We start from the raw sequence: 56930 nt of genomic DNA, 5'->3' as shown, positions 1-56930 counted from the left end.
GGCGTTGGCAAGCTCTCTACGGGTCGGCATGCTGATCTCCTGCTCTAAAGTAGTGTTGGGTTTGGCTGATGGCGGGCGGCGGCGCGAGGCGACAGCGGCGACCGACCCGGACGAGTCGGCCGAACGAGGGGCTCACGGTTATCGGCCGGCGCTCCGGCGCGCGGCGGCCCGAGCAGCCTGCGGGAGCAGGTACCACCCGACGGCGCAGCCAGCGCGGCGGGCAGCTCTCCCCATCAAACGCGGTGCATTTTGGCCACTTTCGCGCACCGGGGCAAGTCGCCCCCAGGGCGCGCCACGCTGCGCCCTCGCCACCGACCAGGGGGGCACATGCCCCTACCCTCGCCGGGGAGGGGCTTAGAAAAATCCCGCGAGTCGCGTTACACTAGCGGTCGTTTTGCGCAAAACTAAATGGAAACGACCATAAAGGAACGCCTAATGTCCAACGATTACATCTTCACTTCCGAGTCGGTCTCTGCGGGTCACCCCGACAAGATGGCCGACCTGGTCTCCGACACCATCGTCGACGCCATCATCGAGCAGGATCCGCACGCCCGTATCGCCTGCGAAACCGCCACCAAGACCGGCATGGTCATGCTGCTGGGCGAGATCACCACCGGCGCGCAGATCGACTACGAGAAGCTGGTGCGCGAGACGGTCTGCGAGATCGGCTACGACGACTCCGACAAGGGCTTCGACGGCAAGACCTGCGCCGTGCTGAACGTGCTGGGCGAACAGTCCCAGGACATCGCCATGGGTGTGGACCGCGACGTCTCCGACCGCGCCACCCAGGGCGCCGGCGACCAGGGCCTGATGTTCGGCTACGCCGCGCGCGAGACCGACACCCTGATGCCCGCCCCGATCTTCTACGCCCACAAGATGGTGCGTATCCAGTCCGAACTGATGAAGAGCGGCAAGCTGCCGTGGCTGCGCCCGGACGCCAAGAGCCAGGTCTCCCTGCGCTATGAAGACGGCAAGCCGGCCGGCCTGGACGCGGTGGTCCTGTCCACCCAGCACAGCCCGGACATCTCGCAGAAGGACCTGAAGGAAGCGGTCTACGAAGAGATCTTCAAGAAGGTCCTGCCGGCCGAGTGGCTGAGCCAGGTCTCCGACGACCAGATCCACATCAACCCGACCGGCAAGTTCGAGATCGGTGGTCCCGTGGGCGATGCCGGCCTGACCGGCCGCAAGATCATCGTCGACACCTACGGCGGCATGGCCCGTCACGGTGGTGGCGCGTTCTCCGGCAAGGACCCGTCCAAGGTGGACCGTTCCGCTGCCTACGCCGGCCGCTACGTGGCCAAGAACATCGTCGCCGCCGGCCTGGCCGACAAGTGCGAGATCCAGGTCTCCTACGCCATCGGCGTGGCCGAACCGACCTCGATCACCGTCGACACCTTCGGCACCGGCAAGCTGGATGACCGCAAGATCGAAGGCTTCGTCCGCGAAGCGTTTGACCTGCGTCCGTGGGGCCTGGTCCAGATGATGGATCTGCTGCGCCCGATCTACAAGCCGACTGCCGCCTACGGTCACTTCGGCCGCGAAGACGTCGACCTCCCCTGGGAGCGCACCGACAAGGCCGAGGAACTTAAGAAGATGGCGGGCCTCTAAGAGCACCCGACATTTTGTAAGCGAAATACCCATCCGGCTGAGGAGCGCTGCAGCGGTTTAACCGTCAGGCTCAGCCGGATGCTCCCCTGAAACGTGAACACGGCGCTCATCCAGATAGACGGAGAAGTTAATCCATGAATGCTGTGATGAACGACAAGAAAACGACCGATTACGTCGTCAAGGACATCAACCTTGCCGAATTCGGCCGCAAGGAAATCGCGATCGCCGAAACCGAGATGCCCGGTCTGATCCAGACGCGCGAAGAGTTCGCGGCCTCCAAGCCGCTGAAGGGCGCGAAGATCGCCGGCTCCCTGCACATGACCATCCAGACCGCGGTGCTGATCCAGACCCTGGAAGCCCTGGGTGCCGACGTGCGCTGGGCCTCCTGCAACATCTACTCCACCCAGGACCACGCCGCGGCCGCGATCGCCGACAACGGCACCCCGGTCTTCGCCGTGAAGGGCGAAACCCTGGAAGAGTACTGGGACTACTGCCACCGCATCTTCGAATTCGACGGCGGCGCCAACATGATCCTGGACGACGGTGGTGACGCCACGCTGCTGCTGCACCTGGGCGCCAAGGCCGAGAAGGACCAGTCGGTCATCGCCAAGCCGGAGAACGAGGAAGAAGAAGCCCTGTTCGCCAAGATCAAGGAACGCCTGGCCGAACAGCCGACCTGGTACTCCGACATGCTCGCCAAGATCCAGGGCGTGACCGAAGAGACCACCACCGGTGTCCATCGCCTGTACCAGATGGCGAAGGACGGCGAGCTGGCCTTCCCGGCGATCAACGTCAACGACTCGGTCACCAAGTCCAAGTTCGACAACCTGTACGGCTGCCGCGAGTCCACCGTGGACTCCATCAAGCGCGCCACCGACGTGATGATCGCGGGCAAGATCGCCGTGGTTGCCGGTTACGGTGACGTCGGCAAGGGTGCCGCCCAGTCGCTGGCCGGCCTCGGTGCCACCGTGTGGATCACCGAGATCGACCCGATCTGCGCCCTGCAGGCCTCGATGGAAGGCTTCCGCGTGGTCACGATGGAAGAAGCGGCCGACAAGGCCGAGATCTTCGTTACCGCCACCGGTAACAAGGACGTGATCACCGAAGATCACATGACCCGCATGAAGGATCAGGCCATCGTCTGCAACATCGGTCACTTCGACTCCGAGATCGCCGTGGCTGCGATGCGCAAGTACGAGTGGGAGAACATCAAGCCGCAGGTTGACCACATCATCCTGCCGAACGGCAACCGGATCATCATGCTGGCCGAAGGCCGCCTGGTGAACCTGGGCTGCGGCACCGGTCATCCGAGCTTCGTGATGTCCAACTCCTTCACCAACCAGACCCTGGCTCAGATCGAGCTGTGGACCAAGGGCGACCAGTACGACAAGAACGTCTACGTGCTGCCGAAGCACCTGGACGAGAAGGTCGCGCAGCTGCACCTGAAGAAGCTGGGTGCCAACCTGACCCGTCTGACCGACGAACAGGCCAAGTACCTGGGTCTGCCGGTGGATGGCCCGTTCAAGCCGGAACACTACCGCTACTGATCGGCCAGCCTCACATTTCAATTCGTTGTTAATGTGAACGCCGGGGCGGGCCGCATGTTCGTGCGGTCCGCCTTCTTTTTGTCTGGAGGACAAACATGTCTGCACAAGAACGCGTCTACAGCGTTGAGTTTTTTCCGCCCAAGGACGAGGCCGGAGCCGAGCGACTGGCCAAGGCCCGCAAGCGTCTGGGCGCCCTGAATCCCGAGTTCTATTCCGTCACCTTCGGCGCCGGGGGTTCCACCCGCGACCGCACCCTGGAGACGGTCAAGGACATCATCACCAACGACGGCATCCCCGCCGCCCCGCACGTCTCCTGCATCTCCTCGACCAGGGGCGAGCTGCACGAGCTGCTGTCGAGCTACCGCGACATCGGGGTGAACCGCATCGTCGCGCTGCGCGGCGACCTGCCGTCCGGCACCAAGAACTCCGGCGGCGACTTCCGCTATGCCTCCGAGCTGGTGGAGTTTGTGCGCTCCGAGTTCGATGACCAGTTCAAGATCGAGGTCGCGGCCTATCCGGAGTTCCATCCGCAGGCCCCGAACGCCGAGAAGGACCTGGAGAACTTCAAGACCAAGGTGGACGCCGGCGCGGACGCCGCGATCACCCAGTACTTCTACAACGTGGATGCCTACGAGGCCTTCATGGAACGGGTGGAGAAGATGGGCATCACCATCCCGATCATTGTCGGGATCATGCCGATCACCAACTACACCCAGATCGTGCGCTTCTCCGAGATGTGCGGTGCCGAGATCCCGCGCTACATCCGCAAGCGGATGGAGGCCTACGGCGACGACAAGGAGTCGATCCGCAAATTCGGTATCGAGGTCGCCACGCGCCTGACCGATGACGTACTGAACAAGGGTGCCCCCGGGATCCACTTCTATTCGATGAACCAGGCCGGGCCGACCGAACAGATCTGGAAGGCCCTGGACCTCGACAACCGGAAGTAGCCCCCGTGCGCTGCCCCCGGCTGCTGCTCGAATCCGAGGCACTGGCCGCGGGGCGGTCGCTTCCCGCCCCGCAGGACCGCCTGCACTACGCCACCACGGTCCTGCGCCTGAAGAGCGGCGCCCCCTGCCGCGTCTTTGACGGCCTTGGCAACGAATTCGAGGCCACTCTCGAACTGAACGGTCGCCGCGACGGCACCTTCCACCTAGGCGAGCGTGCCGCGCCGCCGACCCACCCTGCCTTTCCGATCCACCTGCTCCAGGGCATTGCCCGCGGCGATCACATGGACCTGGCGATCCAGAAGGCCGTGGAACTTGGGGTGCAGTCCATCCGTCCGGTGCTCTGCGAACGCTCACGTTCGGCCGCCGCCCACAAGGGCCTGGACAAGCGCCAGCGTCACTGGCACGGGATCCTGCGCGCCGCGGCGGAACAGTGCGGGCGCAACGAGCTCCCCCAGTTGCAGGAACCCGCTCCACCGGACACGGTCCTCTCGGGCTGGCATGACACCCTGGCCTTGCTTGCCGAGGAAGGGGCGCCGGGACTGGATGCACGCCTGGACGGCCGCAGCCGACCAGCGGCGGTCGCGCTGTTCGTCGGGCCGGAAGGCGGCCTCACGCCCGCGGAGATCGCGCTGGCACAGGACCGGGGATTCCTGGGGGTCGGGATGGGCCCGCGCACCCTGCGCACCGAAACCGCCGCGATGGCCCTGCTGACCCTGGTCCAGGCCCGCCTGGGCGACCTGCAGGGATAACGCCCGTCCCGCCCGGAGACCAATGCGGCCTCAGGCCGGCTGGGCCTCGGCAATCTCCAGCAGGCGCTGTTCGAGGGTGTCGAGGCGCAGCAGGTGCGTGGTCACACCGGAGGCCTTCACCCGCCAGGACCAGGGGGTGGCGTCGGAATCTTCCAGCGCGTAGATGTTCTGCGGGGTGATCTGCACAGGGTGCGGCGTCCCGCGCACCTCGAGCGCGTAGAACGGCAGGTGCTCCGGCTGCATGACCGCCTGCATCACCAGCAGGCGGGTAAAGCGGCGACGGTCCTCGCCGCTGTCGCGGCCAGGGTCCAGCAGCTGATTCACGTTGATCACCGGCACCTGCACGTCCTGCCAGACCAGGCTGGGCTCCAGCCAGGGGATCTCCGGGTGTTCGGCGTCCTGCTCCACGGCACCCGCGCGGGTGGTGACCTCGAGAAAGGCGCTGCGCGGCAGCAGGATGGAGCCTGTGTCCAGCTGCACGATCACGGCCTCGACCGCCTGGGTCTGTGCGTCGTCGCTCATGCCGGCACCTCCTGCAGCTGCTCGCGGATGGCATTCAGCAGATCATTCTCCAGATACGGCTTGCCCAGATAACCATTCACCCCGAGGCGGTCGGCCCGCTCCCGGTGCTTGGTGCCGCTGCGCGAGGTGATCATGATGATCGGCACCTGCCCGAAGTCCGGGTGGTCCCGCACATGGGCGGCAAACTCGAAGCCATCCATGCGCGGCATCTCGACATCCAGCAGGATCAGGTGCGGCCGGCGCTCGTCGAGCAGACCCACGGCGTCCAGACCGTCGCGCGCGGTCACCACGTCGTAGCCGTGGCGGGTCAGCAGACGGGCCGTGACCTTGCGGATCGTGATCGAGTCGTCGACCACCATAATCCGCTTCGAGCTCGAGGCCTCGGATACTGCCTGCGGGGCTTCCGGCAGCGACGCGGTGGCCTCGGCAAAGCGCACCAGCATACTGAGGTCCAGAATCAGCATCACCGAGCCATCGCCCTGCAGGGTGGCACCCGCCACCCCCGGGATGCGACTCAGCACCGGGCCCACCGACTTCACCACGACCTCCTGACTGCCCAGCAGGCCGTCGATGCGAAGGGCCACGCGCCGGTCATCCGCCCGCACCAGCAACAGCGGGAAGGGATGATCCGGGAAGTGCTCGACCCCGGCCTGGCTCTCCACGCCCATCAGGTCGCCCAGGCCACGCACCTCGTAGTCCTGTCCGATGTAGTTGTAGGTCGCCTTGGCATCCTGCGAGTCGATCTCTTCGGCGCGGGCGCGGACCACGCCCTCGACCGAGGCCATCGGGACCGCGAAGGTCTCCTCGCCCACCTGGACCAGCAGGGCCTGGGAGATGGCCAGCGTGAACGGCAGGCGCATGGTGAAGCGCGAGCCCTTGCCGGGCGTCGACTGGATCTCCAGCGTGCCGCCGAGCTGCTTCACATCGCTGTTCACCACGTCCAGGCCTACCCCGCGACCGGCCACCTGAGAGACCTCCGCAGCGGTGGAGAAGCCGGACTGCAGGATCAGCTGCAGGGCCTGGGCGTCCGAGACTTCGGCATCGGGGGCGATCAACCCGCGCTCGAGCGCGCGGGCGCGGATGGCCTCGGCGTCGATGCCACGACCATCGTCGGTCACCTGCAGACGGATCTCGCTGCCCGACTGCTCCAGGCTGACATCGATCTGACCCTGGACCGCCTTGCGCGCCTGCTCGCGCTCGGCCGGTGCCTCGATACCATGGGCGATGGCATTGCGCAGCAGGTGTTCCAGGGGCGACACCAGTCGTTCCAGCAGGGCGCGGTCGAGTTCGGCCCCCTGGCCGGTGAACTCCACCCGCACCGGCTTGCCGAGATCCTCGCCCGCCTGGCGCACCACGCGGCGCAGACGGGGCGCCATGCGGGCGAAACGCACCATACGCTGGCGCATCAGCTGATCCTGCAGGTCCGTGCCGACGCGGCGCTGCTGCAGCAGGATGCCGCCGGCATTCTGGAGTTCGTCGCCGACTTCCTGCTTGAGGGCCTCGAGGTCACTGACACTTTCGGCCAGGGCCCGCGACAGCTGCTGGATCCCGGAGTAGCGGTCCATCTCCAGCGGATCGAAGTCCAGGGCCTCCTCGCCACTCTCCTCCTCCACCCGGAACAGGATCTGCGCCTCGGTCTCGATCTCGAGCTTGCGCAGCTGGTCGCGCAGACGCGCGATGGTGCGCTCGAGTTCGTCGACCTGGCCCTCGACCCGCCCGACCGTCTGCTCGAATCGACGATGGAAGGTTGCCAACTCGCCGGCGTTGTTCACCAGGCTGTCGAGGACCTCGGCGTCCATGCGGACCTGGTCCTGAATACGGCGCCCCTCGGATTCCGGCGGCTCGTGGCTGCGCTGGTCCCCCGCTGCGGCCGGCATTGCCGCCTCGGCAGCCGGTGCGTCGGTCTCCGCGTCGCCCGCATCGGCCTCGGTCTCCGCTGGTGCGCCCGCCTCAGGCTCGGGCGATTCGCCGGCCTCGCCGGCGGCCCAGCTCCGCAGCGCCGGCAGCGATTCGCTGGCCGACTCGTCCATCTGCCAGGCCCCGACCCCGCGCTCCACCAGATGCTGGACATCCGTCAGGGCGCGCTCGGTGAGCTGGAAGAAGCCATCGCGCGGCTCGAGACCGGTCTCGGTCTCCACGCTCAGCGCGCTCTCGAGCGCGTGCGCGATGGCGCCGACCACAGTGAAACCGGCCATGCGGGCACTGCCCTTCAGGGTATGCACCTCGCGCTGGAAGGCGTTCTGGTCCGGACCGGGCCGCCCCCCGGCCTCGCGCCAGCCATGGAGGGCGGCGAACGCGGCCTCCAGGATATCCCGGGCCTCCTCGATGAAGACCTCGGCAAACTCCCAGTCGATCTCCAGCTCGGGCTCGGGCTCGGGCTCGGCGCCCGCTTCCGGCACCGAGGACACCTCGGGCACCGCTTCGGCGGCTTCGGGTTCGTCGAATTCCGGCGATTCCTCCTCGTTGGACTGCTCCTCGGCACGCAGCAGTTGCTCGGCGGTCGCATGATCCAGCAGGGCGTAGACCTCGGGGGCCCAGGACGGCGGATCCAGCACCTTGGCCGGATCGGGTTCCTCGTCGGCCACCGCCTCGGCGACGTAGGTCTCCAGCCGGCGTAGCAGCTCGACGGCCTCGCCCGACAGGGCCCATTCCATATCCCGGTGGATGCGAATCAGGCGCTCGAACGGGCCGCAGACCGAGTAGATACCGCGGATGTCCGCCGTGCGCGCGCTGCCGTTCAGGGTGTGCAGCGCGCGCTCCAGATCATGATTCGGGATCCGGTCCGGGCGCCATTGCGATTCATCCAGCCAGCCCCGCAGGGTGAGCAGGTGTACCTGGGCCTCGGCGGCAAAGACCTGCCACAGCTGTGGGTCGGTCTCCATGCGCGCGGCCGAGTCTCCCGCCGAGGCCTCCGCGAGGTCCCCCTCGTCCGGTGCCGGTTCGTCGATCCCCGGCTCTCCGGGCGCAACCCCCTCCAGTTCCGGGGTATCGGCCTCCGGCTCGAGCGCGCCCTCCACGGGCAGCGAGTCGCCCCCCTCCAGGATCTCTTCCGTCACCTCGAAGGCATCGGCCGGGAGCTCGAGATCGTCCAGATCCAGCGGTTCGACATCCGGCGCGGAAGCCCGCAAGTCGTCGCTGCCCGCCACCGGGGCTGACTCCCCTTCCGGCTCTGCGTCGGGAACAGACGCGTCCGACTCGGGGACGGATGGCTCCAGCGCATCCGGCGGGAGGTCCGGCACGAACGCACCGGATTCCTGGAGGAGTTCGTCGGCAGCCTCATCCTGGTCTGGCTCCACAGGCTCCAGGGTCTCGCTGGATGCCACAGCGGCCGGGGCGTCCAGATCATCCAGGGTGCGCGCCAGTGCCTCGAATTCGGCTTCCGCACCCGACGGAGCGGCGGGGGCCATGGGCTCTTCGTCCGCCTCGGCCTCGGTTTCCGGCTCGCCACCGGCCAGGGCCCGCAGGCGCAGGGCGATATCGAGGACGGGGGTATCCGGTCCGGTGTCATCCCGGACCTCGCTCACCAGGCCCGGCAGGACCCCGATGGCGTCCTCGATAACCTGCAGGGTGGCGTGGTCCGCCTCATGCCCGGAATCCAGCAGGCGATTGAGGAAGGACTCCACCGCCCAGGCGAACTCGCCCAGACGCAGGGCCCCGGCCAGCCGCCCCGAACCCTTCAGGGTATGGAAGGAGCGGCGGATCACCGAGAGGGTGTCGAGGTCCGCCGGGTTGGACTGCCACAGCGGGAAATGCTGGGTCAGGCTGGCCACCTCCTCGTCCGCCTCCTCGAGGAAGATCTCGAGGATCTCCGGATCGACGTCCGGGCCGCGCACCTGATCCGCCAGCACCGCATCGTCAAAGGGCAGCGAATCACGCCCCGCGGCGGGCACCGAGCTCGCCGGGGGTGCAGCGGGCGCGACGTCGGCCGCGGGGGTCCCGGCCTCGGCGCCCGACTCCGGGGCATCCTCAGCCGGCCGATCATCGAGCGCGCCGGAGTCGAACGCCACCTCGTTGTCAGTCACCGGTTCGGCCGAGTCGTGCTCCGGCGCCGCCTCCGGGGCGTCCCCGGCCTCGGGAACCGCGGCCAGCGGCGCATCCGCGCCATCACCACCGGAGATCGCGCCGATGCGCTGCAAGGCCGCGATGCCGCGCTCGTGCACGCTGTCCAGTTCGCGCCAGGGCTGACCGGACGACTCGAGGGCCACCTCGATGCTGCTGAGGACCTCGGCCAGGGCCTCGACCTCGCCCTCCTCCAGCTCCGTGACCGCCCGGCCGGCGCGGGCATCCAGATGCCGGATCAGCGGACCGAGGAGGGCATGCAGTGCCTCGAAGCCCGACATCGACATAGCCCCCTCGATGCGCCGCAGGCCCTCGCGGGCCTCGTCGAGGCCGCTTTCGCCAGCCTCCGCCCCGGCGTCGAGAAAACCAAGGAAGATGTCACGCACCCGGCGAACATCGACCAGGGCCTCCTTGTAGACCGCGGCCGCCAGCGCGCGATCGAACTCCGCCTGTGGCGTGGGACTGTGGCTCTTGCGCCGCAGACCGGATTCGAGCAGGGATTCGAGGGCGAGCAGATGTTCCGCCAGTACCATGTCGACCTGTTCGTCGGCCTCGCCCGCACGCTCGGGGGTCAGCGACGCCGCCAGGGCATCGGTATGGTCCTGCCCGGACTCCAGACCCAGCAGGCTGAGCGTGGAACCGATCCGCTCGACCTGTTCGCGCAGGTGAGCCAGATCCTCGGCCCCGCGCACCGGGGAGCGCATGAGTACGTCCAGCCGCTCGCGTACCTCGGCGAGGTCGTCTTCCAGCGCCTGGCGCAGGTTGTCGTAGACCGAACGACCGACCCTGCTGGCGTCGTCCTCGAGGCCGAGGCCGTCGAGGCCGAACACCTCGCGCACCGCTAGGGTCTGCTCCCCTTCCGAAGTGGCACAGGCCACGTGAAACAGCAGGGTCTTGATCAGGTCCGAAGGCGCCGCGTATTCGGGCTCCGAACCCGCATCGCCGGCTTCCAGGTGGGCCGTTAGCGCGTTCAGGTAGCGCCCGAGTTCACGATCGACCCGCCCGACCAGGCGCCGCACGTCGGTATCGGCCTCGACCCCCCCGGCGGCGACCGCCTCCAGCACCGCACCGGCGACCCAGAACAGGCGGCGGGCCTCGCCCGCCGGGACGACCTCCTCGACTGTGCGGACAGTCGCCTGCAGGCGTGCGGCCGGTGCCGTCGCATCCTCGCCGCGCACCAGTTCCAGGAGATCGCGCTGAAAACGGCGGCGCGCCTGCTGCAGGACCGGGAGCCGGGCCGCCGGGTCCAGCACCTCGCCACCGGAACCCACGCGGTCATCGTCGACGGCCTGCGGGTCCGGCATCAGCGCCGCGACGTCCAGCAACAGCGATGCCCCCCGGCTGCTGCGCAGCTCGTTCAGCAGGGGGACCAGGATCATCGGCGAGGGCAGTTCGCCATCGCCCTCGTTCTCGAGATAGTCCGGAAGCTGCAGGGATGCCCGCAGCAAGGGCTCGGTGGCCGCCACGTTGGGCTCGTCGGCCTGCTGCAGTTCGTCCAGGACCTGGAGCATCTCGTCGAGGATCAGGACGACGCTCTCGACCTGGACCATGACCAGGGTATTGCGGATCTGCTCGACTCGACTGCGCGCCTCGGCCAGGCAGTCACCGCAGGTCGGGTCGTCGGAATACCGCCGCAATGCGTCCTGGACCTCGACAAACAGCTTGTCGAGTTCGTCGCGGACCCAGTTCAGTGCGCTGGATGCCATCGGCCGGGTCCGCCGTCAGGCCCGTTGTTCGTCGGAGGACGTCGTATCGGCGTCGGGATCGGGATCGGGATCCATCGCATCGGGGTCCTCGCCAACCGCCTCGGTAGCGCTGCCCGGCTCGGGCAGCTTGAAGTCCGATACCGAGGACTGCAGCTGGGCCGAGAGCTGGGCCAGATCCCCGATCGCCGCCGCGGTGGACTGCGTCCCCTGCGTGGTCTCGGAGGTGATCTCGCGGATCTGCGCCATGATGGAGGTCACGTCCTGCGCCATCTCGGACTGCTTGCGGGCCGAGGAGGAGATACCGTCGATCAGGTCCGCGAGATCGGCGGAGACCTGTTCGATCTCGGACAGCGCCTCGCCCGCGGCCTGGGCCAGTTCGGCCCCCTGGACCACGTTGGCGGTACTTTGCTCCATGGAGCTCACGGCCTCGCTGGTATCCGCCTGGATGGCCTTGACCAGGCCTTCGACCTGACGGGTCGCGGAGGACGAACGTTCCGCGAGGCGCTGGACTTCGTCGGCCACCACCGCGAAGCCGCGGCCGGCCTCGCCCGCCGCGGAGGCCTGGATCGCCGCGTTCAGTGCCAGCACGTTGGTCTGTTCGGCGATGTCGTTGATCAGCCCGATGATGTCGCCGATCTCCTGCGAGGATTCGCCCAGTCGCTTGATCCGCTTCGCGGTCTCCTGGATCTGCTCGCGGATACTGTCCATGCCCTCAATGGAGCGGCGCACGGTGCCGGCCCCGCGGGACGCGATCTCCACCGAGTTACGTGCCACGGAGGCCGACTGCTCGGCATCCTGGGCCACCTTGTCCACCGAACGCGAGACCTCGTCGATCGCGTCATCCGCGCGCTGGATCTCGCGGGCCTGTTCTTCCGACTTCTCGGCCAGCCCCAGCACCTGCGAACGGGTGGACGCCGAGGACTCGCTGATGTCGGCCGCCACCGTGTTGATGGTCGCAACCAGGGTACGCAGGTTCTCGATCGCGTAGTTCATCGAGTCCGCGATGGCGCCGGTGAAGTCCTCGGTCACCGTCGCGTTCACGGTGAGATCGCCATCGGCGAGGTTCATCATCTCGTCAAGCAGGCGCAGGATCGCCTGCTGGTTGCGCTCGTTCTGGGCCTCGGTCTCGGCCAGTTCGCGCTTGGTGTCGCGGTAGAGGAACAGCCCCATCGCGATCAGCAGCAGCAGCGCCAGGCCACCAAAGCCGAAGCCGATCAGGGCGATCACGCCCGCCCGTTCGGCCTCCCGCGTGATGGCGGTCTCGAACGCGCCGGTGGTCTCGAGCATCGCGCCACTGCTGGCCTCGACACTGGAGGCCGCGGCATTGACCTCGAACACCTGGGTGGAGGTATCCAGAACCCCTTCCACCGCCTCGCTGAAGGCCACGAACAGCGTGGCGATCTCCTGCAGCAGGGCCCGTGCCTGCGGGTCGTCAACCGGCTCCACACCCAGCGGGGCGAAGCCCTCGATCAGCCCGTCCAGCACCCGCCCGTACAGCGTCGCGTCACGCTCGAAGCGTTCGATGGCGGCGGCCGCCTCGGCGCCACCCTGCAGCACCCGGCCGAGGTTGTTGGCGATCCGCTGGATCAGCATGGTCTGGCGTGCCGCCACATAGACCTGCTCGGGCGGCTCGCCGATCTGGGTCATGCGCCGCACGACATCATCGGACAGCCGCGACAGTTCCGGAGAGAAGGCCGCCACCGCGTCGGAGAACTCGGTGATCAACTGGATATCCGAACGCCCGAGGATGACCGTGTTGATGTGGTCCCGATAGGCGGACCACTCGCGGTCCACGGTGGCGATGTCCTCCTGCAGGGGTTCCGGCAGCGGCTGCAGCCCTTCGCCCCCGGTGCGGATCCGTTCCAGACGTGCCTCGAAGTCATCCCGCAGCGACTGCAGGTCGGAGAATGCCTGCTCGGAACCCGCGGCGGCCTCCAGCGAGCTGGTGGCCAGCCGCTGCGACAGCAGGCGCAGGTCATTGGCCAGCGCGATGCGGTCGCGGTACTGGCTCTGCTCGTACTCGTGGTAGGTAAAGGCCCCGCCGGTCGCGATCAGGGCCAGCACCAGCAGCCCCCCGAGGACAAAATTACGTGCGCGACGACTCGATCCCATCAGTTCATACCCCCTGTCGCAGCCCCGCGCCCCGCGTCATCCGACTGCGGCTGCGGACTGTTCGCTACTGGATGTACCGGCCAAGCCCGTGCCGGTAAAGCGATTGTTGTCATTCAGCAGCAGATCCAGATCCAGCACCGGATGCAGCCGGTGCCCGAGATCGAATCCGCCGGTAATAAAGGGTCGGACAGCCTCGGGGACCGAGACTTCCAGACGGCGCTGGGACGGGATGCAGCGGCGCATCCCCTCGACCTGACTGACCAGCAGCCCGGCCATGCCCTGGCCCTGCGGCGCCACCACGATCCGCTGCCCGGTCGCGTCGTCCGGCAATGGCCGGTCCAGCAACAGCTTGCCCATATCGAACACCGGCAGCACCAGCCCGCGCAGGTTGCCCACCCCCAGCACGGCGGCATCCGCCAGCGGTACGCGGGTGAGCGTCATCGGATCGGCCACTTCGGCGATCGCGTCCATGTCGACCAGAAAGCGGAAATCGCCAACACGCAGCAAGACCCCGCGCCAGCCCGTACCAATGTCCCGCCGCAACTCGCGATTGACGCGGCGCCCTTCGCGATCAAGGCTCGCGATCAGCGCAAACGGCGAGGACAGGTCGGTCTTCATGCGGAGAGGTACTTCCCGATGGTTTCCAGCAGGTTCTTCTCGACCACCGGCTTGGTGATATAGTCCCGGGCCCCCTGGCGCATCGCCCAGACCCGGTCGGTCGCCTGATCCTTGGTGCTGACCACGACGACCGGCACATGCGCCGTCTCCTCGGCCTGGGACAGCTGGCGGGTCGCCTGGAAGCCGTTCAGCCCGGGCATCACGACATCCATCAGCACCAGATCCGGGACCTGCGACTTCGCGGCCGCGACCCCGTCCTCGCCGCTCTCGGCGGTGGTCACCGAATGCCCGTGCTTCTCGAGCATGGTACGCAGCACGTGGATCTCGGTCGGGGAATCGTCAACGATCAGAATACGGGCCATGGGGTTCGTCTTTCCTTGGTTGGTGTGGCGGAACGCGTCATGCCGAGGGGCTGGCGTACTGACGCATGGCACCCAGGAGGTCGTCCCTGGTGAATGGCTTGGTGAGGTAATCCTCCGACCCCACGACGCGGCCTTTCGCCTTGTCGAACACACTGTCCTTGCTGGACAGCATGATGATCGGCGTGGCGCGGAACTGCTTGTTGTTCTTGATCAGCGCGCAGGTCTGGTAGCCATCCAGGCGCGGCATCATGACGTCGATGAAGATAATGTCCGGACGCGACTCGGCGACCTTGGACAGCGCCTCGAAGCCGTCCACGGCGGTAATGACCTCGGCCCCGTGCTTTTGCAGCAAGGATTCGGCGGTGCGCCGAATGGTCTTGCTGTCGTCGATCACCATGACCTTGAGTCCCTGAAACTCGGTGGCCGAGTCCGCTTCGGCAAGCGCGTTAGACACCTTCTCCCCCCCTGGCCATTTCGCCCCGAATCTAGCGGAAGCGGGGCCGTGTGACAAACAGCACACCATGATATTGCATCGCGCGCAGCGCAATGCATCGAACACCGCCACCACCCTCCGGGTGCCGCGCGAGCTTCGATCAGCGTGGCATACTGCCCGGACACCCCGCACGATCGAGGCAACGTGACCACGAACATTGCCATCCTGATGGACCCGGTGGCGGACATCAAACCCTGGAAGGACACCAGCTTCGCGATGATGCTGGCCGCGCAGGCCCGCGGGCACCGCCTGCACTATCTCGAGCCGGCCGATCTGTGGATCGAGGAGGGCCGCGCGAGCGCGCGCAGCCGCCCCATCGAGGTGCGTGACCAGCGCGACGACTTCTTCCGCCTGGGCGATCCGGAGACGGGCCCGGCGGCCCGTTTCGATGTGCTGCTAATGCGCAAGGATCCACCGTTCGATCTCGAATACATCTATGCGACCTACGCCCTCGACCTCGCCGAACGCGAGGGCGTGCGGGTGTCGAACCGGCCGCAGGCCCTGCGCGACGTCAACGAGAAGGCCTTTACCGCGCACTTCCCGCAGTGCTGCCCGCCCACGCTGATCACCCGCGACCGAAGCCGCATCCGCGCCTTCCTCGAGGTGCAGGGCGATATCGTGGTCAAGCCGCTGGACGGGATGGGCGGGGCGTCGGTGTTCCGCATCCGCCAGGGCGACCCGAACACCTCGGTCATCCTCGAGACCATCACCGAATTCGACCAGCGCAGCGTGGTCGCCCAGCGCTTCCTGCCGGAGTTCACCGAGGGTGACAAGCGCATCATCCTGATCGGCGGCGAGCCCTGCCCCGATGCCCTGGCGCGCATCCCCGCCGCGGGCGAGAGCCGTGCCAATCTCGCCGCGGGCGGCCGCGGCGAGGCCCGCCCGCTGACCGAGCGCGACCGCTGGATCTGCCGCGAGATCGCCCCGGAACTCAAGGCCCGCGGCCTGGATTTTGTCGGCATCGACGTCATCGGCGACTACCTGACCGAGATCAACGTCACCAGCCCCACCGGCGTGCGCGAGCTGGACGCCACCGGTCACGACCTCGCCGGCCAGTACATCGACTATCTCACCCGCCCGATCGAAGGATGACCGGCATGCGCCGCGCGACGACCCTCACCCTGCTCCTGCTGCTCGCCACCCTCCTGCTGGCCGCCTGCGGCCGCGAGGAACCGGATACCGAACAGCTGGGCTTCTACGCCTTCGGGACTCTGGTGGACCTCAGCCTGTACCCCGCGGGCCAGTATGACGTGGAGGCCATCGGGACCGCGGTTCAGGAGGAACTGGAGATCCTGCATACCTCCTGGCATGCCTGGGAACCCGGATCCCTTGGCCGGACCAACGAACTGCTGGCCCTGCAGGGCGAATTCAGCGCCCCGCCCTCGGTCCTGCCGCTGATCGAGCGCGGCCGCGAGATGGAGGCCCTCAGCGAGGGGCTGTTCAACCCCGCCCTGGGCAGACTGGTGGCGGCCTGGGGCTTCCATCAGGACGACCCCCAGGGCCCGCCGCCGGACGAGGCAACCCTGGCGGAACTGCTGGACGCCCCCCCGAGCATGCAGGATATCGAACGCAATGGCGTGCGCCTGCGGGGCAACCACCCGGACCTGCAGCTCGATTTCGGCGGGCTGGCCAAGGGGCTGGCGGTAGAGCGGGTGCTGGACCTGCTCGCGGAACTCGGGGTGGAGGCCGCGATCTTCAACGCCGGCGGCGACCTGATGACCCTGGGCCGCCCCGAGACACGCCCGTGGCGCGTGGGCATCCGCCACCCGCACGGCGGCGTGCTCGGCAGCATCGAACTGGACGCCGGCGAAGCCCTGTTCACCTCCGGCGACTACGAGCGCGGCTACGACTGGGAGGGCGAGCGCATCCACCACGTGATCGACCCGCGCACCGGCCGCCCGAGCCGGGGCATCGACAGCGCCACCGTGCTCCACCACGACCCCGCCCTGGCCGACGCCGCCGCCACCACGCTGATGATCGCCGGGCCGGAGGCCTGGCCGGAATACGCCCGCAAGATGGGCATCGACCACGCACTGGTGGTACTGGAAGACCGCATCGAGGCCACGCCGGCACTGGCCGACCGGGTACAGCCCGGCCGCGACCGCGAGCCATTCGTGGTGCGCGAACTGCCGTGAACGCCGGCCGGCTGCGCTGGGGTGACGCGCTGATCGGCAGCCTGGCCGCCGGGATCGTGGTGGCGGCCTTCGTGCTGGCCTACACCCCTGCGGGCGATGCCCGGGTGCTGGTCATCAGCCAGGCCGGGGTCGCGCCGCAGCACGAACCCCTGGATCGCGCCCGGGTCCTCGAGGTCCAGGGCCCGGCCGGCATCACCCGTATCGAGATCGAACCGGGCCGGGCACGCTGTGCCGACTCCCCCGGGCGCCAGGACATCTGCGAGTCCAGCGGCTGGCTGCAGGCCCACGGCGACGTTGCCGTCAGCCTGCCCAACCGGCTGACGCTGCAGGTGCTCGGCACCGACCCCGGCTTCGACAGCATGCATTATTGAATCCCGTGGCGCCCGGGCATCCGCAGGCCGGCAGCGACGCCCATGACCGGGCCATCGCCGCGCTCGCCGCCATCGCGATCGGCATCCAGATCCTCGAGGCCGCGATCCCCAGCCCGATCCCGGGCATCAAGCCGGGGCTGGCGAATATCGTCACCCTGATCACGCTGCTGGCCCTGGGCTGGCGCGCGGCCGTGGCGGTCACGCTGCTCCGCGTGGTCGGAAGCAGCCTGCTGCTGGGGACACTACTGAGTCCCGCCTTCTGGCTGTCGCTGGCCGGGGCCGTCGCGAGCCTCGCCCTGCTGGCGGTCCTGCGCCCCTTCGCCCCCCGCCATGTCGGACCGGTCGGTCTGGGCATCGCGGCGGCGATGGCGCACGTCGCGGGCCAGTTCCTGCTCGCCTGGGCGGTGATCATCCCGCATCCCAATCTGCCCCTGGTGCTGCCCCCGCTGTTGCTCGCCGCCCTGATCACCGGCAGCCTGACCGGTATACTGACCGCCCAGGTCCTCGCCGATCCGCGAATCCAGCGTCATGTCCACACTCCCCAGCCCAGCCAGTAGCCCCCGTCGAACCCGCGCGCTAGTGGGCGTCGGGGCCGTGCGTGGCCGCCCCGCCGGGCCGGAGGCGGCATGACGCCCCACGCCAGTCCGGGCACGCCCCCGCCGGAGACGCCGCGCGTGCAGGACCACCTGGGGACCATGATCTTCCTCGCGGTGGTCGCCCACGCGCTGATCATCCTGGGGATCGGCTTCGCGGTCGACCCGATCGAAAGCCCGACCCGCGAACCGCTGGACATCACCTGGGTCACCGATCCCGACGCCCCGCCGCCGGAGCCGGACGAAGCGGTCGAGCACATCGCCACCCGGGACCAGGCCGCCAGCGGCGAGGGCGAGGAGATCCAGGAGGCACAGGCGCCGGAGGCAGAGGATGCCGGGATCGGCGAGCCCGAGCCGGAGGGCCTCGATGCACCATTGCCGGAGGCCGGCCCGCTGGTCATGGACCCGGCACAGCCGGAGCCCGAACCGGAACCCGACGCGGTCACCGCCGACACGCCGGACGCTAGTACCGCGGCACCCGAGGTCGCCGACCCCGAGCCACTGGAGTCCCCCGACGCCGAAGACCGGCCCTCTGCAGCAACCCTGATGAACCGTGGCCTGGAGAGCGCCCGCGCGGCCCCCGCGGAGGAGCGCCAGGCATTCTCGACCCGGGCCAGCCGCACCCGCTACCTCGACAGCCTCGCCGCGCGCAGCGCCCCCGAGGCTGCCTACCTGCAGGCCTGGATCAACAAGGTCGAACGCCTGGGCAACCTGAACTATCCGGACGAGGCGCGGCGGCGCGGCCTGTCCGGGACCCTGGTCCTGTCGGTGCGCATCAACCCGGCGGGCGAACTGCTCGATATCCAGGTCGCCCGCAGCTCCGGGGAACCGGTCCTGGACCAGGCGGCGATCCGCATCGTGGAGCTGGCGGCCCCCTATGCCCCGTTCACGGACGCCATGCGCGAGGAATACGACGAACTGGTGATCACCCGCACCTGGGCCTTCCGCCGCGACCAGATGCAGCAGATCCGCTGACGGATCGGCCCAGCCCCGCCGGCTGCCTTGCGACCGGCCGGGTCAGCATCGATACTGGAGCCATGAATCCGACGACCGCCCGCCACGAGCCCGACAGCCTGCGCGATCACTTCCTGATCGCGATGCCGAGCCTGAACGATGGCTACTTCAGCCATGCGGTCACCTATATCTGTGACCACGACGAAGAGGGCGCGCTGGGGCTGGTCATCAATCAGCCTACCGAGTTCTCGCTGCGCGAACTGCTGGAGCACGTGGAACTGGAGCCCGGCGAGGACCTGCCGGAGATGCCTGTCTACCGCGGCGGGCCGGTGCAGCCGGAACACGGCTTCGTGCTGCATTCCGCCGAGCAGACCTGGCGTGGCAGCCAGCCCATCACCGACTCCATCGTGTTGACCACCTCGCGCGATATCCTCGAGGCAATTAACGCCGGGCAGGGCCCGCGCCGGGTCCTGATCGCGCTGGGCCACGCCGGTTGGGGCCCTGGCCAGCTGGAGAGCGAGCTGGCCGAGAATGCCTGGCTCACCGCCCGCGCCGACGCCGACATCCTCTTTGACCGCCCCAGCGCCGAGCGCTGGCGCGCCGCCGCCGAACTGATCGGCATCGACGTCAATCTGATCAGCTCGGCCTCCGGCCACGCCTGATCGTGGGGCTGCTGGCGTTCGACTACGGGCGACGCCGAATCGGGGTCGCGGTCGGCGAAGAGCTGACCGGCTCGGCCCGCGGCCTGCGCACGTTCGCCAGCGACGCGCCCGACCTGTGGTCCGGCATCGACACGCTGGTGGCGGAATGGGCCCCGGAGGGTTTCGTGGTCGGCTGGCCGACCCAGGCGGACGGCAAGCCCACGCCACTGGCGCGGCGCATCCGGGGCTTCGCCCGCACCCTCGAAGAACGCTACGGGCAACCGGTATACTGGAGCGACGAGCACCTGACATCCCACCTGGCCCGCGAGCGCCGCCGGCCGGGACGCCACGACCCGGGGCTGGACGCCCATGCCGCCGCGGTCATCCTCGAAGGCTGGTTTCTGGAGAACGCATCATGACGCCGGACGTCCCGACCTTGCTCGACGACATGGCCGAACAGGCCCGCCACCATCTCAAGACCCACGGGATCGACCAGCCGATCGTCGTCGGCATCCATTCCGGTGGCGTCTGGATCGCGGAGCACCTGCGCGAACGCCTGGGGGTGGAGCGCCCCCTGGGCAAGCTCGACATCAGCTTCTACCGCGACGACTTCTCGCGCATCGGCATGCACCCGCAGGTACGTCCCTCCGAGTTGCCGGAGGATCTGGACGGAGAGCACGTGCTGCTGGTCGACGACGTCCTGTTCACCGGGCGCACCATCCGCGCGGCGCTGAACGAGCTGTTCGACTACGGCCGCCCCGCCTCGGTAACCCTGGCGGTGCTGGTCGAGCGCGACGGACGCGAACTGCCCATGGAGGCCGCGATCGTCGGGGCCCACATGGAGCTCGGCAAGACCGAACAGATCAAACTGCGCGGGCCCGAGCCGCTGCGCCTGGAGCGGGTCGCCATCGACCCCGAGGACCTGAAGGCCTGAGCCAGCGGAAGCACGACGGATGACCGAGACCCTGATCGCCCACCCCGGCGCGCGCCTGCCCGAACCGGGCCCGCTGCCCAACCGCCTGCAGCTGACCGACGACGGTCAGCTGCGCCACATGCTGACCATCGAAGGCCTGAACCGGGAACTCCTCACCGAGATCCTGGATACCGCCGAGTCGTTCGCCAACATGAACGAGAAGGCGGTGAAGAAGGTCCCGCTGCTGCGCGGCAAGACCATCGTCAACCTGTTCTTCGAGGCCAGTACGCGCACCCGCACCACCTTCGAGCTGGCCGCCAAGCGCCTGTCCGCGGATGTGCTGAACGTGAACATCAACACGTCCTCCGCGGTGAAGGGCGAGAGCCTGCTGGACACCCTGCGCAACATCGAGGCGATGAACGTCGACATGTTCGTCGTGCGCCACGAGGAGAGCGGCACCGCGCACTTCATCGCCCGCCACGTGGCCCCGGGCATCAGCGTGCTGAATGCCGGCGACGGCCGCCACGCGCATCCGACCCAGGCGCTGCTGGACATGTTCACCATCCGCCGCCACAAGGGCGACTTCACCAAGCTGAAGGTCGCGATCGTCGGCGACATCCTGCACTCGCGCGTGGCGCGCTCGCAGATCCACGCGCTGAACATCCTGCAGACCGGCGAGGTGCGCGTGGTCGCACCCTGCTCGCTGCTGCCGGCGGATGTCGACCAGCTCGGCGTGCACGTCTACAACGACCTCGACGCCGGGCTGCAGGATGTCGACGTGATCATCATGCTGCGCCTGCAGCGCGAGCGCATGGAACACGCCCACCTGCCCTCCGAACACGAGTACTACCAGCTGTTCGGCCTGACCTCTCGGCGCCTGCAGCTGGCCCATCCGACCTGCCTGGTCATGCACCCCGGGCCCGCCAACCGCGGGGTGGAGATCGAGTCCGCAGTGGCCGACGGCCCGCACTCGGTGATCCTGGAACAGGTCACCTACGGCATCTCCGTGCGCATGGCGGTGATGTCCATGGTGATGGGGGCCCACCAGGCATGAGCGTGCTGATCGAGAACGCCCGTATCCTCGACCCGGTGGACGGCTTCGACGCCGTCGGCTCGCTGTGCGTGCAGGGCAGCGAGATCCTCGCCCGCGGCCAGGCCCCGGACGGTTTCGAGCCGCGCCGGCGGATCGACGCCAGCGGGCTGTGGCTCATCCCCGGCCTGATCGACCTCGCGGCGCGCCTGCGCGAGCCGGGGCAGGAACACAAGGCCACCGTCGCCAGCGAGACCCTGGCGGCGGCCCGCGGCGGTATTACCAGCCTGGTGGTGCCGCCGGACACCGAACCCCCGATCGACTCGCCCGCCGAGGTGGAGCTGATCAACCGCCGCGCCCGCCAGGCCTGCGGCGTGCGGGTGTACGTGCTGGGCGCGCTGACCCATCAACTGGAGGGCCAGCAGCTCGCCGAGATGGCGGCCCTGATGCAGGCCGGCGCCCGCGGGGTCAGCAACGCCAGCAAACCGCTGGCCAGCCTGCTGGTCCTGCGCCGCGCACTGGAATACGCGACCACCTTCGGCCTGACCATCGTGCTGTCCGCCCAGGACCCGGCCCTGACCGGCTCCGGCTGCATGCACGAGGGCGCGGTCTCCACCCGCCTCGGTCTGGCCAGCATCCCCGAGGCGGCGGAAACCGCCGCGCTGGGCGCCATCCTGGCCCTGGTCGAACAGACCGGCGCGCGGGTCCATGTGGCCCGCCTGTCCACTCGGCGCGGCGCGGAGATGATCACCAAGGCGCGCGCCGAGGGCCTGCCGGTCAGCGCGGACGTGGCCGCCCACCAGCTGTTCCTGACCGAGGTGGACGTCGCGGAATACGACCCGAACTGCCATGTGATCCCGCCCCTGCGGGGCCAGCGCGACCGCGACGGGCTGCGCGCGGCGGTCGCGCGCGGCGACATCAGCGCGATCTGCTCCGACCACCAGCCGCACGAGCCCGACAGCAAACTGGGGCCCTTCGCCGGCACCGAGCCCGGCATCTCGGCGCTGGAGACCCTGCTGCCGCTGACGCTGCGCCTGGTCGAGGACGGGCTGATGAGCCTGCACGAGGCGCTGGCCCGGGTGACCACCGGGCCGGCGGAGATCCTCGACTTTGCCCAGGGCCGCCTGACACCAGGGGCACGCGCCGACTTCGTGCTGTGGGACCCGACCGCGATGCAGGAGGTGCGGCGCGAGGACTGGCTGAGCGCCGGCCACAACACCCCCTTCTTCAACTGGACCTTCTCCGGTCAGGTCCGCGAGACCTGGGTCGCCGGACGCCCGGTCTGGACCCTGCCCACCGAGGGAAACCCCGAGGACACCGCATGACTGCGCGCGAGACCGCCGCCCGCCCCCACCGGGGCACGATCTTCCAGGAAGAGGGGCGCATCCTGGACCACCACGATGCCGGGGCGGACCAATGGATCCTGCGGGTCTTCGCCCCCGAATGTGCCCGCGCGGCCCAGCCGGGGCAGTTCGCCCACCTGCAGTGCGCGCCGCGACTGCTGATGCGCCGGCCGCTGTCGATCCAGCGCGTGGACCGCGAGGCCGGCTGGGTGGAGTTTCTCTACAAGGTCGTGGGAGACGGTACCCGTGCGCTGTCGCAACAGGTCAAGGGCGACACCCTCAGCGTGCTGGGCCCGATCGGCCAGCCCTTCCGCCTGCACCCGGAGCGGCCGAAGCGGCTGCTGCTGGGCGGCGGGGTCGGCATCCCGCCAATGATCTTCCTGGCCCATCGCCTGCACCTGCAGGGCGAGGCCGGACAGACCCACGCGGTGCTGGGCTCCGAGGTCCCGTTCCCGTTTCACGCGCGCCCCTCCGAGATCCTGTGGCCGGGGCTGCCGGACGGCGCGATCGCGACCCTGCCGCTGCTGGAGGACTGGGGCGTGGCCTGTCGCCTGACCTCGAAGGCCGGGCTGCCGGGCGCCTTTGACGGCTTCGTGACCGATCTCGGGCGCGCCTGGCTGGCCGGGCTGTCGCCGGCGGAACGCGACCAGGTGGAGATCTTCGCCTGCGGCCCGCACCCCATGCTCGAGGCCTGCGCGGAACTGGCGGCGGAGTTCGACCTGCCCTGCCAGGTCTCGCTGGAGGAGTTCATGGCCTGCGCGGTGGGCGGCTGCGCCGGCTGCACGGTCCCGGTGCGCACCCCGGAGGGCGTGGCGATGAAGCGGGTCTGCGTGGATGGCCCGGTGTTCGCGGCGGCGGATGTCTTTCCGGAGCCGGAGCGGGCCTGAGGGAAAGACCCTGGCCTGACTTTGGCAGGGGCTTCGCCGGCGAGCCGGCTCCTACTTGTCAGGGAGCTTGAGCTCCTCCTCGGTTTCGTCGGCGGAGGATACACCGCCGCCGAAGTTCAGGCGCCATTCGAGATCGGCGCGCGAGTCGGCCTTGTTCAGGGCCTCGTCCAGCATCACATCTCCGCTCTTGAACAACTTCACGATGGCCTGATCGAAGGTCTGCATGCCCACGGACGCGCCCTTCGCCATCACCTCCTTGATCTCGCTGATCTTCTCGTCCCGGATCAGCTCCGCGATGTAGGACGTATTGATCAGGATTTCCAGCGCGGCGACACGCCGCCCATCCTTGGTCTGCAGCAGGCGCTGGGCCACGATCGCGCGCAGGTTCAGCGACAGGTCCGACAGGATCTGCGGGCGGTTGTCCTCGGGGAACAGGTTGATCACCCGGTCCAGCGCCTGGGTGGCGTTGGTCGCGTGCAGGGTGGTCAGCACCAGGTGGCCGGTATCGGCGTAGGTCAGGGCCGCGCGCATGGTCTCGCGTGAACGCACCTCGCCGACCATGATCACGTCCGGCGCCTCGCGCATGCCCTCCTGCAGGGCATGGTCGTAGCTGGGGGTATCAATCCCCACCTCCCGCTGGCCCACGATCGAACGCTTGTGGCTGAACAGGAACTCGATCGGGTCCTCGACCGTGAGGATATGCCCGCTCTTGTTCGTGCTGCGGTAGTCGATCATCGATGCCAGGGTGGTCGATTTCCCGGTGCCCGTTGCCCCCACGATCAGCACCAGCCCGTCGTTGTGCGAGACAAACTCCTTCAGCACGGGGGGCAGGCCCAGTTGCTCGATGGTCGGGATCGCCACGCGGATGAAACGGATGACCATCGCGACCTCGCCACGCTGGCGATAGACGTTCACGCGAAAGCGTCCCAGTCCCTCGCGCGACAGGCCAAAGTTGACCGCGGTCTCGCGCTCGAAGATCTCCGCCTGGTGCTCGTTCATCATCTCGCGGGCGATACTCTCGGCCTGGCCCGGGGCCAGCGCCTTGCGCGAGATGGGCTGGAGCTGGCCGTCGACCTTGATGCTGGCCGGCGCGCCGGTCAGGAAGAACAGGTCCGACGCGGCCTTCTGCGCCATCAGTTTCAGGTAGGGCTCGATCTGCAACTGGCTCATAGTCTGTTTCCCTGACCCGACGCGCTAGCGCAGGTTGAAGTCCTCGGCGCGCTCGTCGACCGCCAGACCCTCGCCTTCATCCTTCACCGCGGGCGCGCCGTCATCCTGGGCACGCTGGCTGTCGAGCTTGATGCGCAGGCGCAGATCGTTCACCGAGTCGGCGTTGCGCAGAGCCTCGTCGTAACTGATCTGGCGATTTTCGTAGAGATCGAACAGGGCCTGGTCGAAGGTCTGCATGCCCTGCTCGCGCGAGCGCGACATCAGCTCCTTCATCTCGTGTACCTCGCCCTTCAGGATCAGGTCCGACATCAACGGGGTGTTGATCATGATCTCCACCGCCGGCACCCGACCCTCGCCACTCTCCTTGCGCACCAGGCGCTGCGAGATCACCGCCTTCAGGTTCAGCGACAGGTCCATCAGCAGCTGCTCGCGCCGGTCCTCGGGGAAGAAGTTGATGATCCGGTCCAGCGCCTGGTTGGTGCTGTTGGCATGCAGCGTGGACAGGCACAGGTGACCGGTCTCGGCGAAGGCGATGCCGTAGTCCATGGTCTCGCGGTCGCGGATCTCGCCGATCAGGATCACGTCCGGCGCCTGGCGCAGGGTGTTCTTCAGCGCGATCTCGTAGTTCTCGGTGTCCACCCCGACCTCGCGCTGGGTGATGATGCTCTTGTCGTGCTCGTGCACGAACTCGATCGGATCCTCGATGGTGACGATGTGGTCGGCCGTGGTGCGATTGCGGTAGCCGATCATCGCCGCCAGCGAGGTGGACTTGCCCGACCCGGTACCGCCCACGAAGATCACCAGCCCGCGCCGCTCCTGGGTGATCTTCTCCAGCTGCGGCGGCATCTGGATGTCCTCGAATTTCGGGATCACCGAGTTGATCGTGCGCAGCACCATGCCCGGGCTGCCGCGCTGGGTGAAGACATTCACGCGGAAACGCGACACACCCTGCAGGCCGATGGCGAAGTTGCACTCCTGGTGGCGCTCGAACTCGGCCGACTGCTTGTCGTTCATCAGCGAACGCACCAGCGCCTGGGTGTGCGAGGGCGTCAGCTTCTGCTCGGTCATCGGCACCACGCGGCCGTCGATCTTGGCCGCCGGCGGCATCCCCACGGTAATGAACAGGTCCGACCCGCCCCGGTCCACCAGGGCCCGCAGCAGGTCATGCATGTACTTGATCGCCTTGTCACGATCCATGGCGTTCTCCCCTGATACCCGGTGCGGCGTTCACGCCAAGCGGGCCGTATCGATCAAATGGAATCCGGGTTGGCCGCCTTGCGACGGGCATCCTCGCGACTGATCACGCCCTGCGCCAGCATGTCCTTCAGGCACTGGTCGAGCGTCTGCATGCCGGTGCCGGCACTGGTCTGGATGGTCGAGTACATCTGGGCGATCTTGTTCTCGCGGATCAGGTTCCGGATCGCCGGCGTGCCGAGCATGATCTCGTGCGCCGCGATCCGGCCGCCACCGATCTTCTTCATCAGGGTCTGCGCGATGACCGCGCGCAGCGACTCCGACAGCATCGCGCGGACCATGTCCTTCTCCGCCGCCGGGAACACGTCGACGATACGGTCGATGGTCTTGGCCGCGGAGCTTGTATGCAGGGTGCCGAACACCAGGTGCCCGGTCTCGGCCGCGGTCAGCGCCAGGCGGATCGTCTCGAGGTCGCGCAGCTCGCCCACCAGAATCGTGTCCGGGTCCTCGCGCAGCGCCGAACGCAGGGCCTCGCTGAAACCGTGGGTATCGCGGTGCACCTCGCGCTGGTTGACCAGCGACTTCTTCGATTCGTGCACGAACTCGATCGGGTCCTCGATGGTGAGGATATGCCCGTAGTCGTTCTCGTTGCGGTGGTTGACCATGCCCGCCAGCGTGGTGGACTTGCCCGAGCCGGTGGGGCCGGTGACCAGCACGATGCCGCGCGGGTAGTTCGAGATCTCCTCGAAGATGCGCGGGGCGCCCAGCTCTTCGAGGGTCAGGACCTTGGAGGGGATGGTCCGGAACACCGCGGCCGCGCCGCGGTCCTGGTTGAAGGCATTGACACGGAAGCGCGCCAGCCCGGAGACCTCGAACGAGAAGTCCGTCTCCAGGAACTCCTCGTAGTCCTTGCGCTGACGGTCGTTCATGATGTCGTAGATCAGGCCCTGGACCTCTTTGTGATCCATGACCGGCACATTCACCCGGCGCATGTCGCCGTCGATGCGCACCATCGGCGGCATGCCGGCGGAGATGTGCAGGTCCGAGGCCCCGTTCTTGACCGCGAAGGCCAGCAACTGCGTGATATCCATGCATCCCCCTGTTGTCGGGCGCCACGCCAAGGCGCGCCAGCACCCGGGTGGCAGCCGCAACCACCACGCCCTGTCGCTTGATGAAGGGCCGCGTAAAAATCCGCGGTGACCTTGTGTTCTTCCGGACTATATCATAGGGAAATGACCACACCAGACCATGCCCTGAGCACCGTTCGGGCCCGCATCGAGGCCGCCTGCCGCGAGGCCGGACGCGACCCGGATACGGTCCGGCTGCTGGCCGTCAGCAAGACGCGCGACGCGGACGAGATCCGCGCCCTGCACGCCTGCGGCCAGTCTGCGTTCGGCGAGAACTACGTGCCCGAACTGGTGGACAAGTACGACGCCCTGGAGGCACCCCCCGCGCCGCTCGGACTCGAATGGCACTTCATCGGCGCACTGCAGGGCAACAAGACCCGCGCGGTGGCCGAGCGGGCGGCCTGGGTGCATACCGTCGATCGCGAACGCATCGCGCGGCGCCTGTCGGACCAGCGCCCCGCGGGCCTGCCGCCGCTGCAGGTCTGTCTGCAGGTCAACATCAGCGAGGAACCGCAGAAGGCCGGCGTGGCGCCCGCCGAGGCCGCCACCCTGGCCGATGCCGTGCGTGACCTGCCGGGCCTGGAACTGCGCGGCCTGATGGCCATCCCCGCCGCCGAGGACGACCCGCGGCGCCAGCGGGAACCCTTTGCGCGCCTGCGCGCCCTGCGCGATACCCTGAACAGCCAGGGGCATACCCTCGACACCCTGTCCATGGGCATGTCCGGCGATCTCGAGGCCGCGATCCTCGAAGGCGCCACCCTGGTGCGGGTCGGCACCGCCCTGTTCGGCCCGCGTCCACCCAAATAAGGAGTCTGCATGACGGAACACCGCTTCGAGGTCGGCTTCATCGGGGCCGGCAACATGGGCGAGGCCCTGATCCAGGGGCTGGTCCAGTCCGGTCACGCCGCCGAACGCATCGCGATCGCAGACAAGAGCGCCGAGCGCGTGCGCGACCTGCAGGCCCGCTACCCGGGTCTGGCCAGCGCCGAGGCCACGGAACTGGCCGCCGAAGCCGCCACCCTGGTCCTCGCCGTCAAGCCGCAGACCCTGCCGGATCTGGCCCCGACCCTGCGCGAGGCGGTGTCCCGCGGCGAGCCCCTGGTGATCTCCGTGGCCGCCGGCATCACCACGGCCCAGCTGGCCGGCTGGCTGGGCGACGCCACGCGCCTGGTCCGGGCGATGCCGAACACCCCGGCCTTGGTGGGCGCCGGGGTCACCGGGCTGTACGCCGCCCCCACCGCCGGCCCCGCGGACCACACCACCGCGACCCGGCTACTGGAAGCGGTCGGACGCGCGATCTGGGTCGAGGACGAGGAGCAGATGCACGCGGTGACCGCCACCTCCGGCAGCGGGCCTGCCTACGTGTTCCTGATGATCGAGGCCATGCAGGAGGCGGCGCAGTCGCTGGGCCTGCCGGCCGATACCGCACTGGAGCTGACCCTGGGCACCCTCGCCGGCGCCACCCGCCTGGCCACCGAGAGCGACGAGAGCCCCGCCGAACTGCGCCACCGCGTGACCTCCCCCGGGGGCACCACCGAACGCGCCCTGCAGGTACTGGAGGACGGCGACCTGCGCGACCTGATGCGCCGCGCAATGACCGCGGCCGCCGACCGCTCCCGCGAACTCGGCCGCTGAAACCCCAGGGAGACGCTGATTTAATCGCACGTCCGCGCTCGAGTCGCTTTTGGGTGCGAACAAGGCGCGGTGACTGCCGTGCAGCCATTCTGCACAAGGGAACCGCAACGCTGTGCGCGCGCCCGTTTTTGATCAACAACGGGCGGCCGAGCCCCTGCTCTCAATCGCTTGTGGGGTTGGTGCCCCCTGTTCCCCGATCCTGCGTTGCGCCGCTTGCGGGTAGAACCACTACCCGCTGCACGACGCGCCTTGTCTCGGAACGATTGTCTCGAACAACTGGGGGGGCACCAACGCGGACGTGCGATTAAGTCAGCGTCTCCCTAGTTCACCACGGAGCGCACGAAGGCACGAAGAAGGGCCAGGTCAAGAGCGATTCACAGGAAGTTCGGAAGGAGGAAAATGGGTTGGGGGCTGAGGCCGGCGCCAGCCGCGACCGCAAAGGCAAAAGCGCGGGGCCGCGCCCCGCAGCCGCCCCACAAGACCTCTTCCTGACTTCCCTTCTTCCTGTAAACCCGCCCTTGACCTTCTTCGTGCCTTCGTGAGCTTCGTGGTAAAACCGCCCTTGCCTTTCAAAGTCTCGACGTGGGCCGTCAGCGCAGTTCGGCGAGGAGCTGGCGGATCATGCGCTCGGCCTGGGCGCCGTAGCCGCCGCCGAACAAGTGGTCGTGATTGAGGATGTGGTAGAGGTTGTAGAGCGTACGGCGCACGCCATAGCCCGGGTCGATGGGCAGGATCTCCTCGTACGCGGCCACGAAGTCCTGGCCGGGGTGGCCGAACAGCTCCATCATTGCCAGATCGGCCTCGCGGTCGCCGTAGTACACCGCCGGATCAAAGATCGTCGCGCGCCCGTCCGCCAGGAATCCCCAGTTGCCGCTCCACAGGTCGCCGTGCAGCAGCGATGGCTCGGGCCGGTAGTCGACGAAGAAGCCGTCCAGGGAGGCCTCCAGCTCCTCCAGCGCTCCCAGCAACGAGCGCGAGGCCCCGCGCTCGCGCGCCAGCCGGCGCTGGAAGCCCAGGCGCTCGTCGCGATAGAACGAGACCCAGTCGTCGTGCTCGGTATTCGACTGCGGGGTGCTGCCGATGAAGTTGTCGTGATCCAGCCCGAAGCGCGTCCGGGTCTTCTGGTGCATGTCGGCGATCCCGTGCCCCAGGGCCACACCGTCGCGACGCCCGCCCAGCGCGAGATCCTCCATCACCAGGAAGAGGGTACTGCCGGCGGAGCCAGTCCCCACCACCTCGGGGATCTTCAGCCGTTCGCAGCGCGCGAGTTCTTCCAGGCCGCGCGCCTCGGCGGCGAACATCGCGGCGCCATCGCCCCCGCTCAGCTTGACGAAGAAGCGACGCCCGTCGGTCCCGGTCAGGCGCTGCGCCTGGTTGATGGAGCCCCCGGAACAGGCCTGGCTTCCTGTCGGCTCGAACGGCGTTCCGGTATGGTCGGCAATGCACTGGGCCACCGCCGCCGTCACGGCGTCGGGGCCCGCTGAATCGAATCGGTTCATCCTCGGCATCCGGGTTGCTCTGCTGTGTGCAGGGTACCGGCTGACGCAGGATTCGTCAGGAGACCCCCATGGCCTTTCGCAAGCTCGAACCCCTGTGCGACAAGATCGGCGCCGAGCGCATCCGCGCGGTGATCGACGACTTCTACCGCCGGCTCTCGGCCGACCCCGAGATCGGTCACCACTTCGAGCGCATCCAGGACTTCCCGGATCACGTGAACCGGATCGCCGATTTCTGGTACCAGAACCTGGGCGGGCGCCTGGAACAGCCGCCGACCATCGACATGGTCGGCAAGCACGCGCCGCTGAACCTGACCGAGGCCGACCTGGCCGTCTGGATGCGTCACTTCAAAGCCACCACCGAAGAACACCTGGAGGCCCCGCTGGCGGCCGAATGGCAGCAACTGGCCGACGGCATCGCCAGCCGCATGCGCGAGGACATCATCCGCGGCTAGTTCCAGCACCCTGTTCTTCACCACGAAGCGCACGAAGGCACGAAGAAGGTCAAGGGCGATTCACAGGAAGGACCGAAGGTCAGAAGGAAAATGGATGGATGGCCCGAGGCCGGGTGGTGATGGCCAGGGCCAGGCGGGCCCCGGGTGCGACACAATGGCCTTCACCGTGAGCGCCCTCCCCGGGCGTCTCCCACCAAGAACCCTTCTTACCTTCCCGTCTTCCTGTAAACCGCTTTTGACCTGGCCCTTCTTCGTGCCTTCGTGAGCTTCGTGGTGAACAAACGCCCTAGCAAGCGTTGTCGGTGTAGCCCGGGGCGTCGCAGAAGGCCCGACTGAGGGTGATGCCCGCATCGCCCGGCAGGGCGGCCAGGTGGCGTTCGCGGCTGGCGGCCAGGCGGTCCTGCGGCGTGACTGGATACAGCAGCGTGGACAGCGACGGCGGCTCCTGCCCCAGGCGCACCGCGTACAGGATACGGTAGGCAAACACCCGGCGAATGTAATCGCGAGTCTCGGAGAACGGGATCAGTTCGGCCCAGATATCCGGGTCCATCGCCCGATCCTCCGGCAGCCAGGAACGCACGCGGTGGGCCCCGGCGTTGTAGGCCGCGGTGGACAGCAGGCTGTGACCGCCAAAGCGGTCGAGGTTGCGCCGCAGGTAGTAGGTCCCGAGCCGGGCGTTGGTCGCCGGGTCGAGGATGTCCCAGTCGGAGTTCACCCGTACCCCGGCCGCCGAGGCGATCGAGCGGCCGGTCGCCGGCATCACCTGCATGATCCCCAGCGCGCCGGCCCCGGAACGCACGTCATGCAGGAACGCGCTCTCCTGGCGCGCGATGGCCATGGCCCAGGCCGGGTCGATGGCCTGTTCGCGGGCCCCGGTCACGATGAGGTCGTCAAAGGCCAGCGGGAAACGCAGCTCGATATCGTCCCAGTTACGCGCCCGCGCAGCGGTGAAGATGGCGCGGTCATGCCAGCCCCAGTCGGCGAAGGTGCGCGCCGCCGACTCCAGTTCCGGCGTATCCCAGCCCGCGATCGCATGGGTCCACTCGCGGCGGGCCTCGGCGTAGCGATCCAGGCGAACCAGCTCGCGCATGCGCTGCATGCCGGCATGCTCACGCATGGCCGCCCGGCGCCCGTCGTCCAGCACCAGGGGCTCATGCCCGATACGGTAGGGCTGGCCCAGCCGGTCAGCGGCCAGGAAGCCGTGGAAGTTGCGCTCGCGGGCGGCGCGCTCGTAGAAGCGCCGGGCAGCCTCCAGCGACTCGGTCTGCTCCAGCGCCCGGGCGTACCAGTACTGCCACGCCGCCTCGTCACGCACGTCGCGATCCATGGCGCGGATCGCATCCATCACCGTCGCCCAGTCGCGCTCGTACAGGGCCGCCCGCACCTGCCACTGGCGCAACTGAGTATCGAACACCTCGGGTTCCAGGCGGGCCATGAAGTCCAGGGCCTCGGGGCGATAGCGCAGGGCCAGACGCAGGGCAAGTGCGTGCTGCACGCGCCCGGCGGCCTCGGTCGACAGCCCGAGCGCGTCCCCGGACGCCTCCCAACCTTCCAGCGCGGCGTCCAGATCCTGTCGGACCCAGCGGGTAAAGGCCCGCTCCAGCAGCGCCTCGGCCGAGCGGTGATCGTCGGCCTGGAAGTCGACCTCCACCACCCGCGCGGGGCGGCTGGCCAGGTCCAGCCAGCGTTCCGCCCAGCGGCGATCGGCATCCGCCAGATAGCGCCGCAGATAACGGGCAAGACCGGTCTGGCCAGCCTTTACGGCAAGCTCGAAACGCTCCCAGGCAAGCTCGCCGGTCAGACCGTCGGCGTCGCGCCAGGCGGCCAGCACGGGGTCGCAGGCGGACGGACGGGATTGTCCGTGCAACCAGATGGACTCCATGTCTTCCAGCGCGGCATCGCGGTCGCCGGCCTTCAAGAGCGCCTGGCGCCGATAGCAGTCCTGCTCGACCGACAGCGACGGCTTCGCCCCGGTGGCCGCGACAAACTCAAGGTAGTCCTCCCACTGCTCCTCGCGCGCGAGGTGCGTCAGGTAACTACTGCGCAGCCGCGCGGCCAGCGGGGTGTCGTCATGTTCGCGCACGAAGTCGCGCACGGCGTCCGGTTCGGCGCGACCGAGATTGCGCGCGAGTTCGCGGTAATCCAGATAGGGGGTCAGCGGATAGCCGGTCAGGGTGCTGCGCGCGGCGCGGTAGGCGGTCATGTCGCCTCGGTTCAGCGCCCGCTCCGCCAGCAGGAACAGACTGCGCTCGAAGACGTAGCGGTCGTCCTCCGCGGCCGCCGCCGGCAGCGACGCGGCCAGAGCCAGCAACAGGCCGGCGAGCCCGACGATTACGTTCCTGGAAAGGCGCATGCCCTGCCCTCGCTTCAATGGTTGTTCATCATCGGCCAGCCCCGGGGCGCTTGCAACGGCTTCCGGGCGGTTTCGCGGGGGCATGTCGGCAGATCCGGCAAGAAGCGGCTCTGGATCAGGAATCCAGCACGCGAACCTCGCCGCGTGCCAGGCCGTCGAGGGTCCACGATCCGACCCGGTAGCGCACCAGACGCAGGGTCGGGTGACCCACTGCTGCGGTCATCCGGCGCACCTGGCGATTGCGCCCCTCGCGCAGGGTGATGGCCAGCCAGCGGGTCGGGATATGGCGGCGGAAACGCACCGGCGGATCCCGCTCCGGAAGATCCGGTGGATCCATGCGCTCCACCTTCGCCGGGCGCGTGAGGCCATCCTTCAGCTCGACGCCCTCGCGCAGGGCAGCGAGCGCGGCATCGTCGGGCTCGCCCTCGACCTGGACCCAGTAGGTCTTGCTGGTCTTGTGGCGTGGCTGAGTCAGGCGGGCATTCAGGCGGCCGTCGTCGGTCAGGACCATCAGGCCCTCGCTGTCGCGATCCAGGCGTCCGGCCGGGTAGACGCCGGGGATTTCGATGTAGTCGGCCAGCGTCGGCCGCCCCTCGGGGTCGGTGAACTGCGGCAGCACACCCCAGGGCTTGTGAAACAGGACAATCCGGGCCATGAACGGCGCGTCAGTCGCAGCGCAGGGTGACGCGCTCGGCGAAGTAGCGACCGAGGTCGTAATCAACGCTGGCGCCATAGTCCAGCGCCATCGCGCGCGCCACCATGGCCGGATCCGGGCGCGGACGCTCGAGCTGCGCCTGGCAGGTCGCATCCACCAGGCCGGAGGCATCGACAATGCGCGTGCCGTGCGGCTCCTGGTGCAGGATCTCGATGAAATACGTCGGGTCGTAGACCTTGTACTCCAGCGGCGCGACGGCGGGATCCACCGGGGTCTCCAGCTCCAGCCGGAAGTGGAAGTGCAGCAGTCCGTCCTCCATCGCCATGCGCGGTTCCGCGGCGGCGGCGATGCCGATCGCGTCGTCCGCCACCTGCAGATGGCTGTACCAGCGGTACTCGGCGAGGTTGTCCAGGATCTCGCGGGCCAGCCCCTGCAGGCGCGCCTCCGGGGTATCCCCCGGCTGATGCTCCTGGGCATCGTCGTAGAGATATTGCCCGTAGGTCGGATCGAAGCGCCAGTGGTGGAGCATGTGGGTGATCTGCCCCGTGGCGTCGCGCTCGAAGCTGACGCGCAGGTCGATCCACGCATGCGGGTGGGCCTGCGCAGCGGCCGGCAGCAACAACGCCATCAGGATCAGGATCGCGGGGACTATCCGGCTTGCGGTCATGCGGTCTGTCTCGTTTCGGCGCCGGCCCAGGCAGTGGTGGCGGCCAGTAGCGGTGCATGATAGGTCGGGGCCACCCCCAGATCCCGGAGCCAGACCGCTGCATCCGGGTCGGGGCCCCGGGGCAGCATCTGGCCGACCGCCGGCAGCCCCGGGATCCGGTCAGCGAGACCCGTCAGCCGGCGCGCACGGCGCAGGCGGTCGGCCGCCGCGGCGATGGCCGCGGCTACCGCCGGGGCGCGGCGGATATTGCAGCGGGCAACCGCCGCCGGGTCCGCCAGCACGGTGTCGAGGTCGCGCAGCCGGCGCAGGATGCGCGAGGCGGTTTTCGGGCCGACCCCATCGATCCCCGGAATGTTGTCGCTGGCGTCCCCGGCCAGCGCCAGCATGTCCGCGACCTGTTCCGGCCGAATGCGGAAGCGCTTCTCGATCGCGCGGCGATCCAGGTCGGTGCCGCGCTCCGGGTCATGCAGCCGGTCCGCATCACCCAGAATGACCTGGGTCAGATCCTTGTCGGCACTCTTCACGTCGATGCGATACCCGGCCGCGCGGCCGGAGCGGGCCAGACTGGCGATCAGGTCATCGGCCTCGTATTCCGGGTCGGCCAGAGTCGTAAAACCGAGCCTTCCCAGAAGCTCGCGGATCCGTTCGAACTGCTCGCGCAGCTCCGGCGGTGCCGGCGGGCGGTGGGCCTTGTAGGCCGGGTCGAGGCGGTGACGAAACCCCTGGCGCAGCCCGGTATCGAGGCAGAACGCCACGGGCCCCGGCGCACAGGCCGGCAGCCACTGACAGAGCGAATGGACCAGGCCGTGCAGCGCGCCGCCCGGGCGGCCCTGCGGGTCGGGATCCAGGCCGCGTGCGAACCAGGCACGGAAGACGAAGATGCTGCTGTCGATCAGCGTCAGGGTCGGCCGTGGCACATCCGGGACCGGCGCGGATTCAGGCGAGGCGTTCAAGGTCCTTCCGCACCCCGGCGATCGACTGGTCGAAGGCGGCGCGCTCCTCGGCGTTCAGATCCAGCTCGATGGCGCGTTCCATGCCGCCCTGACCGAGGATACAGGGTACGCCCATGGCGACATCGCGCTCGCCGTATTCGCCGTCCAGCAGCGCAACCGTGGGCAGCACCCGGCGCCGATCCAGGGCGATCGCTTCGACCATCTCGGCGATGGCCGCGGCCGGGGCGCCGTAGGCGCTGGAGGTCTGTTTCAGGGCGAGGATCTCGGCCCCGCCGTGGCGGGTGCGCTCGACGATGTTGTCCAGCGCGGCCTGATCCATGAAGTGATGCAGCGGCACCCCGTTGACCGAGGAATAGCGCAGCATCGGGACCATCGCATCGCCATGGCCGCCCAGTACCAGCGCCTGGATGTCGTGGGTGGACAACCCGGTCTCCAGCGCAATGAAGGCGGCCATGCGCGAGGTATCCAGCACCCCGGCCTGGCCGAATATCCGGTCGCGGCTCCAGCCGGTCTTCTGCCAGGCGCGGTAGGTCAGCACGTCCACCGGGTTGGAGACCACCAGGATGCGGCTCTGCGGGGCATGGACCAGGATGTCCTGCAGGATCAGGTCGAGGATCTCGACGTTCTTGTCCAGCACGTCGGAGCGCGACATGCCGGGCTTTCGCGGCAACCCGGCCGTAATGATCACCAGTTCGGCACCGGCGATCACCGAGGGCTCGTGGCTGCCGCTCAGCCGGGTGTCGAAGCGCAGCAGCGGGGCGGTCTCCTGGATATCCAGGGCAGCACCGGCCGCCGCGCCCTCGCGCACATCCAGCAATGCGATCTCGCGGGCGACGTCACGCCGCGCAAGGAACTGGGCGGTGGATTCACCGACGCGCCCGGCGCCGACGATGGCGATCTTCTGCATGCGCTGCTCCTCCTCTGCGGTTGGGGCGGGCTACAGGCGGGCGACCCCGCTGTCGCGGGCAGCCTGACTGATCGCCTGTGGCACGGTATCGATCAGGCGCGGATCGAACGGGGTCGGCAGGATGTAGTGCGGGCCGAACTCGAGCGCATCCCGCCCGTAGGCATCCAGCACGGACTGCGGTACCGGCTCGCGGGCCAGCCCGGCGAGCGCGTGGACCGCCGCGACCAGCATCTCGTCGTTGATGGTCCGCGCGCGCACATCCAGCGCGCCGCGGAAGATGAACGGGAAGCCGAGCACGTTGTTCACCTGATTCGGGTAGTCCGAACGCCCGGTGGCCATGATCAGGTCATCGCGGGTCTCGTGCGCAAGCTCCGGGCGGATCTCCGGGTCCGGGTTGGACAGCGCGAAGACCACCGGCTTCGGCGCCATGGACCGCAGCATCTCCGGGGTCAGCAGGTCCGGACCGGACAGGCCGATGAAGACATCGGCGTCACGGCAGGCATCCGCCAGACTGCGCGCCTCGGTGTCCACCGCGAAGATCTGCTTGTACTCGTTCAGGTCGTCGCGCTGGCTGTGGATCACGCCCTTGCGATCCACCATGTACAGGTTCTTCTTGGCCGCGCCCAGGCGGACCAGCAACTGCATGGAGGCGATCCCGGCGGCGCCCGCGCCGACGCAGACGATCTTCGCCTCACTGAGCTTCTTGCCCTGGATCTCCAGCGCGTTGACCAGGCCGGCCGCGGTGATGATCGCAGTGCCGTGCTGATCATCGTGGAAGACCGGGATATCCAGGCGCTCGGACAGGCGACGCTCGATCTCGAAGCAGTGCGGCGCCGCGATATCCTCGAGGTTGATGCCGCCGAACCCGCCGGCGATGCGCGCGACGGTGTTGATGAAGTCCTCCGGCTGCGGGGCGTCCACCTCGATATCGAAGACGTCGATATTGGCGAAGGTCTTGAACAGCACGCCCTTGCCCTCCATCACCGGCTTGGAGGCCAGGGCACCGACGTTACCCAGCCCCAGCACGGCGGTCCCGTCGGTGATCACCGCGACCAGATTGCCCTTGCCGGTATAGCGATAGGCCAGCTCCGGATCCTCGGCGATCGCGCGCACCGGCGCGGCGACACCCGGCGAGTAGGCCAGGGAGAGGTCGTCCTGGGTCGCCGTGGGCTTGGTGACCTGGATGGCCAGTTTTCCGGCCGGCTGCTGCTCGTGGTACTCCAGCGCGCGCTGATTGAAATCCTTGGACATGGTGTAGCGGGGCCTTTTTTCGATCGGGAACAAATAAACGGCGTGCCGCCCGGCGCGAGTCCGGGCGACGGGAGAGATCCTTCAGTTGACCGGGTGCGTGGGGACGCGGCTGTTGCGCGCCTCTTCGTACAGTGGCCGGAAGCGATCGGCCATCCGGGTGAGGTCACGCTGGCGCGATTCCGGCGCCGGGTGGGTACTGAGGAAGACCGGGTGGCGCCCGTTGGACTGGGCCGCCATCTTGCGCCACAGGCTCGCCGCGGCGTCGGGGTTATAACCCGCGCGGGCCGCCAGCTCCATACCGATCTCGTCGGCCTCGGCCTCCATCGCGCGACTGTGCGGCAGCTGGACCGCCAGTGCCGCGCCCAGCGCCGCCCCGGTCAGGGCAATCTGCGAACGATCCCCCGTCATGGCGTAGCCGGCAACCGCCATGTTGCTGGCCAGCGCCACCGACATCTTCTCCGCGGTGTGGGCCGACAGCGCATGGGCGATCTCGTGCCCGATGATCTGGGCCAGTTCGTCGTCGGTCAGCTCCAGCTGCTCGATGATGCCCGAGTAGATCGCCATCTTGCCGCCCGCCATGGCGAACGCGTTGATGGTGTCCGGGGCCTCGATGACCACGATCTCCCAGTCCCAGTCCGCGGTCTCGGAGCGGTACTTCACGGCCTGGGCGACGACCTTTTCGGTAATGCCATGCACTCGCGCGGTCATCTCGGGGTCGGCATTGATCCGGCCTTCCTCCCGTGCCGGTGCCAGCATCTCCACGTAGGCGGTACGCGAGGCACTGATGGCCTGGCTCTCGGAGACCAGCATCAGCTGCGAGCGACCGGTCACCGGGTTGGTGGTGCACCCGGGGATCGCCACCGCAAGGCCACCGGCAACCAGCACCGCCAGGAGCAGAGAGCCCAGGCGACCGCGGACCGGCCGCCACGACTTGGGAAACGCACGCATTATTCCAGCACCTCGCTAGTCCTCTACCTCGAGATCGAGCGGATGCCGAATGCGCATCCGGAGTCGGTCTCTCCAAGGATACACCTGACCGCGCGCGACCACCGCCTCACCGATCAAGGATTCGGGATCCAGCTCGGGCCAATGATCGCGGTCATCCCCGCGGATCAGCAAATCTAGGGGGCCCTCCAGCACCAATACCCAGTGGCGCCCGGTCGCGCGCACCGCGGTCACCTCGGCCATCACCCGCAGCCGGCCCTGACGCAGCGCGCCATCCAGCGGGTCCAGTACCCGGGCGGGCATGGCCGCCGGGCGCTCCAGCCACAGCCCCCGTTCTGCGGCTCGCGCCTCGGCCTCGGCCGCGTACAGGCAGGCATCCAGCGGCACCGGTCGCGGCCCCGGCCGCGGCATCGCCGCGCCCGCCGCGATCAGATCCGCCGCCAGCAAGGCGCCATCTTCACTCCAGGCATGCATGCGCGGGGTACCTCCCGGGTCCCGCGCGGGGTCCGCGGGGCGCAGCTTCAGGCGCTGCCCCGCTGCAGCCAGGCGGGTTTCAAGGGCTTCACGTATTCCCTCATGCAGGCGCAGATCGCGCAGCGGAGTCAAGGCCTCCGGCAACGGGGCGGCCGGGGCCAGACCGATCAGGCGGATCGTCCGCCCATCGGCCAGGTGCAACCGGTCGAACCCCACGACACGCTCGACCTCGACCGCCTGCAACCCGCGCGGGTCCTGATCCGCCAGCCGGCACTCCGCCGCAGCCATTCCGGCCAGCAGCAGGAGCACGGCCCCCACAACGCAGACGAGGGCGCCCCGCAGGACGCCCTCGTCGGTTCGGACACGGCCCGCCATCGCGGTCACGCACCCGGTCGCGTTGCGCGCCTGACGGCGCGCCGCGGCTTCAGAATGCGAAGCGGCGGTTGAACTTGTCGACCTGGCCGGCGGTATCAACGATCTTCTGCTTGCCGGTGTAGAACGGGTGGCACTGCGAGCACACGTCCACATGCATCTCGTCGCCGGAGGCGAGAGTGGAGCGGGTCTCGAACTGCGTACCGCAGCTGCAGATAACCTTGACGTTGTGGTAGTTCGGATGGATGTCGGCTTTCATGGTCGGCTCACGCAGGTTCTGGCGAAAAGTCCAATAGGATAGCCGGCTCCGGGCCTTCAGCGCAAGACCGGTTTACGGTGCCATTTGGGCAGGGCATTTGAAATCCAGGCGGCAAACCCCTGAATGACCACGTGGTTTTGCCCACCGAACAACCTGTGGATAACTTTGTGGACGAATTGTCGCCCCCGGAACGAGACGCTCGCGGGACGTCAAGGGGCGCCGCCACCGATGAGACAAGAAACCCACGCAACACCTTGATCTCAATTGTTTTACCCTCCGAAAACCACCACGACCCGGCGTCCGTGACGGACACAGGCGTACCCGCTCGGACTGCGGAGACGGCTGTGCATAAAGCCGCGGTCCGCCCTCATCGCCCTGGCGAGTCCGGGACAATCGCCGTGTAGATGGCAGAGTAATCCGCGTCCGCCAGGCCTTGGGCCTGCGCCCGATCCAGCAGATCCGCCAGCAACGGCAACCATGGGCCCACCAGATGGGCATCCTCGACCGCCTGCTCGGTCAGGCGCACATCCTTCAGCAAGTGCTTGACCGGAAAATTGGCCGTGCCGAAGTCGCCGGAGACCATCTTGCCCAGCTTCTTGTCGAAGGTCGGGGCGTACAGGGCGCTGTCACGCAGGATGTCCATGAAGGTATCCACCTCCACGCCCTCGCGCCGCACCAACCCCAGGCTGAGGGAAAACGCAGCGGTCAGGCTCGCAATCAGCTGGTTGAAGGCGAGTTTCAGAGCCGCCCCCTGCCCCACGGCGCCGACATGCCGGGGCGTCTCGCCCAGGGCCGCCAGTACCGGCCGCGCCCGGACAAAGTCCGCCTCGCGGTCGGCACCCGCCATGATCAGCAGCCGTCCATCGCGCGCCTCCGGGATGGAGCCCAGCACCGGCGCCTCCAGGTAGTCGGCCCCGGCGGCGCGGACCCGCTGTGCCAGGGCCCGGCTCTCGGCCGGCAGGATGGTCGCCATCTGGATCACGCAGCGCCCGTCCAGCGCCCCGTCCGGCAGCTCGTCGAGCACCGCGCCAATGGCGCCGGCATCGCTGAGCATCAGCACCAGCACATCGGCCTCCGCGACGGCCGCGGCGGGGGCGTTGTGGACGGTGACCCCCTCGGCCGCCAGATCGCTCGCGCGAGCGACCGTGCGGTTGTAGGCCACCACGGGAAATCCGGCCTGCAAAAGACGCAGGCCCATGGGTTGCCCCATGAGCCCGCATCCCAGCAGCGCCACTCGGGACGCAGTCATGCTGACCCCCTACTTGATCTTGTCGTCCAGATCATCCGTATACCCGAGCAGGGTATGCGGCGGCGGGGCCTCCTTCTGGTACTTGCTCGGCGTGACCGCCTCGGTCTGGTGCAAGCTTCGCCACAGGCCGATCACCATGATCAGCATGATGACCGAGAACGGCAGACCGACACTGATCGCGGCCGCCTGCAGCGCGGCCAGTCCGCCCGCCAGCAGCAGGATGGAGGCGACCACCCCTTCGAGGATGGCCCAGTACACGCGCTGGGTGACGGTCGGGTTACGCACGTCGCCGGAGGCCAGGGTGTCGATGACCAGCGAACCGGAGTCCGAGGAGGTCACGAAGAACGTCACGATCAGCAGCGTCGCCGCCGCCATCACCGCCACGGCCAGCCAGTCGAAAAGCGGCAGGGCCTGGAGGGTGACAAACAGCGCGGTGGACACGTTTTCCGAAACGGCGCCGGCCAGGTCCGCAACGCCGTCGAGCTCGTAGCTCATCGCGGTACCCCCGAACACGGCCAGCCAGACGAAGGCCGCGGCGGTCGGGGCCAGCAGCACCCCGGCGACGAACTCGCGAATGGTGCGCCCGCGCGAGACCCGCGCGATGAACATACCGACGTACGGGGCCCAGGAGATCCACCAGCCCCAGTAGAAGATGGTCCAGGAGGTGGCCCAGCCGGAGTCCTCGATGGTGTCGGCCCACAGGCTCATTTCAGGCAGGGACTGCACATAGACGCCGGTGCTTTCCACCAGCAGACGCAGGATGAACAGGGTCGGCCCCATCACCAGCAGCAGGGCGATCAGGATCGCCGCCAGGCCAATATTGAAGTTGGACAGGCGCTTGATGCCCTTGTCCACACCCAGCGCCACCGAGACGACGGCAATCAGGGTGATGATCGCGACCAGGACGATCTGCATGAAGGTGGATTCCTCGATCCCGAACACGAAGTTCAGGCCCGAGTTGATCTGCATGACGCCAAGGCCCAGCGAGGTCGCCACCCCGAACATGGTGCCAAACAGCGCCACTACGTCGACGAGGTGCCCCCACGGACCATAGATCCGATCACCGATGAACGGGTACAGCGACGAGCGGATCAGCAGCGGGAGGTTGTGGCGGTAGGCGTAGTACGCCAGCGACAGGCCAACGACGATGTAGATCGCCCAGGCGTGCAGGCCCCAGTGGAAGAAGGTGTAGCGCATGGCCTCGGTGGCCGCCTCGGCACTCTCGCCCTCCGCATGCGGCGGGCTGAGGTAGTGGAACATCGGCTCGGCGATGCTCCAGAACAGCAGCCCGATCCCCATGCCCGCGGAGAACAGCATCGCGAACCACGCGGCGTAGCTGAAACGCGGGGTCTCGAACTGGTCGCCCAGGCGCACGCCGCCGTAGCGGCTGAACATCAGATACAGGGAAAAGACCAGGAATACCGTCACGACCAGCATGTAATACCAGCCGAGATACTCCCCGATGCCACTTTGGAGCTGCTCGAAGATCGCCTCGGCGCGATCCGGGAAGATGGCCCCGAAAGCCACGAAGGCTGCGATTATCAGGCTGGCGGTATAGAAGACCGGGCTGCAGATCACGCCAAAGCCGCCGAGGCGGGTTTGCGTCAGACCCGGGGTGGACTGCTCATCCATTCGGTTTCCCCTTTTTTTCCTGTGGCAAGCGCAAGACCGAGCGGTCCGGTTCCGGAGTTTTCCGGAAGCCGCGCGGGGAGGCGCCCGATGGGCGTTGTCGCGGTAGGTGGGACAGCATCACCGTAGCGAAAGACTCGCCGCACTGCAAAACCGCGACAGGCGTCACGGCCCGCGCGGCCTCACGCCTCGGTGCGGGTCGAATTCCGGGCCAGCAGCAGGGCCCGAGCCTGCCCGCCCTGGCGCTCGCGCTCGATCTGCCAGCCCCCCGCGGCGAGAAAGGCGAGATCCGCCTCGGACTCGATCTCCACATAAACCCGGCTGTCGGCGTGCAGCCAGCCCTGCGCGAGCAGGCCCTCCAGCACCGGTGGGACATGCCCCTGCCCGAACGGCGGGTCCACCAGCACGAGATCGTAGGCAAGGCCCTCGGGGGGTGGGCCGGCCAGCAGGCGCCGGGCGTCATCCCGACGCACGCTGACCTGCCCGGCGCCCAGGGTCTCGCAGTTGGCCTGGAGCTGGGCCGCGGCGCGCGCATCGCGCTCGACCAGGAGCACCGCATGGGCCCCGCGCGAGGCCGCCTCCAGCCCCAGCGCCCCGGTTCCGGCGAACAGATCCAGCACCCGTGCGCCCGGCAACCGGGGCTGCAGCCAGTTGAACACCGTCTCGCGCAGGGCATCGGCAGTCGGCCGCAGGCCGCCCACCGCAGGGACCGGCAGCCAGCGTCGCCGCCAGGCGCCGCCGATGATGCGGATGCGCGCCGGGCGCCCGGCGGGGGCCCGCCTACTCCTGCCCACCCACGATCACCGTGACCATCGCATCCGGGTTGATGCGCTCGCGCAGCCGGGCATTCAGTTCATCCAGCTCCACCGCCTCCATGCGCTCGATGTAGCGCTCCAGGTAGTCCAGCGGCAGGTCGTAGAAGGCCATCATCCCCAGCAGTCCGACGATATCGCTGTTCGAGGCCAGCGACAGCGGGAAGCTGTTGACCACGTTCTCGCGCGAGGCCTCGAGTTCTTCGGCATCGACCCCGTCGGCGTGCCAGCGCACGAGCGCCTCGCGCAGGGCGGTCACCGCCTCGTCCGCCTGGTCCACGCCGGTCTGCATACCGATACGGAAGGGGCCCTCGGCCGCCATCGGCTGCAGGCGACTGCTCACGGAATAGGCCAGACCACGCTGGCTGCGGATCTCCCGAAACAGCCGCGAGGTAAAGCCGCCGCCCCCGAAGGCGTGATTTGCAAGCGTCAGGGCGTAATGATCCTCGTCGCCACGTCGCAGCGCCGGGGCGCCCATCAGGATATGGGCCTGCTCGGAGGGAAACTCGATACGCTCCTCCACCGGCTCGTCGCGCGGCTCCACGGCCGGCAGCGGCTCCGCCGCCGCGCCCTGCGGCAGCGCCGCGGAGATCCGGTCGGCCACCGCCTCAGCCTCCTCGCGCGTCAGGCCACCAGTGATCGCCAGGGCACCGTTTCCGGTGGTGTAGAAGCGCTCATAGAACGCACGGGCATCCGCCGGCGGCAGGGCCTCCAGGGTCTCGCGCTTGCCGCCCGGCCAGTTGGCGTAGGGGTGGTCGCCATACATCAGTTCGTAGAAGCGCCGGCTGGCGACGCTGCCCGGGTCCTGGCGCTCGCGCTGCAGCCCCTGCAGGGCCTGGCGCCGTGCCCGCTCGAAGTCGGCCTCGGGGAAGGCCGGCGCGGCCAGCACGGCGGTCAGGGTCTCCACCGCGGTATTCATCCAGTCCGGCTCGGTCAGGCTGCGCAGGCTGACGATGGCCATGTCGCGCAGCGAATCGGTGCTGAATTGCGCGCCCACCGACTCGAAGCGCTCGGCCAGTTCGTCCGAATCCATCTCCTCCGTGCCGTGGCGCAGGGCGCTGCTGGTCAGCGAGGCCAGGCCGTGCTGGTCACCGTCGCGCGAGGCGCCGCCGTCGAACGTAAGACGCAAGTCGACCATCGGCAGGTCCGGCGCGGCCACATAGAGCACGCGCAGGCCCTCGTCGGTCTCCCACTGCTCGATCTCCACCGCCTGGGCCGGCAGCGCCAGCGCCAGCAGCCACACGAAGGCCGTCAGCCATCCTGCACGCATCATCTTGCCTCCCGTCATCACATGCCCCCCGCGGTTTCGCCATAGGGTTGCGCCGCCCCCGGATCGGGCGGGTCTTCGCCATCCAGGGGCTGCGGGTCGAGGATCCCGACCGTGCGGCGCTGCGGCACCAGATACTCGCGGGCCACGCGCTGCACGTCCTCGGCGGTGACCGCCCGCACGCGCTCGACGAAGCGATCGCCTTCCTGCCAGCCGACCCCGATGGTCTGCAGCATGCCCAGCTGGAAGGCCTGCGAGCGCACCGAATCGCGCTGGTACACCTCGGAGGCGATCACCCGCGCCTGCACCCGCTCGAGCTCGCTGTCGCTGACCGGCTCGTCCTTCAGGCGCTCCACCTGTTCCAGCAGGGCGGCCTCCAGCGTGTCGACGTCGGTATCCGCCGTGGGCACGGCCGCGATCAGGAACAGGTCATCCAGCCGGCTGAAGGGGCTGTAGCGGGCCGACGTCGCGCCGGCCAGCTCCTCGCCGCGCACGATCTCGCGGGCAAAGCGCGAGGCCTCGCCGGAATCGAGGATCCCGGCCGCCACCATCAGGGCATAGGCATCCACCGGATCCTCGACGGTGTTCAGCACCGGAGTCTTCCAGCCCATCATCAGATAGGGGAGTTCGGCCGGGGCCTCCACCGTGATACGGCGCTCGCCCTTCTGCGGGGTCTCGCTGCGCGGCTTCGCCTCCGGCAGCTCCCCGGCGGGGATGTCGCCGAAGTGCTCGCGGGCGGCGTCGATCACCCGCTCAGCGTCGACATCGCCCACCACTACGACGACCGCGTTGTTGGGGTGGTAGTAGCGGTCGTACCACGCCTGGTTATCCTCCAGGGTGTAGGCCTCGATGTCGCTCATCCAGCCGATCACCGGGTTGCCGTAGGGGTGGTTGAAGAAGGCGGTGGCCATCAGCTGCTCGCGCAGCAGGGCGTTCGGCTGATCCTCCACCCGCAGGCGGCGCTCCTCCTGGACCACGCTCAGTTCCGGGCGGAACTCGTCTTCCTGCAGCTTGAGGTTCTGCATGCGTTCCGCCTCCATCGCCATCACCGTCTCCCAGTGATCGCGCCCGATCACCTGGAAGTAGCCGGTGTAGTCACGACCGGTAAAGGCGTTCTCGCGTCCGCCCAGGCGCGAGATGATGCGCGAGAATTCGCCCGGCTCGTAGCGTTCGGAGCCGCGGAACATCATGTGCTCCAGCATGTGCGAGATCCCCGTCACACCGCTGTGCTCGTCGGCCGAGCCGACCCGGTACCAGACCATATTGGCCACGACCGGGGCCCGCCGGTCCTCCAGCACCAGCACCGTCAGCCCGTTGTCCAGCGTGGCCTCGACCACGTCCGATTCGATCTCCGGCGGCGCGGCCGACCCGACCGCCGGCCAGGCGCACACCAGCGCTGTAATGAGCACTGTGACCAGTTTTTTACCGCGCATGATTCATGAATCCTCGTGCTAGCATTGGCGAACTCTCTACTTGACCACATCGAGCATGTTCGGTTTCCGCAAGAAGAAGTCCGAAGACTCCACGGCCGCCCCGCCGGAGACGGCGAACGCCGAGCCGGAAAAGCCTGCCCGCGGGGGCTGGTTCCAGCGCCTGCGCCAGGGCCTGGCCAAGACCGGGCAGGCCCTGGGCGGCGATCTGGGGTCGCTGTTCCGGCGCAAGATCGACGACGAACTGTTCGAGGAGCTGGAAGAACGCCTGCTCCTCGCGGACGTGGGCCTGGATGCGACCCAGCGGATCATGGATCGTATCACCCGCGAGGTAAAACGCGGCCAGCTGGATGATGCCGAGGCGCTGATGGACGCCCTCGAGGCGGCCATGATCGAGATCCTCGAGCCGGTCTCGCAGCCGCTGGAGATCCCGGAGGCCGAACGCCCGTTCTCGATCCTCGTGGTCGGCATCAACGGCGCCGGCAAGACCACCACCATCGGCAAGCTGGCGCACCACCTCCAGGCCAACGGCCGCTCGGTGCTGCTGGCGGCCGGCGACACCTTCCGCGCCGCGGCGGTGGAACAGCTGCAGACCTGGGGCGAGCGCAACAACGCCCCGGTGATCGCCCAGGGCACCGGGGCCGATTCCGCATCGGTGGTCTACGACGGGCTGCAGGCGGCGCAGGCGCGCGGCATCGATGTGATGATCGCGGACACCGCCGGGCGCCTGCATACCCAGACCAACCTGATGGACGAGGTGCGCAAGGTAAAGCGCGTGATGGGGCGGCTGGACGAACACGCCCCGGACGAGGTCCTGCTGGTGGTGGATGGCGGAACCGGGCAGAACGCCCTGAATCAGGCGCGCCAGTTCCACGAGGCGCTGGGCCTGACCGGGATCGTGGTGACCAAGCTGGACGGGACCGCCAAGGGCGGCGTGCTGTTCGCGCTGGCCGAACAGCTGGGGGTGCCGGTGCGCTTCATCGGGGTCGGAGAGAAGGCCGAGGACCTTCAGGTCTTCGATGCACGCGCCTTCGTCCGCGCCCTGCTCGGCCGCGACAGCGACTGACCCGCTCCGGATGATCCAGCTGCAACGCGTCACCAAGCGGTTCGGCAGCGCGGCGGAGGCGCTCAGCAATGTCAGCCTGCGCGTGGATGCGGGCGCGATGGCCTTCATCACCGGGCCCTCCGGTGCCGGCAAGAGCACGCTGCTGCGACTGATCGCCGGGCTCGAGCGGCCCACTCGCGGCCGCATCCGCGTCAACGGCCACGACCTCGACCGCCTCTCCAGCCGCGCCATCCCCGGCTTTCGCCGCAGTATCGGACTGGTGTTCCAGGATCACCGCCTGCTGTTCGACCGTCCGGTGTTCGACAACGTCGCCCTGCCGCTGGAGATCCTCGCCTATCGCCGCCCGGAGATGCGCAAGCGCGTACGCGCGGCCCTCGACAAGGTCGGTCTGCTGCACAAGGAGGCGGTGAACCCGCGCACCCTGTCCGCGGGGGAACAGCAGCGGGTCGGGATTGCCCGGGCCATCGTCCACCGCCCGGTCCTGCTGCTGGCGGACGAGCCCACCGGGAACCTGGACCCGGCGCTGTCGCGCGAGATCCTGCAGCTGTTCGACGACTTCAACCGGGTCGGCATGACCGCGTTGATCGCCAGCCACGACCTGGGGCTGGTGGAACGCATGGGCAAGCCGGTCCTGCACCTGGAGGACGGCCGCATCGAGGCGCGCGGCGCCGCGGAGTCCGCGACGTGAAACCCGGACGCCGCCTCCTGGACACCGTCCCGGCCTGGCTGGAGGCGCACCGGGATGCCGCCCGGCGCAGCCTCCAGCGCCGCCTGCAGGCACCCGTCCTGAGCCTGATCAGTATCGCCGTGCTGGGGTTCATCCTCGCCCTGCCCGCCTACCTCTGGGTCCTGCTGGACAATGCGCGCGCATTGTCCGCCCACGTCAACCACGAGCCGCGCATCGCCCTCTATCTCGATGCCGTGGAGCCGGACACGGTGGCGGCGCTCGAGCGCCACCTGGAGACGGATGCGCGGATCGAGCGCTGGACCTGGATCGACGCCGACGAGGCCCTGGCACGCTACCGCGAGGGCCTGAGCGACCCGGGCCTGCTGGACTGGCTGGATGACAACCCCCTGCCGGATGTCGTGGACGTGCTCCCGGCCACCGCCGAGCCGGAAACCGTCGCGGCCCTGCGCCAGGCGCTCGCCGACACGGCACCGGGCGCCACCGTGGTCAGCGACGACGAGTGGGTCCGGCAACTCAACAGCCTGCATCAGCTGGGGCTGCGCATCCTGGCGGTCGTCGGGGCACTGCTGGGTCTGGGGGCCCTGCTGATCCTGGCCCTGGCCACCGCCTCCGAACTGCGCGAACGCCGCGAGGAGATCGCCATCTCGCGCATCAGCGGGGCCACCCACCGCTTCCTGCGGCGGCCGTCGCTGTACGGTGGTCTGATCACCGGGCTGGGGGGCGGGGTCTTCGCCGGCCTCCTGCTGCTGGTCGGGATCGGCCTCAGCCGGGCACCCCTGGAACAGGCGGCCGCGGCATTCGACCTTCCGTTCCAGCTCGCGCTCCCCGGAGGCAGCCATCTGCTCACCCTGCTGCTGGCCGGGCTGCTCCTGGGCTGGCTGGGGGCCCGACTGGGCAGCGGTCATGCGCTGCGGGATGCCCCATAGGGTGCGCCCATTGGCAGAAAGTGGCCGGAACTTTTACAGGGTTTAGCACTCTCACTATCAGACTGCTAATCTAGAGCCATAGAATCGGGAGGAATCACCACGCATGACCCAGGCCCTGACCACCCCGCGCGTCGACATGCCCGTACCGGTGGGCGACCTCGATCACTACATGCAGGCCGTCGGCCGCATCGAGGTGCTGGACGCCGAACAGGAACGCGAACTGGCCGTGGCGCTGCACGAGCGCCAGGATCTGGATGCCGCGCGCCAGCTGATCCTGCACAACCTGCGCTTCGTGATCCACGTCGCGCGCGGCTACCAGGGCTACGGCCTGCCGCTGGGTGACCTGATCCAGGAAGGCAACGTGGGCCTGATGAAGGCCGTGCGCCGCTTCGACCCCAACCAGGGCGTGCGCCTGGTGTCCTTTGCCGTGCACTGGATCCGCGCCGAGATCCACGAGTTCATCCTGCGCAACTGGCGCATCGTGAAGGTGGCGACGACCAAGGCGCAGCGCAAGCTGTTCTTCAACCTGCGCAGCGCCAAGCAGCGCCTCGGCTGGCTGTCGAACGCCGAGGTCTCCGCCGTCGCGCAGGATCTGGGCGTGTCGGAGAAGGACGTCTGGGAGATGGAGCGCCGCCTGTCGAGCCAGGACGCGAGCTTCGACCCGGGCCCCGAGGCGGACGACGAACAAGGCTACCAGGCCCCGTCCGAACGCCTGAGCCTGGAGGACCTGAGCGACGACCCGGCGCACGTCACCGAAGACGAAGACTGGGACCGTCACTACCAGGAGCGACTGAGCCAGACCCTGGGCGAACTCGACGAGCGCGCCCGCGACATCCTGATGCGCCGCTACATGGCGGACCAGAAGGCGACGCTGCACGAACTGGCTGCGGAATATGCCGTCTCGGCGGAGCGCATCCGCCAGATCGAGAACAACGCAATCAAGCGCATCCGCGCCGCCTTCGACGACTGACCCGGGCCTGCGGCCCGGCGATCCCGGCCCCGAACGCAGAAAGGCCCCGGCACAAGCCGGGGCCTTTTTGGTTGCCGAACGGGCGACATGGCCCCGCCGGCCCGTTCCGCGCCGGATCAGCCGAACAGGATCACCGAGAAGAAGCTGATCCAGGACCAGATGATCAGGGCTGCCGTAAAGGTCAGCGGGAAGTTCTCAAAGGTAAACCAGTCGCGCATCTCGCAATCCTCGGAATTTTCCAACCAGAATAGGCGAAGGGTAAGCGGCACCGCGACGCGGCGCAAGTTCGACCGACGTCAGCGCTCGGACTTTTGGCCCGGACGGCCCTCGCGGTCCCGCCCGGGCGGGTCGTCTCCCGAACGGGTGGGGATCCGCGGGTCGTCGTCATCCATCAGGATGCGGTGCGCCGGGCCCTGGAGATCGTCGTACTGGCCGGAACGGATCGCCCAGAAGAGCACCAACCCCACGACCAGGGCAAACAGCATCGCCAGCGGAATCAGGAGGTACAGGATGGTCATGGCCCCAGTGTACCCAGCCAGACCAGCCGCTTAAACCAGTACCTACACCGGCGGCCGCGGCGGCGCCACGGGCTCGGCAGGGCGAATGGGGCTGCGCTCCGCGGTCTCCCGCGCCGGTCGCAGCCGCAGCGCGTTGCCCACCACCAGCAGCGAACTGAGGGACATGCCCAGTGCCGCCAGCCAGGGGGTCAGCAGGCCGGCGGCCGCCACTGGCAGCGCCACCACGTTGTAGCCGATTGCCCAGGCAATGTTCTGACGGATCACGCGCCGGGTGTGGCGCGCCTGATCCAGGGCCTGCGGCAAGTGGTCCAGGCGATCCGACAGCAGGACCAGGTCGGCCTGGGTCTGGGCCAGCTGGGTGCCGCCGCCCATCGCCATCGACACGTCGGCGCCGGCCAGCACCGGGGCATCGTTGATGCCCTCGCCGGCCATCAGCACCACCCGGCCCTCGGCCTGGCGCGCCCGCACGTACGCGAGCTTGTCCTCCGGCGTCAGCCCCCCCTCGGCCTCGGCGATGTCCATCTGCGCGGCAAACGCCTTGGCGGCCTCGGGGCGGTCTCCGGTCAGCAGGACCACCCGCAGGCCGCGCGCCCGCAGGTCACCGAGCACATCCCGCACCTCCGGACGCGGGGTGTCGGCCAGCCAGAACAGCGCGACGGGCTGATCATCGACGACCAGCCAGACCGGCGTGGCCAGCGGATAGTCCGCGGGTGCGGCCGGACTCGGTGCGTCGACGCCGGAGGGCAGCATGGAGGCCCCGCCAATCGACACCCGGCGCCCCTCGATGCTGCCCTCGAGGCCCCGGCCCGGCAGGTTCCGGACCCCGGTGGCGTGGATGCGGGAGGCCCCCGCCGACCCGGCCAGGGCCCGGGCCAGGGGGTGTTCGGAATGGGACTCCAGCGCCGCCGCCCACGCCAGCCAGTCGTCGCCCTCGGGGGCGGGCTGCAGGTCCTCGCGGGCGACCAGGCGCGGCATGCCGGCGGTCAGGGTACCGGTCTTGTCGAGGCAGACCATGTCGACCCGCGGCAAGGCCTCCAGGGCACTGCCGCGGGTCACCAGCAGACCCATGCGCGAGAGTGCGCCGGTGGTGGCCGTCAGCGCGACCGGGGTCGCCAGCGCCAGGGCGCAGGGACAGGTCGCGACCAGCATCGCGACCATCACCCAGAGGGCGCGGGCCGGGTCGATCCAGGCGTACCAGACCAGGCCAGCCAGCGCCGTAAGTACCAGCACCGCGCCCACGAACCAGCCGGTACCGGCCTCGGCGATGCGCGCCATACGGGGCTTCTCGGTCTGCGCGCGGTCGAGCAGGCGCTGGATCGCGGCCAGGGTGGTCTCCGCGCCGACGCGCTGGACCTCGACGGACAGAGGGCCGTCGACGTTGACGGTGCCCCCGGTCACGGCATCGCCGGGGCGCGCCGGGTGGGGCTCCGGCTCGCCAGTCAGCAGGGCGCGGTTGACCGTGGATTCGCCCGCGCGCACGACACCGTCGGTCGGGATGGTCTCGCCGGGGCGGACCCGCACCCGGTCGCCGGGGGCCAGTTCGCCGACCGGGACCGCTTCGATCTGCCCGTCGGGGCCCTCGCGGTTGGCAATCGCCGGCACCAGTCGGTCGAGGCGGTCGATGGCATGGCTGGCGCGCTGGCGCGCGATCAGCTCCAGGTAGCGACTGGTCAGCAGGAAGAACACGAACATGACCACGGATTCGAAGTAGACGTGTTCACCGGTGCCGAGGATCACCGCGTAGAGGCTGGCGAGGTAGGTGACGATGATCGCCAGGCTCACCGGTACGTCCATGCCGAGCTGGCGATGGCGCAGGTCGCGCCAGGCGCTCTGGTAGAACGGGATTGCGGAGTAGAGGACCACCGGTGTGGTGAGCGCGGCGGCGACCCAGCGCATGAACTGCAGCAGGTCCTCGTGCTCGGTGTCCTCTGCGCCCAGCCAGAGGGCCACGGCCAGCATCATCACCTGCATCATGCCCAGTGCGGCCACGGCGATCCGGCGCAGGGCCAGCCCCCGTTCGCGCGCAATCGCCTGCTCGCGGGTACCAGGGTCGTAGGGATGGGCGTGGTAGCCGATATCGCGGATTGCCTTGAGGATGTCCGACAAGGCGATCCGTTCGGGGTCCCAGACGACCTGGGCGCGATGGGTGGAATAGTTGACGCGAAAGCTCTCCACGCCCGGCAGGGCCTGGACATGGCGCTCGTTGAGCCAGACACAGGCCGCGCAGGTGATGCCTTCCAGCATCAGGGCCGCTTCGCGGCGCTCGCCGGCCGCACCCGCCGGCGTGACGAACTGCTGCTGCACGCCGGGATGATCGAACAGTTCCAGCTCGCGCAGCTCGTCCGGGATCAGGGGACTGCCGCTTTCCGCCGGCGGGGCATCGCGGTGATGGTAATAGGCCCCCAGGCCGCGCTCGATAATCGCCCCGGCCACGGCCTGGCAGCCGGGGCAGCAGGTAGGCTCTTCCCGCCCCTCGAAGGTGACGGGATAGTACGCGCCCGCGGGCACAGCGAGCCCGCAGTGGAAACACCGGGTCGGGGCCGCGGACGCTGCCGGGGCCTGCGAGTCGGGCGCGAGCGCCACGGCGGGAGCGCGGGGGGTCAGCCGGACTGGGCGCTGCGCACGCGGGTCCGGGCCTGCTGTTCCAGGAGCTGGTCATCGCGCTGGACCTGGAAGCGCAGATCCCAGCGCCCCGGGGCCGGCAGCGCGACCTCGACCTGGTACAGGCCTTCGCCCATGTGCTGCATCTCGAAGCCCTGGTCGCGGCGCTCGTCGGCGAGCCACATGAAGATGCCGCGGATGCTGGCGTCGTTGATCGGGACGCCATCGGCATCCCGGACCTCTACCTGGAGCGTGGCGGCCTCGCCCTCGGTGGGGCGCTCGACCCAGCCCTGACGAACCTGCCAGCCCTTCTCGCGCTGGGCCTGGAGCTCCGACACGCGGTGTACGGCCAGGGCCTGCTTGCGGCTCTCCATGCCGGCCACGGTGCCCGGGAATGCCGAGGTCACCTGCTCCGCCCGGTTCTCCGGCTCCGGCAGGATGGAACCGATAAACTGCTGCGGCATCCCGTTATGGGCCAGCGTGATCAGGACGGCCTGGACGGACGCGACGATCGTGAAAAACCCCACGAGAACCAGCGGAGCCCAGTGCAGCCGGCCAATCTTGGCCTTGCCGCCACTCTCGGCCTCCGCCTCTTTCTGCGTGAAGACGATCCCCAGCCCGTAGGGCACGATGATGTACAGCGCGAGATGGATGGCGAAGACATCCGCGCCCTGCCAGGTCAGGATCGAGTAGGGAATGAACACAAACAGCATGAGGGCGACGACCACCGCCGATGTGCTGTAGGCCTTGAGCCGCGTGAAGCGGTAGATCAGCGCGAACAGGATGGCCAGGGCCGCGGTACCGACGCCGAGGGTAATGACGAGATTGCTCATGATGTCTTCTTCGTTTCCTGCGTGATCGCAAGCTAGGGGCTCGCGGGGTGCCGCGCGATTTCCGGCAGCACGATTACTGTTTCTCGCCCGGGCGCAGTGCGCAACGGAACACCGTTAGCGATGACTGAACTGGGACGTCACTTCGAGCGGTTCAATATGACCCTCGCGATCCGTAATCACAAAACGGAACGGCTGCGGCGAGGGAGCGCCCTCGGGCACGTCGTGGCGCACGCGCGCGACCACGGTGAGTCGCTCCCCGGGCTCCAGGCGGATCCGCTCCACCTGCCCGAGGTCGAGCTCCGCGCCGTCGAGCCCGGCGAGTCCGATCTGGAAGTCCAGCTCCCGGTCCGCGGTATTGTTCAGGCGAATCTCGTAGCCGTTCTGGATGCGCCCGTCGGACATCTGCACATACAGCGGCTGGCGCACCTGGTTCACGTTGGCGTCCACGGGCGGGCGACCCACGATGCTGGCAACCAGTGCAACGATAACGACCAGCACGGCCGCCCCATAACCCAGCGTCTTGCCCCTCAGGAACCGAGTCTTGCCGCCCTCCTGCTCGCGCTCCGAGGTATAGGCGATCAGCCCGCGTGGCCAGCCCTGCTTGTCCATGATCGTGTCGCAGGCATCGATGCACAGCGCACAGTGAATGCACTGGTACTGCAGCCCGTCGCGGATATCGATGCCGGTCGGGCACACCTGCACGCAGTAGCCGCAGTCAATGCAGTCCCCGACGCCGGCGGCCTGGCGCTGCTCGCGGGTCTTCAGACCGGCCTGGACCTTGGCGCGGCCGGCGGTGCCCTCGCCGCGTGATTCGTCGTACGACACGATCATGGTGTCGCGGTCGAACATCACGCTCTGGAAACGCGCGTAGGGGCACATGAACGTGCAGACCTGCTCGCGGGCCAGCCCGGCAAACGTGTAGGTGGTGGCGGTCAGGATCCCCGCGGTCACATAGGCGGCGTACACTGCCTGGCCGGTAAAGAAGTCCGCCACGATGGAAGGCGCATCGCCCCAGTACAGGACGAACCCGAGCCCGGTGGCGAACGCCACCAGCAGCCAGGACGCATGGGTGAGACCATATTTCGCCAGCTTTTCGGCGTTCCAGGGCTGTTTGGCGAGCCGGAGGCGCGCGGGCCGCTCCCCCTGAATCTTGCGCTCCAGCCACATGAAGACATCGGTCCACAGGGTCTGGAAGCAGAAGTAGCCGCAGAACACGCGCCCGGCCACACCGGTCACAAAAAACAGCAGCAATGCGGCGAGGACCAGAAAGCCTGCCAGCCAGAAGATATCCTGCGGATAGACAACCAGGTCGAAGATATGGAACTGGCGCCCGGGGATGTCGAACAGCACCGCCTGATCCGGCCCGTATTCACGTTCCCAGCGGATCCACGGCAGACCGAAGAATACCCCGTAGGCCAGGAGGAGAATTCCGGTCTTCAGGTTGCGAAACCGCCCCTTGACCGACCGCGGGTGGATCGGGATTCGCGCCTCGTACAGCGGCTGGGACTGGGACATCGGATCCTCCCGGAGCGTATCCGGCAGTGCGGCCCGGCGGCAATACGCGGGCCGCGGCAACAGTTCAAAACAAAAAGGGGCACCCTCGGGCGTCAATCCACCCGGCGGGCACCCCTGTCAACGCGTGCATCCTGGCAGGCCTCCGCACCCCCGGGGCTCGCCAGGTCGACGGAGCCGGCCTACTGCCCCCCGCCCAGGGAATGCACGTAGGCGGTCAGCATCTTGATCTCCGCATCCGACAGTCGATCACCGAATGCCGGCATCTCACGCTGGATACCATCGCGAATGAAATTGGCGACCAGACGCTGACGCTCGCTATCGCTTTCCGCGCCGCGCACGTCGACCAGACCCCACAGATCGTTGGTCAGGTTGGGCGCGCCCTGCGAGGTCAGCCCCTGGGCGTCCATGCCGTGGCACTGGAAGCAGCCACCGTCGGTCCCGGTAAAGATCCGGGCGCCGGCATCGGCGTCGTCCTGATCCACGCTGTAGTCGTTCAGCGACAGCACGTAGGCGGCGACCTGATTCAGCTGGTCGCTGCTCAGGGTGTCGCGGTACCCGGGCATGTAGCCCAGGCGGCCCTGGTGCAGGGTTTCCTCGATCTGTTCGACCGTTCCGCCCCACTTCCAGTGGTCATTGCGCAGGTTCGGGTACTGCCCGACCACGCCCGCGCCACCGACCTGGTGACACGCCGCACACCAGGTACCGAAGGAGCCCTGGGCGTACGCGTTGACGAAGCTCATGCTTTCAGCGTCCTGCAGGATCGTTTCGTAATCCTGGGCGGCCACCTGTTCCAGCATCTCGCGCTGGCGCACCGCGTAGGTGCCGGTCTGCATGTCCTTCGCGAGCAATGCACGGGTGTTCCAGTGCATGGTGCGCTCTTCGCCGCCCTGCTCGAAGGTGATGGTGTTGAAGCCCTTGGTGAAGCTGTCGCCAATCGGCCAGGCCGGGTAGATCAGCCAGTACACCAGCGCGAACACGATCGTGGCGTAGAAGCCCCACAGCCACCAGCGCGGGAGCGGATTGTTGTATTCCTGAAGGTTGCCGTCCCAGACGTGCCCAGTGGTCTCGACCTGGTTCGGGTCCTTATCACGGTTGTCCTGTGTGCTCATTGCTCGTCACTCTTGGTTTTGTCACGCCGGGCCACGGGCTCCCGATGTGAATCATCGTCGTCCAGAGGAATGTAGCGATACGTCTCGAACTTCCGGGCACGCCGACGATTGGAAAACAGGAAGATCACGACCCCGATAAAGGTGCTCATGAAGAGAATGAGGGCAACGATCTTGCTGTTGCCCATATCCGTGATCCATTCCCAAAGTCCCGTCATCGTGGCGCCCGTCCTCCCTTACCGGAATTCGGCAAAGTGCCCGTCGTCGTATTCGCTGAAGTCGACCATGGTCCCGAGGACCTGGAGATAGGCCACGAGGGCATCCATCTCGGTGATCGTCCCGGGGTTGCCGTCGAAGTTCTCGGCCTGCGCCTGCGCCACCAGATTTTCCTCGGCGTCGCGGATGTCGAACATCCGGGCGTGTTGCTCCCCGAACTTCTCGACGTTGGCCTGGTATTCCTCGTCGGTGAGCGAGTACGGCACGCCCACGCGCTTCAGCGCGATCATGCGACGATCGATATCGGAGTAATCGAGCGGCGTGGTCGCCAGCCAGGGGTAGCCCGGCATGATCGACTCCGGCACCAGCGACTGCGGGTCGATCAGGTGCTGGACCTGCCACTCGTTGGAGTACTTGCCCCCCACGCGCGCCAGGTCCGGACCGGTGCGCTTCGAGCCCCACTGGAACGGATGGTCGTACTGCGATTCGGCCGCCAGCGAGTAGTGACCGTAGCGCAGCATCTCGTCACGGAACGGACGCACCATCTGCGAGTGGCAGGTGTAGCAGCCCTCGCGGACGTAGATGTCACGCCCGCGCT

54 protein-coding genes and 1 riboswitch (2 of these 55 running past the window's edge) are annotated in these 56930 nt (G+C 68.3%); of the genes, 22 read left to right on the top strand and 32 right to left on the bottom strand.

Annotated elements, in window-relative coordinates; translation table 11 throughout:
• On the bottom strand, nucleotides 1–30 hold the 5' end (the start) of the coding sequence (gene tkt, locus D103_RS0104645) for a transketolase (protein ID WP_018875963.1). Its footprint begins 1971 nt before the window's first position; 30 of the gene's 2001 nt are visible here — the first part of the coding sequence; the start codon lies at nucleotides 28–30; its stop codon lies off the left edge, out of view.
• A gap of 405 nt (nucleotides 31–435) precedes the next feature.
• Here tkt and metK point away from each other — a divergent pair, with 405 nt between their 5' ends.
• The 4 genes from metK to D103_RS0104625 all read left to right on the top strand — a co-directional run bounded on the left by metK (nucleotide 436) and on the right by D103_RS0104625 (nucleotide 4854).
• Nucleotides 436–1608, top strand: a complete 1173-nt coding sequence (gene metK / locus D103_RS0104640) for a methionine adenosyltransferase (protein WP_018865944.1) — start codon at nucleotides 436–438, stop codon at nucleotides 1606–1608.
• Nucleotides 1609–1641: 33 nt separating this feature from the next.
• Nucleotides 1642–1723, top strand: a riboswitch (S-adenosyl-L-homocysteine riboswitch).
• A gap of 19 nt (nucleotides 1724–1742) precedes the next feature.
• Nucleotides 1743–3155, top strand: a complete 1413-nt coding sequence (gene ahcY, locus D103_RS0104635; RefSeq protein WP_018875962.1) for an adenosylhomocysteinase — start codon at nucleotides 1743–1745, stop codon at nucleotides 3153–3155.
• Nucleotides 3156–3250: 95 nt separating this feature from the next.
• Nucleotides 3251–4105 (top strand): methylenetetrahydrofolate reductase [NAD(P)H], encoded by an 855-nt coding sequence (gene metF, locus D103_RS0104630; protein ID WP_018865946.1) that lies wholly within the window; start codon nucleotides 3251–3253, stop codon nucleotides 4103–4105.
• Between the two features lie 5 nt (nucleotides 4106–4110).
• Complete coding sequence (locus D103_RS0104625; RefSeq protein WP_018865947.1) at nucleotides 4111–4854, top strand: 16S rRNA (uracil(1498)-N(3))-methyltransferase; 744 nt, start codon at nucleotides 4111–4113, stop codon at nucleotides 4852–4854.
• A 30-nt stretch (nucleotides 4855–4884) separates the two neighbouring features.
• Here D103_RS0104625 and D103_RS0104620 read toward each other — a convergent pair whose 3' ends face one another.
• The 6 genes from D103_RS0104620 to D103_RS0104595 are packed head-to-tail and all read right to left on the bottom strand — an operon-like array spanning nucleotide 4885 to nucleotide 14687.
• Nucleotides 4885–5376: a hypothetical protein gene (locus tag D103_RS0104620; protein ID WP_018865948.1), complete on the bottom strand. Its 492-nt coding sequence runs from the start codon at nucleotides 5374–5376 to the stop codon at nucleotides 4885–4887.
• Nucleotides 5373–11141, bottom strand: coding sequence for an Hpt domain-containing protein (locus D103_RS0104615; RefSeq protein WP_018875961.1), 5769 nt, complete (start codon nucleotides 11139–11141; stop codon nucleotides 5373–5375). The genes D103_RS0104620 and D103_RS0104615 overlap by 4 nt, the downstream gene beginning before the upstream one ends.
• Nucleotides 11142–11156: 15 nt before the next feature.
• Nucleotides 11157–13253, bottom strand: a complete 2097-nt coding sequence (locus D103_RS0104610; RefSeq protein WP_018875960.1) for a methyl-accepting chemotaxis protein — start codon at nucleotides 13251–13253, stop codon at nucleotides 11157–11159.
• 36 nt (nucleotides 13254–13289) lie between these two features.
• The gene (locus tag D103_RS0104605; RefSeq protein WP_018865951.1) at nucleotides 13290–13871 is read right to left on the bottom strand and encodes a chemotaxis protein CheW; all 582 of its coding nucleotides are present in this window, start codon (nucleotides 13869–13871) and stop codon (nucleotides 13290–13292) included.
• Nucleotides 13868–14233 carry a PleD family two-component system response regulator gene (locus D103_RS0104600; RefSeq protein ID WP_018865952.1) on the bottom strand — a complete coding sequence of 122 codons (366 nt, stop codon included), beginning with the start codon at nucleotides 14231–14233 and terminating at the stop codon, nucleotides 13868–13870. Before D103_RS0104600 ends, D103_RS0104605 begins: the two co-directional genes overlap by 4 nt.
• A gap of 37 nt (nucleotides 14234–14270) precedes the next feature.
• Nucleotides 14271–14687, bottom strand: a complete 417-nt coding sequence (locus D103_RS0104595) for a PleD family two-component system response regulator (protein ID WP_026279175.1) — start codon at nucleotides 14685–14687, stop codon at nucleotides 14271–14273.
• Nucleotides 14688–14870: 183 nt separating this feature from the next.
• Here D103_RS0104595 and gshB point away from each other — a divergent pair, with 183 nt between their 5' ends.
• From gshB to D103_RS0104540, 11 genes are all read left to right on the top strand, one after another.
• Nucleotides 14871–15818 carry a glutathione synthase gene (gene gshB, locus D103_RS0104590; RefSeq protein ID WP_018865954.1) on the top strand — a complete coding sequence of 316 codons (948 nt, stop codon included), beginning with the start codon at nucleotides 14871–14873 and terminating at the stop codon, nucleotides 15816–15818.
• A 5-nt stretch (nucleotides 15819–15823) separates the two neighbouring features.
• Nucleotides 15824–16861 carry an FAD:protein FMN transferase gene (locus D103_RS0104585; RefSeq protein WP_018875959.1) on the top strand — a complete coding sequence of 346 codons (1038 nt, stop codon included), beginning with the start codon at nucleotides 15824–15826 and terminating at the stop codon, nucleotides 16859–16861.
• Nucleotides 16858–17232 (top strand): NusG domain II-containing protein, encoded by a 375-nt coding sequence (locus D103_RS0104580; protein WP_018865956.1) that lies wholly within the window; start codon nucleotides 16858–16860, stop codon nucleotides 17230–17232. Before D103_RS0104585 ends, D103_RS0104580 begins: the two co-directional genes overlap by 4 nt.
• A gap of 5 nt (nucleotides 17233–17237) precedes the next feature.
• A complete protein-coding gene (locus tag D103_RS0104575) occupies nucleotides 17238–17789 on the top strand; it encodes a Gx transporter family protein (protein ID WP_018865957.1) in 552 nt (183 codons plus the stop codon).
• Between the two features lie 69 nt (nucleotides 17790–17858).
• Entirely contained in the window at nucleotides 17859–18800 is a 942-nt protein-coding gene (locus D103_RS0104570; protein WP_018865958.1) for an energy transducer TonB, read from the top strand.
• Between the two features lie 62 nt (nucleotides 18801–18862).
• Nucleotides 18863–19441 carry a YqgE/AlgH family protein gene (locus D103_RS0104565; protein WP_018865959.1) on the top strand — a complete coding sequence of 193 codons (579 nt, stop codon included), beginning with the start codon at nucleotides 18863–18865 and terminating at the stop codon, nucleotides 19439–19441.
• 2 nt (nucleotides 19442–19443) lie between these two features.
• Entirely contained in the window at nucleotides 19444–19839 is a 396-nt protein-coding gene (gene ruvX / locus D103_RS0104560) for a Holliday junction resolvase RuvX (RefSeq protein WP_018865960.1), read from the top strand.
• A complete protein-coding gene (pyrR, locus tag D103_RS0104555) occupies nucleotides 19836–20354 on the top strand; it encodes a bifunctional pyr operon transcriptional regulator/uracil phosphoribosyltransferase PyrR (protein WP_018865961.1) in 519 nt (172 codons plus the stop codon). The genes ruvX and pyrR overlap by 4 nt, the downstream gene beginning before the upstream one ends.
• 19 nt (nucleotides 20355–20373) lie before the next feature.
• Nucleotides 20374–21387, top strand: coding sequence for an aspartate carbamoyltransferase catalytic subunit (locus tag D103_RS0104550; protein WP_018865962.1), 1014 nt, complete (start codon nucleotides 20374–20376; stop codon nucleotides 21385–21387).
• Complete coding sequence (locus tag D103_RS0104545) at nucleotides 21384–22688, top strand: dihydroorotase (protein ID WP_018875958.1); 1305 nt, start codon at nucleotides 21384–21386, stop codon at nucleotides 22686–22688. The genes D103_RS0104550 and D103_RS0104545 overlap by 4 nt, the downstream gene beginning before the upstream one ends.
• The gene (locus D103_RS0104540; RefSeq protein WP_018875957.1) at nucleotides 22685–23593 is read left to right on the top strand and encodes a dihydroorotate dehydrogenase electron transfer subunit; all 909 of its coding nucleotides are present in this window, start codon (nucleotides 22685–22687) and stop codon (nucleotides 23591–23593) included. The genes D103_RS0104545 and D103_RS0104540 overlap by 4 nt, the downstream gene beginning before the upstream one ends.
• 51 nt (nucleotides 23594–23644) lie before the next feature.
• On the opposite strand, the gene D103_RS0104535 is transcribed toward D103_RS0104540, so the two are convergent.
• The 3 genes from D103_RS0104535 to D103_RS0104525 are packed head-to-tail and all read right to left on the bottom strand — an operon-like array spanning nucleotide 23645 to nucleotide 27048.
• Nucleotides 23645–24763, bottom strand: coding sequence for a PilT/PilU family type 4a pilus ATPase (locus tag D103_RS0104535; RefSeq protein ID WP_018875956.1), 1119 nt, complete (start codon nucleotides 24761–24763; stop codon nucleotides 23645–23647).
• Nucleotides 24764–24787: 24 nt separating this feature from the next.
• The gene (locus D103_RS0104530) at nucleotides 24788–25960 is read right to left on the bottom strand and encodes a PilT/PilU family type 4a pilus ATPase (protein ID WP_018865966.1); all 1173 of its coding nucleotides are present in this window, start codon (nucleotides 25958–25960) and stop codon (nucleotides 24788–24790) included.
• Nucleotides 25961–26013: 53 nt separating this feature from the next.
• Complete coding sequence (locus tag D103_RS0104525) at nucleotides 26014–27048, bottom strand: type IV pilus twitching motility protein PilT (protein ID WP_018865967.1); 1035 nt, start codon at nucleotides 27046–27048, stop codon at nucleotides 26014–26016.
• Nucleotides 27049–27189: 141 nt separating this feature from the next.
• Here D103_RS0104525 and D103_RS0104520 point away from each other — a divergent pair, with 141 nt between their 5' ends.
• Together D103_RS0104520 and proC are read left to right on the top strand one after the other, a co-directional pair.
• The gene (locus tag D103_RS0104520; RefSeq protein ID WP_018875955.1) at nucleotides 27190–27891 is read left to right on the top strand and encodes a YggS family pyridoxal phosphate-dependent enzyme; all 702 of its coding nucleotides are present in this window, start codon (nucleotides 27190–27192) and stop codon (nucleotides 27889–27891) included.
• Between the two features lie 9 nt (nucleotides 27892–27900).
• On the top strand, nucleotides 27901–28719 hold the full coding sequence (gene proC, locus D103_RS0104515) for a pyrroline-5-carboxylate reductase (protein WP_018865969.1): 819 nt from the start codon (nucleotides 27901–27903) through the stop codon (nucleotides 28717–28719).
• 590 nt (nucleotides 28720–29309) lie between these two features.
• Here proC and D103_RS0104510 read toward each other — a convergent pair.
• Nucleotides 29310–30218, bottom strand: a complete 909-nt coding sequence (locus D103_RS0104510) for a fructosamine kinase family protein (RefSeq protein ID WP_018875954.1) — start codon at nucleotides 30216–30218, stop codon at nucleotides 29310–29312.
• A 68-nt stretch (nucleotides 30219–30286) separates the two neighbouring features.
• Between D103_RS0104510 and D103_RS0104505 the strand changes: the two genes are divergently transcribed.
• Nucleotides 30287–30670, top strand: coding sequence for a group III truncated hemoglobin (locus D103_RS0104505; protein WP_017942894.1), 384 nt, complete (start codon nucleotides 30287–30289; stop codon nucleotides 30668–30670).
• 286 nt (nucleotides 30671–30956) lie between these two features.
• On the opposite strand, the gene D103_RS0104500 is transcribed toward D103_RS0104505, so the two are convergent.
• The 14 genes from D103_RS0104500 to D103_RS0104435 all read right to left on the bottom strand — a co-directional run bounded on the left by D103_RS0104500 (nucleotide 30957) and on the right by D103_RS0104435 (nucleotide 45896).
• Nucleotides 30957–33023, bottom strand: a complete 2067-nt coding sequence (locus tag D103_RS0104500) for a transglycosylase SLT domain-containing protein (RefSeq protein ID WP_028485042.1) — start codon at nucleotides 33021–33023, stop codon at nucleotides 30957–30959.
• A gap of 115 nt (nucleotides 33024–33138) precedes the next feature.
• Nucleotides 33139–33678 carry a pseudouridine synthase gene (locus D103_RS0104495; RefSeq protein ID WP_018867776.1) on the bottom strand — a complete coding sequence of 180 codons (540 nt, stop codon included), beginning with the start codon at nucleotides 33676–33678 and terminating at the stop codon, nucleotides 33139–33141.
• A gap of 10 nt (nucleotides 33679–33688) precedes the next feature.
• Nucleotides 33689–34345, bottom strand: coding sequence for a DUF1007 family protein (locus D103_RS0104490; RefSeq protein WP_018867775.1), 657 nt, complete (start codon nucleotides 34343–34345; stop codon nucleotides 33689–33691).
• Complete coding sequence (locus D103_RS0104485; RefSeq protein ID WP_018875952.1) at nucleotides 34342–35298, bottom strand: 5'-3' exonuclease H3TH domain-containing protein; 957 nt, start codon at nucleotides 35296–35298, stop codon at nucleotides 34342–34344. Before D103_RS0104485 ends, D103_RS0104490 begins: the two co-directional genes overlap by 4 nt.
• Nucleotides 35282–36205 (bottom strand): malate dehydrogenase, encoded by a 924-nt coding sequence (mdh, locus tag D103_RS0104480; RefSeq protein ID WP_018875951.1) that lies wholly within the window; start codon nucleotides 36203–36205, stop codon nucleotides 35282–35284. The genes D103_RS0104485 and mdh overlap by 17 nt, the downstream gene beginning before the upstream one ends.
• Before the next feature lie 30 nt (nucleotides 36206–36235).
• Complete coding sequence (locus tag D103_RS0104475; RefSeq protein ID WP_018867772.1) at nucleotides 36236–37456, bottom strand: malic enzyme-like NAD(P)-binding protein; 1221 nt, start codon at nucleotides 37454–37456, stop codon at nucleotides 36236–36238.
• An 81-nt stretch (nucleotides 37457–37537) separates the two neighbouring features.
• Nucleotides 37538–38404, bottom strand: a complete 867-nt coding sequence (locus tag D103_RS0104470; RefSeq protein WP_018867771.1) for a M48 family metallopeptidase — start codon at nucleotides 38402–38404, stop codon at nucleotides 37538–37540.
• Between the two features lie 15 nt (nucleotides 38405–38419).
• On the bottom strand, nucleotides 38420–39250 hold the full coding sequence (locus tag D103_RS0104465) for a hypothetical protein (protein WP_018875950.1): 831 nt from the start codon (nucleotides 39248–39250) through the stop codon (nucleotides 38420–38422).
• A gap of 49 nt (nucleotides 39251–39299) precedes the next feature.
• A complete protein-coding gene (rpmE, locus tag D103_RS0104460; protein ID WP_018867769.1) occupies nucleotides 39300–39506 on the bottom strand; it encodes a 50S ribosomal protein L31 in 207 nt (68 codons plus the stop codon).
• A gap of 367 nt (nucleotides 39507–39873) precedes the next feature.
• The gene (locus D103_RS0104455) at nucleotides 39874–40755 is read right to left on the bottom strand and encodes an NAD(P)-dependent oxidoreductase (protein WP_081618364.1); all 882 of its coding nucleotides are present in this window, start codon (nucleotides 40753–40755) and stop codon (nucleotides 39874–39876) included.
• A 9-nt stretch (nucleotides 40756–40764) separates the two neighbouring features.
• On the bottom strand, nucleotides 40765–42387 hold the full coding sequence (locus tag D103_RS0104450; protein ID WP_018867767.1) for a BCCT family transporter: 1623 nt from the start codon (nucleotides 42385–42387) through the stop codon (nucleotides 40765–40767).
• A 179-nt stretch (nucleotides 42388–42566) separates the two neighbouring features.
• A complete protein-coding gene (rsmD, locus tag D103_RS0104445) occupies nucleotides 42567–43178 on the bottom strand; it encodes a 16S rRNA (guanine(966)-N(2))-methyltransferase RsmD (RefSeq protein WP_018875948.1) in 612 nt (203 codons plus the stop codon).
• Complete coding sequence (locus D103_RS0104440; RefSeq protein ID WP_018875947.1) at nucleotides 43165–44469, bottom strand: pitrilysin family protein; 1305 nt, start codon at nucleotides 44467–44469, stop codon at nucleotides 43165–43167. Before D103_RS0104440 ends, rsmD begins: the two co-directional genes overlap by 14 nt.
• A gap of 14 nt (nucleotides 44470–44483) precedes the next feature.
• A complete protein-coding gene (locus D103_RS0104435; RefSeq protein ID WP_026280266.1) occupies nucleotides 44484–45896 on the bottom strand; it encodes a pitrilysin family protein in 1413 nt (470 codons plus the stop codon).
• Between the two features lie 55 nt (nucleotides 45897–45951).
• On the opposite strand from D103_RS0104435, the gene ftsY reads away from it, so the two are divergent.
• From ftsY to rpoH, 4 genes are all read left to right on the top strand, one after another.
• Entirely contained in the window at nucleotides 45952–46959 is a 1008-nt protein-coding gene (gene ftsY, locus D103_RS0104430) for a signal recognition particle-docking protein FtsY (RefSeq protein ID WP_018867763.1), read from the top strand.
• Nucleotides 46960–46969: 10 nt separating this feature from the next.
• Entirely contained in the window at nucleotides 46970–47647 is a 678-nt protein-coding gene (gene ftsE / locus D103_RS0104425; RefSeq protein ID WP_018867762.1) for a cell division ATP-binding protein FtsE, read from the top strand.
• Nucleotides 47644–48573 (top strand): ABC transporter permease, encoded by a 930-nt coding sequence (locus tag D103_RS0104420; protein WP_018875945.1) that lies wholly within the window; start codon nucleotides 47644–47646, stop codon nucleotides 48571–48573. The genes ftsE and D103_RS0104420 overlap by 4 nt, the downstream gene beginning before the upstream one ends.
• Before the next feature lie 103 nt (nucleotides 48574–48676).
• Nucleotides 48677–49543 (top strand): RNA polymerase sigma factor RpoH, encoded by an 867-nt coding sequence (gene rpoH / locus D103_RS0104415; protein ID WP_018867760.1) that lies wholly within the window; start codon nucleotides 48677–48679, stop codon nucleotides 49541–49543.
• 296 nt (nucleotides 49544–49839) lie between these two features.
• Here rpoH and ccoS read toward each other — a convergent pair whose 3' ends face one another.
• From ccoS to ccoO, 7 genes are all read right to left on the bottom strand, one after another.
• The gene (gene ccoS, locus D103_RS0104405) at nucleotides 49840–50061 is read right to left on the bottom strand and encodes a cbb3-type cytochrome oxidase assembly protein CcoS (RefSeq protein WP_018867758.1); all 222 of its coding nucleotides are present in this window, start codon (nucleotides 50059–50061) and stop codon (nucleotides 49840–49842) included.
• Between the two features lie 42 nt (nucleotides 50062–50103).
• Nucleotides 50104–52644 (bottom strand): heavy metal translocating P-type ATPase, encoded by a 2541-nt coding sequence (locus D103_RS0104400; RefSeq protein WP_038028273.1) that lies wholly within the window; start codon nucleotides 52642–52644, stop codon nucleotides 50104–50106.
• A 17-nt stretch (nucleotides 52645–52661) separates the two neighbouring features.
• Entirely contained in the window at nucleotides 52662–53495 is an 834-nt protein-coding gene (locus D103_RS0104395) for a FixH family protein (protein ID WP_018867756.1), read from the bottom strand.
• Between the two features lie 114 nt (nucleotides 53496–53609).
• Nucleotides 53610–55010 carry a cytochrome c oxidase accessory protein CcoG gene (gene ccoG / locus D103_RS0104390; protein WP_018867755.1) on the bottom strand — a complete coding sequence of 467 codons (1401 nt, stop codon included), beginning with the start codon at nucleotides 55008–55010 and terminating at the stop codon, nucleotides 53610–53612.
• Between the two features lie 179 nt (nucleotides 55011–55189).
• Nucleotides 55190–56119, bottom strand: coding sequence for a cytochrome-c oxidase, cbb3-type subunit III (ccoP, locus tag D103_RS0104385; RefSeq protein ID WP_018867754.1), 930 nt, complete (start codon nucleotides 56117–56119; stop codon nucleotides 55190–55192).
• The gene (locus D103_RS0104380) at nucleotides 56116–56334 is read right to left on the bottom strand and encodes a cbb3-type cytochrome c oxidase subunit 3 (RefSeq protein WP_026279315.1); all 219 of its coding nucleotides are present in this window, start codon (nucleotides 56332–56334) and stop codon (nucleotides 56116–56118) included. Before D103_RS0104380 ends, ccoP begins: the two co-directional genes overlap by 4 nt.
• An 18-nt stretch (nucleotides 56335–56352) precedes the next feature.
• Nucleotides 56353–56930: the 3' portion of a cytochrome-c oxidase, cbb3-type subunit II gene (gene ccoO, locus D103_RS0104375; RefSeq protein ID WP_018867752.1), read on the bottom strand. Its footprint extends 157 nt past the window's final position; the window shows 578 of its 735 coding nt (coding positions 158–735); the start codon falls outside the window, past its right edge — the gene reads right to left on this strand; the stop codon is at nucleotides 56353–56355.

Origin of the sequence: Thioalkalivibrio sp. ALE31, assembly GCF_000377405.1 — a bacterium.
Taxonomy (GTDB): Bacteria; Pseudomonadota; Gammaproteobacteria; order Ectothiorhodospirales; family Ectothiorhodospiraceae; genus Thioalkalivibrio.
The sequence above is the reverse complement of the archived record's forward strand: the minus strand, read 5'-3'. Positions and strand labels throughout refer to the sequence as shown.

Coding starts and splice junctions, on each gene's coding strand:
- metK (WP_018865944.1), top strand. CDS start 436: ATGTCCAACGATTACATCTTCACTTCCGAGTCGGTCTCTGCGGGTCAC.
- ahcY (WP_018875962.1), top strand. CDS start 1,743: ATGAATGCTGTGATGAACGACAAGAAAACGACCGATTACGTCGTCAAG.
- metF (WP_018865946.1), top strand. CDS start 3,251: ATGTCTGCACAAGAACGCGTCTACAGCGTTGAGTTTTTTCCGCCCAAG.
- D103_RS0104620 (WP_018865948.1), bottom strand. CDS start 5,376: ATGAGCGACGACGCACAGACCCAGGCGGTCGAGGCCGTGATCGTGCAG.
- D103_RS0104615 (WP_018875961.1), bottom strand. CDS start 11,141: ATGGCATCCAGCGCACTGAACTGGGTCCGCGACGAACTCGACAAGCTG.
- D103_RS0104610 (WP_018875960.1), bottom strand. CDS start 13,253: ATGGGATCGAGTCGTCGCGCACGTAATTTTGTCCTCGGGGGGCTGCTG.
- D103_RS0104605 (WP_018865951.1), bottom strand. CDS start 13,871: ATGAAGACCGACCTGTCCTCGCCGTTTGCGCTGATCGCGAGCCTTGAT.
- D103_RS0104600 (WP_018865952.1), bottom strand. CDS start 14,233: ATGGCCCGTATTCTGATCGTTGACGATTCCCCGACCGAGATCCACGTG.
- D103_RS0104585 (WP_018875959.1), top strand. CDS start 15,824: ATGCGCCGCGCGACGACCCTCACCCTGCTCCTGCTGCTCGCCACCCTC.
- D103_RS0104570 (WP_018865958.1), top strand. CDS start 17,859: ATGACGCCCCACGCCAGTCCGGGCACGCCCCCGCCGGAGACGCCGCGC.
- D103_RS0104565 (WP_018865959.1), top strand. CDS start 18,863: ATGAATCCGACGACCGCCCGCCACGAGCCCGACAGCCTGCGCGATCAC.
- pyrR (WP_018865961.1), top strand. CDS start 19,836: ATGACGCCGGACGTCCCGACCTTGCTCGACGACATGGCCGAACAGGCC.
- D103_RS0104550 (WP_018865962.1), top strand. CDS start 20,374: ATGACCGAGACCCTGATCGCCCACCCCGGCGCGCGCCTGCCCGAACCG.
- D103_RS0104545 (WP_018875958.1), top strand. CDS start 21,384: ATGAGCGTGCTGATCGAGAACGCCCGTATCCTCGACCCGGTGGACGGC.
- D103_RS0104540 (WP_018875957.1), top strand. CDS start 22,685: ATGACTGCGCGCGAGACCGCCGCCCGCCCCCACCGGGGCACGATCTTC.
- D103_RS0104535 (WP_018875956.1), bottom strand. CDS start 24,763: ATGAGCCAGTTGCAGATCGAGCCCTACCTGAAACTGATGGCGCAGAAG.
- D103_RS0104530 (WP_018865966.1), bottom strand. CDS start 25,960: ATGGATCGTGACAAGGCGATCAAGTACATGCATGACCTGCTGCGGGCC.
- D103_RS0104525 (WP_018865967.1), bottom strand. CDS start 27,048: ATGGATATCACGCAGTTGCTGGCCTTCGCGGTCAAGAACGGGGCCTCG.
- D103_RS0104520 (WP_018875955.1), top strand. CDS start 27,190: ATGACCACACCAGACCATGCCCTGAGCACCGTTCGGGCCCGCATCGAG.
- proC (WP_018865969.1), top strand. CDS start 27,901: ATGACGGAACACCGCTTCGAGGTCGGCTTCATCGGGGCCGGCAACATG.
- D103_RS0104510 (WP_018875954.1), bottom strand. CDS start 30,218: ATGAACCGATTCGATTCAGCGGGCCCCGACGCCGTGACGGCGGCGGTG.
- D103_RS0104505 (WP_017942894.1), top strand. CDS start 30,287: ATGGCCTTTCGCAAGCTCGAACCCCTGTGCGACAAGATCGGCGCCGAG.
- D103_RS0104500 (WP_028485042.1), bottom strand. CDS start 33,023: ATGCGCCTTTCCAGGAACGTAATCGTCGGGCTCGCCGGCCTGTTGCTG.
- D103_RS0104495 (WP_018867776.1), bottom strand. CDS start 33,678: ATGGCCCGGATTGTCCTGTTTCACAAGCCCTGGGGTGTGCTGCCGCAG.
- D103_RS0104490 (WP_018867775.1), bottom strand. CDS start 34,345: ATGACCGCAAGCCGGATAGTCCCCGCGATCCTGATCCTGATGGCGTTG.
- mdh (WP_018875951.1), bottom strand. CDS start 36,205: ATGCAGAAGATCGCCATCGTCGGCGCCGGGCGCGTCGGTGAATCCACC.
- D103_RS0104475 (WP_018867772.1), bottom strand. CDS start 37,456: ATGTCCAAGGATTTCAATCAGCGCGCGCTGGAGTACCACGAGCAGCAG.
- D103_RS0104470 (WP_018867771.1), bottom strand. CDS start 38,404: ATGCGTGCGTTTCCCAAGTCGTGGCGGCCGGTCCGCGGTCGCCTGGGC.
- D103_RS0104465 (WP_018875950.1), bottom strand. CDS start 39,250: ATGGCGGGCCGTGTCCGAACCGACGAGGGCGTCCTGCGGGGCGCCCTC.
- rpmE (WP_018867769.1), bottom strand. CDS start 39,506: ATGAAAGCCGACATCCATCCGAACTACCACAACGTCAAGGTTATCTGC.
- D103_RS0104455 (WP_081618364.1), bottom strand. CDS start 40,755: ATGACTGCGTCCCGAGTGGCGCTGCTGGGATGCGGGCTCATGGGGCAA.
- D103_RS0104450 (WP_018867767.1), bottom strand. CDS start 42,387: ATGGATGAGCAGTCCACCCCGGGTCTGACGCAAACCCGCCTCGGCGGC.
- D103_RS0104440 (WP_018875947.1), bottom strand. CDS start 44,469: ATGATGCGTGCAGGATGGCTGACGGCCTTCGTGTGGCTGCTGGCGCTG.
- D103_RS0104435 (WP_026280266.1), bottom strand. CDS start 45,896: ATGCGCGGTAAAAAACTGGTCACAGTGCTCATTACAGCGCTGGTGTGC.
- ftsY (WP_018867763.1), top strand. CDS start 45,952: ATGTTCGGTTTCCGCAAGAAGAAGTCCGAAGACTCCACGGCCGCCCCG.
- ftsE (WP_018867762.1), top strand. CDS start 46,970: ATGATCCAGCTGCAACGCGTCACCAAGCGGTTCGGCAGCGCGGCGGAG.
- rpoH (WP_018867760.1), top strand. CDS start 48,677: ATGACCCAGGCCCTGACCACCCCGCGCGTCGACATGCCCGTACCGGTG.
- ccoS (WP_018867758.1), bottom strand. CDS start 50,061: ATGACCATCCTGTACCTCCTGATTCCGCTGGCGATGCTGTTTGCCCTG.
- D103_RS0104395 (WP_018867756.1), bottom strand. CDS start 53,495: ATGAGCAATCTCGTCATTACCCTCGGCGTCGGTACCGCGGCCCTGGCC.
- ccoG (WP_018867755.1), bottom strand. CDS start 55,010: ATGTCCCAGTCCCAGCCGCTGTACGAGGCGCGAATCCCGATCCACCCG.
- ccoP (WP_018867754.1), bottom strand. CDS start 56,119: ATGAGCACACAGGACAACCGTGATAAGGACCCGAACCAGGTCGAGACC.
- D103_RS0104380 (WP_026279315.1), bottom strand. CDS start 56,334: ATGACGGGACTTTGGGAATGGATCACGGATATGGGCAACAGCAAGATC.